Consider the following 41,961-nt stretch of genomic DNA (forward strand, 5'->3'; position numbering starts at 1 on the left):
GACCGGGATCGAAGCGGCCCCGACCTCCCAGACGCAACGGAAGGAGTCCCACTCGCGCGGGCCGAACGGGGCGCTCGTCTCCTCGAGTTCGTGGCCCATGGACGCCAGGAGGGACGCCGTCCCGTCGAGGGCGGCCAGGACCGCCGGATGGACGTCCGTCTCGGCGATGACCGGCTCGCGCAGCACTCCGATGCGTAGTCGCGCCGGGGTTCGCTCGCAGGCGGCGAGGAAGGATCCGGTGGGCGCCGGGGCGCTGAACGGGTCGCCGGGCCATGGCTCGGACAGGACATCGAGGGCGGCGGCGGTGTCGCGCACGGTGCGGGTGAGGACGCCGCCGGAGACGAGGCCGGGCCCGTCGACGCCGTACGGGCCGGCGGAGACGCGGCCGCGGCTCGGCTTGAGGCCGACGACCCCGCAGCACGAGGCCGGGATGCGGATCGACCCGCCGCCGTCGGAGCCCTGGGCGATGGGCACCTGGCCGGCGCCGACGACGGCCGCCGCGCCACCCGAGGAGCCGCCGGCCATCCGGCCGTGGCCCCAGGGGGTGACGGTGGCCGGACGCCCGTCGGGTTCGGTGTAGCAGGGCAGTCCGAACTCGGGGGCGGTGGTCGTCCCGAGGGGAATGGCCCCGGCGTCCTTGAGACGGGTGACGATGCCGTCGTCGTGGTCGGACGGGACGCCTCCGACGGCCAGGCTGCCGACCGCCCGCGGGGCGCCGGCCAGTGCATTGAGGTCCTTGACGGGGCAGGGGACGCCGAGGAGCGGTCCCGGATGGATCTGGCCGGAGTCGAGCTGACGTTGGAGTTCGACGGCGGTGCGACGAGCGCCGTCGTCGTCGATCCAGGTCCAGGCGTGGCACTCGTCGGCGTGGGCGGCGGCCAGGGCGGCGTCAACCACCTCGAGGACGCCGACCTCACCGGCAGCGATCCGGGCGGAGGTCTCCAGGGCGGTCATGGGTTCCATGATCATGGTCCTACCACGACAGGGGGCGGTCAGCAGATCGGTGCGGCTGCCGATCCACGGATGACGAGGGAGGTCGGTATCTCGACGATCCCGGCCGCGCCGCACTCGTCGGCGACGTCACCCTCGCGGGGGACCCGACCGGCGGCATCCCCGCCGAGCACCCCATTGGCGGCATCCCCGCCGAGCACCCCATTGGCGGCATCCCCGCCGAGCACCCCATTGGCGGCATCCCCGCCGAGGGCCAGCCGCGCGGCGGCCTCGCCGACGGCCGCGAAGTCGAGTCGCACCGTCGTGAGGGCCGGGCGGGTGGCCGCGGCGTGAGGATGGTCGTCCATGCCGACGACCGACACGTCCTCGGGGACCCGCAGGCCCAGGCGATCGAGGCCGGCGATGAGCCCGATGGCCAGGTCGTCGTTGCCGCACAGCACGGCGGTCGCGCGGGCCGCCCTCACCGCTCGCGCCGCCCTCATGCCGGTCTCCACCGACCACCCGGTGGCCAAGGGATCGAGCATCGTCATGCCCCGGGCCTCCAACACCTGACGCCATCCCTCGCGTCGCGGGTCGGGGTGGCCGGCGGCCGGCACACCGACGTAGGCGATGCGCCGGTGACCGAGGTCGGCCAGATACTCGGTCGCGGTGACGGCGCCGGCACGGTCATCGGTCCACGCCCTGCGCCAAGGGTCCACGCCGAGCACCTGACCCGGTCCGTCCTCGGGCCGACCACCGGCGATGGCCACCGGCAGGTCGACCGGCAGTTCCGGCAGGACGGCGACGCTCGGCGAGTCGAACTCGAGGACGACGACCCCGTCCACCCGGGTGTCGAGGGCGCACTGCAGGGTCTCCCGGCGTCTGGCCGGGGACCCGGCCAGCACGTGCAGGGAGGTCTCGACGCCGAGGTCGAGGGCCGCGCTGAGAACCCCCGAGAGAGTCGCCCAGTAGCCGGTTCGGCCGATGTCGGAGACGAGCACGTGCAGCCGGGCGACGTCGGGGGCGGTCCGCCGGTAGCCCAGCTGGGTGGCCACCTCGAGGATCTGCGCGGTCGCGTGCGGGAGGGGCGCCTCGCCGTCACCCTGTCGTGCCAGGGCGCGCGACGCCGTCGCCAAGGAGACGCCCGAGCGCTCGGCGACGTCGGCCATCCGCGGCGGCCACCACGGGCGCCTCACCATGGCCGGGTCACGCTCCATGCACCGGACGATATCGGGTTCACTCCCCCGTCCTCGGCAGGGGGTTGCGCGGCATGTCCGGCCTGGACGGGGCGGTGCCGGAGGCGGCCGGAGTGGACGGGGCCGGCGTCGAGACGCCCGGAGAGGAGGGCGTCGGGGACGACTGTCCGGGACCGGCGGGCGTCGAGGACGACGGGCTCTCGGGCGTCGGGGTCTGCGACGGGCTCGGCGTCGGCGACGGGGTCACCGCCGCGATCGTCCACACCGCGGCCGTGGCGGAGTCCGGCCCCTCGACCACCCGACCGTCGGCCAGGACCACCGGCAGACCGGTGAACTTCGAGTGCAGCGTCCGACCGGAACCCTCGACCAGCAGGTGCCAGCGGTTGAGGCTGCCCGCGGCGTCGGAGGTCGTCACTCGCCCGGCGCCGACGACGACCTCGTGCCTGCCGGCCTTGCTGTCGATGCCCAGAACGGCCCCCTCAGTGGTCGAGAGGCTGTAGGTGCAGTCGTCGTGCCGCTCCACGTGCCAGGTCTGGGGCTGGCTCTGCACGGTCGGGACGCCGTCACGGACCGCCAGGTACCGTCCGTCAGCACTGGCCAACCGGTAGTCGCCGGGCTCGAGTGCCGGGTTGGGGGCGTACCAGGCACGCACATGGTCGACGTCGAAACTGGCCGGGAGCTGGCTGTCGATCGGGGTTCCCAGGTGGCCTTCCAGACTGAGGACCATGTGCCGGGACATCCGCCACAGCGAGGGGTCGCCGGGCTTCGTCTCCCATGCCAGGTGACGGTCGAAGTAGAACCGGAGCAGACCGTCGCGACGCTCGACGCCGTAGGTGTGGTGGTCTCGCGAGATGTCGACACCGGTCGGGAAGGCATGCCCGCCGAACCCTCGATGGGTGGCCTCCGTGTTGTCGGGCCAGACATGGGTCGCGATGTTCATCTTCGTGTGGTCGAAGGTCTCCTCGACGTCGAGTTCCGGGTTCGGCTCGGCCCCGGTGAGCAGGGACGGACCGCCGTCGAGGTTGGACGACTGCATCCAGGTGGCCGACAGCACCCGGGCGGCGGAGGGCAGGGCCCTGGCACGCACCTCGACGTAGGTGCACAGGCCCGGCAGGTCGAAGACCGACTCGACGGCACCGAAGGTGTACGAGTACCCGTCGACCTTCTCGGCTCGGGCCGCGAGATGGAGCTCTCCACCGGAGAAGGACACGTTGGCGTCCCGGAACACGCCGACCCCCGAGTGCGGGTACCACAGCCCGAGCTGCGGTCCGGATCGGTGAACTCGTCGCCGATGCCCAGACGGGTCCAGCCGGTGAGGTCGATGTCGGCGTCGGCCGCCACGGCCCGACCCGTGCCGGCCACGACGGGAACGACGGCCGCGAGGACGGCGGCGCCGAGGACTGATCTACGCGTGATCGCTGTCATGTGTTGCTCCCTTGCAATGACGTCATCCCCTGACTGGGGGTTTCCCGCAGCCTACGACGAATGGTCGGCGCCGCCACCACTGCATGAAAGTGGACTTTCACACCCTGTGGACTGCCCCGGCCCGGCTCCTAGGGTGAACCGCAAGTGAACGACGGCCAATGCCGGCCACCCAGGAGTCCCACACCATGCACGACGTCGACCAGGCCCCACGGCCCTTCCGGCTCACGAGCAGCCCCGACCAGCCCACCGCGCTGGCCGTCGGCGGCCTTGACGACGCCGTCGCCCTCCCCCTCGTCGAGTGCCTCACCCTCGAACACGGACGCTGCTTCGTCGACCATCGCCTCACCCAGACGGCGGTCGGCGCGGGCCTGCGCGAGGTCCGACGCGAACCGCTCGGGTCCCCGTGGCCGGGCACCCGCGTCGTCGAGCACGACCCCACCTCCGGGCTGTCCGCGACCATCGACCTGTGGCATCCCACCGACGCCACCGTGCGCGCACGGACCACCGTCCGCAACGACGGCGATCGCCCCGTCCACCTCACCGCCGTCTCCCTGGCGTGCGCGAGCCTGCTGCCCGGGGCCGACCTCGACGGCCTCGACCTGCTCGTCGCGCCGAGCTCGTGGATGGCCGAGCAGCGGTGGTCCCACCACCGTCTCTCCGAGGCCCTCGTGGGTGTCGGCACCGAGCTGCACGGCGAGTCGCCCCGTGACCGACTCACGCTGTCCTCGGAATCGGGCTGGTCCTCGGGCCGCTGGGAACCGGTCGGCTTCGTCACCGATCCGACGTCCGGACGCGCCGCGGGCTGGCAGGTCGAGCACAACGGCGGCTGGACCGTCGAGCTGGCCCGACGGTCCTCCACCCTGGGGTTGTGCGTGTTCGGTCCGACCGATCTGCACCATCACTGGATGCACCGCCTCGACCCGGGTGAGGAGTTCACCTCGCCGACGGTCGCCCTGGCCTTCTCCACGGACGGCTGGCAGGGTGCCGCGGCCGAGTTCACGACCTACCGCCGGGCCCTGAGGGCCGTCGAGGGACCCACAGCCCCGGCCCCGATCGTCTTCAACGACCATATGAACACCCTCATGGCCGACCCGACGACCGAGAAACTCTCGACCCTCGTCCCGGCCGCGGCCCGGGCCGGGGCGGAGGTCTACTGCATCGACGCCGGCTGGCACGCCGACGACGAGAGCTGGTGGGACGGCGTCGGCCGGTGGGAACCGTCGACCCGTCGCTTCCCCGGTGGCCTGACGGAGGTGCTCGACCTCATCGCCGCATGTGGCATGACGTCCGGCCTGTGGATCGAACCACTGGCCGTCGGTCTCGACAGTCCGCTCGTCGACGAGCTGCCGCCCGAGGCGTTCATGCGCCGGGCGGGGGTGGCCATCGTCGAGCAGAACCGACTGCGTCTGGACATGCGTCATCCGGCGGCACGGTCGCACCTCGACGCCGTCATCGACCGGATGGTCGGCTACGGCATCGGATACCTCAAGATCGACGACAACTTCTCCGTCGGTTCGGGGCCCGACGAGGGCGCCGACTCCCCCGGCGACGGCCTGCTGGAGCACTCCCGGGCCTGGGCCGCCTGGCTCGCCGACGTACCCCGCCGTCACCCCGGCCTCCGGGTGGAGAACTGCGCGTCGGGGGGCATGACGACCGACTACGCCCTCCTGTCGTCCGCGACCCTGCAGTCGACCTCCGACCTGCAGGACCCGCTGCGCTCCCCGCCGATCGCCGCCAACGCCACCCTCACCGTCCTGCCCGAGCAGGCCGCCAGCTGGGCGTACCCGCAGCCGGACATGGACGACGAGGAGATCGTCCTCACCATGACGACCTCGCTGGCCGGCGCCCTCTACCTGTCCGGTCACCTCGACCGGATGGACGACCACCAGCTCGACCTGGTCCGTGCCGGCGTCGACCTGGCCAAGGAGCTGCGCACCGATCTCCTGACCGACCTGCCGTGGTGGCCCGACGACGTCGCCGCCTGGACCGACGAGTGGGTCGTCACCGCCCGACGGCACCCGACGTCCCGCGACGGCGTCCTGGTGGTCTGGCACCGGCCGGTCGACGGGTCCACCGCGCTCGGCCCGCGTGGCGGATCGGCTCTCGAGCTGCCGCAGCTGTCCGGCACCCGCCTCGAGCAGATCTACCCGCCCACCCCTCTCGTCGCCGACCCGGGCATCCTCGTCGACAACTCCGGCGCAGCTCCTCGGCTGAGCTGCACCTCCCCTCGACCGACCGGCCAGGTCTACCGCGTCCGGGATCTTCACAATGGCGTCACCGATGCCGCAGGAATGGAGAAGAAATGAAACGGATCACGAAGATCGCAGCGGCCGGCGCCGCGGCGGCACTCGCCCTCGCCGGCTGCTCGGACCCGGGCACCGGCTCGACCGAGTCCCAGAGCTCGGCCGGCTCGTGGTCGTCGGCCACGGCCAAGCTCGACGGGGTCGAGTTGACCCTGTGGGCGGCCCAGTCGTCGGCGTCGATCCCCAAGCAGGTCGCCGCCGACTTCAGCAAGGCCACCGGCGCCAAGGTCAAGATCGTCACCATCCCCGACCCCTACGAGCAGGGCGTCCAGACCAAGGTCGCCACCGGTGACACCCCCGACCTGGCCATGTGGCAGCCGACGACGTCGATGCTCACGAGCCTGGGGGCCAAGGAGCACCTCCAGGTGCTCGACGGCGCGCCGTGGGAGTCGAAGACCGACAAGAACGTCCTGGCCTCCGGTGGCACCCTCGACGGACACCGCTACGCCGCCTTCGTGTCGGCCCCCTCGGTCATGGGCGTCTGGTACAACAAGGAGGTCTTCGCCAAGAACGGCGTCCAGGTGCCGAAGAACTTCGACGACATGCTCGCCACCGCCAAGAAGCTCAAGGCCGCCGGCCAGACCCCGTTCTACGAGATGGGCGGCGAGTGGTGGGCCTCGCAGTGGGCGGTCCAGGTCCAGCTGGCCGACGCCGCCAAGGCCGGACTGTGGGACAAGGTCAACAAGAACGAGGACAAGTTCACCGGCACCGAGATCCAGGGCGCCATCAACACCTACGACACCATGATCAAGGACGGTCTGTTCAACTCGGACATCAAGACCGGCACCTTCAACGACCAGGCCAAGGCCCTGCTCGACGGCAAGGCCGCCATGGCCATCCAGGTGACGAGCCTGCTCGGCAACATGGGCACCCAGGCCGACACCGCCACCCTCAACAAGAAGATCGGGTTCTTCCCCATCTCCAAGAAGGGCACCCTGGCCACGTCGATCCCCGACCAGACCAACGCCGTCGTCGCCTTCAAGTGAAGGACGCCAAGAAGGAGGCCGCGGCGCGCCAGTTCATCACCTACTGGCTCTCGGACGGCTACGGCTCCTTCGTCAAGTCGCAGAACACCGTCTCGATCATCGACGGCGTCAAGACCCCCGACTCGGTGCCCCAGGCCATGATCGACTCGAACGCCACCCTCAAGGACTCGGTCGGCTCCATGCAGTCCCTGGCCATCGCCAACCGTGACCTGGCCAAGAACCTCGGCGACATGATCGCCGGGACCAAGACGCCGGCCCAGGTCGGCTCGGAGACCCAGACCCAGTTCGCCCAGCTCGCCAAGGCGATCGGCGCGAAGGGATTCTGATCCCCATGTCATCGATGGAAGCAACACCGCGACACGGCACCGCGGACCGGTCGCACCCCTGGGGATTCGTCGTACCCGCGTTCGCCGTGCTCGCGGTGTTCTTCCTCACACCGACGATCTACAACTTCATCTACGCCTTCACCGACTGGTCGAGCTTCAAGTCGGCCATGAACCCGGTGGGGCTGGGCAACTTCGCCGACCTCATCGCCTCGGGGAGCCTGCGCAACTCGCTGGTCATCACCCTCGTCTACGCCGCCGGGGTGGCCGTCCTGCAGAACCTCTTCGGGCTCGGGCTGGCCCTCCTGCTCGAACGCGACACCCTCGTCAACAAGATCGTCCGGGTCGTCTTCTTCGTCCCGGTCATCCTCTCGGCCCTGGCCGCCGGGTATGTCTTCCAGGCGCTGCTGCGGCCGGACGGCGGACTCAACCAGATGCTCGGACTGCTCACCGGATCGCCGGTGAAGATCGCCTGGCTCGGGTCGACGACGTGGACCCTCTTCGTGTGCATCGTCATCCACTCGTGGAAGTGGATGGGCATGTCGATGCTCGTGTACCTGGCAGGGCTCAAGACGATCGACGCCCAGGTTCTCGAGGCGGCCCGCATCGACGGGGCGTCCCGGTGGGCCACCCTCCACCAGATCCGTCTGCCCCTCATCGCCCCGGCGGTGACGTTCAACGTCGCCACCGCCCTGCTGGGGTCGATGAACTCCTTCGACATCGTCCAGGCGACGACGGGCGGAGGGCCCGGTGGCTCCACCGAACTGCTCAACCTCTTCATCTTCCGGACCTTCGGCCAGGGCCTCTACGCCCAGGCGACGACGATGAGCCTGGTGCTCTTCCTGGCCGTCGTCATCCTGGCCTTCCCGGTCATCGGGATGCTCCGTCGCCGCGAGGGGAGAATGGCATGAACAAGCGCATCGTGCAGCCACTGTGCGCCGTCCTGCTCGCAGTGGTGCTCGTCGGGGTGCCGCTGTGGACGGTCGTCGTCACCGCCGGCAAGTCACAGGCCGAGGCCCTCACCCCGGACATGTCGCTCCCGAGTCACTGGCAGTTGTGGAGCAATGTGTCGACCGTCGTCGGCCAGACGCGGATCGGATGGGCCTACCTGGGGTCGCTGCTGCTCCTCGTGCCGTCGGTCGCCGTCGTGCTGCTCATCGGGTCGATGGCCTCGTGGGTGCTCGCCCGACGCAAAGGTCGACTCGTGTCGGTCATCTACGCACTCGGCATCTCGGGGATCATCCTGCCGCCGGCTGTCGTCACCCTCGTGCTGCTGCTGCGTCAGCTCGGCCTGGCGGGGCACCCCATCGGGATGATCTGCGCCTATGTCGGGATGTACCTGTCGACGGTGGTCTTCTTCGTCACCGGGTTCGTCCGGATGGTGCCCGAGTCCCTCGAGGAGGCCGCGCGGATCGACGGCGCCGGCCCGATGCGGGTCGTCCTCACCCTCATCCTGCCGTTGCTACGGCCGGTCCTGGCGACCGCGACGATCCTCATCAGCCTGTACGTGTGGAACGACGTCTTCTACGCCTTCTTCGTCGTGGGCGGGCGGATGGACACCCTGCCGCTCAACCTCTTCACGGTGGCCAGCGCCGGGGTGCACCTCAACAACTGGCATCTCATCTTCACCTACGTGCTCCTCATGAGCGTGCCGCTGGTGGCGCTGTTCGTCGTCTTCCAGCGCAGCATCATCTCGGGCATCACGTCGGGGGCGGTGAAGTGACCGACTCCGTGGGGTCGAGGTGACCCGGCGCCCCGGATGCGCTAGAGTTCATCGAGTCCTCACGGACATGCGGGCGTAGCTCAATGGTAGAGCGCCAGCTTCCCAAGCTGGACACGCGGGTTCGATTCCCGTCGCCCGCTCCACGACAAGTCCCCTTGTCAGGGCATGGTTCAATCCATGACGGCAGGGACGTGGCGGTGCGACAGGACCCCCGCCGTGGGCTCCCGTGGGCTCGTACCTTGGCGAGAGGTCGTCCGCGAGCCAGCCATGCCAGCGCCCGGTCGGCCACCCCGGGCGCGTCGTCAGGTCAGCCGGTGGGTGGACATTCGACGCGGGCGCCCCGGAAACGCACGTTTCACATCCCGAACCCGGGCTCCACGTCAAATGTCCACCCCCGTCGACACCTTGGCGCCCTCGGTCGGCATCTTCCCCAAGGTGACCACCGCCACGGACGCCGGTGACGGGCCGCCTCTTGCAGACCAGGCCGAGCTCGTCATGCTTCAATGAGCCCATGATCACCTACACGACCCGGGCCGGAGCCGTGGCCCCGGAGCAGATCGACGGGTTCTTCGTCGGCTGGCCCCATCCGCCGTCGCCGACCACTCTTGTCGACGTCATGGATGGGTCGTTCCGCCGAGTGTGGGCTCTCGAGCGCGATCGCGTCGTCGGGTACGTCAACGCCATCAGTGACGGCATCCTCACGGCCTTCATCCCGTGGCTCGAAGTGCATCCGGACTTCCAGGGCCAGGGCATCGGGCGCGACCTCATCTCGCGGATCGTCGCCGAGCTCGATGGGATGTACTCGATCGACGTGTGCTGCGACCCCGAGCTCGTGCCCTATTACGAAAAGCTCGGTTTCCTGCCGCTGAGCGGTGCCGGGTTGCGGTTCCCCCGTCGGCTCGAGTGAGCGACCGCCACAGATCCCCCGCACAACCCCTGGAATCGGCACCTTCACCCGCCCAGCACGACTTGCGCGGGGAATCGTGGCGGTCAGACCCGCCCCTGCTGACCCTCGGCATGGAGTCGCACCCGGCGCACCGCCAGGAGCACGCTCCGACCCAGCACCTCGAGCAGAGCCATGAGCACGAGCCCATCGGCCCACGCAGTGAAGTCCGTGATCCCCAGTCGCTGGCTGGTCCTCACGATGGTGAGTCCACCGCCATGCTCGGCCCAGAGTCCGAAGGCGACTCGGGCCCCGACGCCGACGATCCACAGGACGACGGCCGGCCCGGTCGAGCGCAGCATGACCCGCCCCGAGTCCTGCCACACCCGCGAACACAGAGCGCACGACAAGCCGAGACACAGGCCGACCGAGGCCAGGACGACCACCGCCGTCCGGTTCGCCTCTCCCGCAGGAATCCGGGTGAGGTAGGCCGCCACCGCCCAACCGACGAGGGCGAGCGGCCAGGCCAGACCGAGCCACGTGAGGGGCCGGCCCCTGATCTGCCGCACGATGCTGAGGATGAGGAGGCCACTGATGAGGTAGTCCGCAAGAGTCATGTACATGACTATAGATGCATCTGTTTAGATGTATCAAGCCTCATGTATTCTGTCTGCATGGACGCTGGTGACCTGCACAGGCTCGTACGCACCTTGAGGCGCATCGCCGTGGAAGCCACGACCAGCCCGGACGAGGCGGCTGGGGTCGCCGACATCGAGGTCGGCGAGGACCTCTTCCGCAACGCCCCGACGACGGTGAGCCAGATCGTCCAGCGCACCGGACTCGCCCAGAGTCAGGTATCCCGCACCGTCGCGTCGATGAAGGACGCCGGCCTGGTCACCGCCCGCCCGGACCCGACCGACGGACGTCGTACCGTCCTCACCCTCGCCCCCGGCGTGCTCGAGCCCCATGGCCGGTCGCGCGCCGCCCGTGGCATCCGCGACGCCCTCGCCGCCCATCTCGCGACCAGCCGGGCCGAGTCCGCCCCACCCGAGCTCGTCGATGCCATCATCGCCGACCTCGAGCACCTCGCCGACCTGCTCGAGGCCTGAGGGATCGACCCGAGAAAGGATCTCCGATGGACCTGCCCATCCCGGAGCTGCCACAGCTGCCGATCCGCCTCGGCTCCGAGCGCATCGACACCCACCACCACATCGTCCCGCCCTTCTACCGCGACTGGCTCGCGGCCAGGGGACTCGACGCCGGTGGACTGCCGATCCCGCAGTGGTCGGCCGAGGCGAGCCTCGAGCTCATGAAGGCCACCCGCACCCGCACGGCGATCCTCTCGGTGTCCACACCCGGGGTCGAGCCTGCCGAGGGACGGGAGGCCGCGTCGATGGCCAGACGGCTCAACGAGTACTGCCATCAGCTCACCCTCGACCACCCCGGTCGGTTCGGCTACTTCGCCACGCTCACCCTGCCCGACGTCGACCGCGCCATCGCCGAGATGGACCACGCCTATGACGAACTCGACGCGGACGGGGTCATCCTCCTGGCCAACTGCGAGGGCACCTATCTGGGCGACCCGTCCTTCGAGCCGCTCATGAAGGCCCTGGACGATCGATCCGCCGTCGTCCTCCTCCATCCCCAGGCGCTGCCCGGGGGCTCGGTGCCGGGACTTCCCGCGTACACCGCCGACTTCCTGCTCGACACGACCCGCGCGGCACTCAATCTGTCGCGCAACGGCGTCCTCGATCGCCACCCCCGCATCCGGTTCATCCTGTCCCACGGTGGCGGGATGATCCCCTGGGCCGCCCCACGACTCTCCCCCACGGCCTCACCCACCGGCGACCCGCTCGACGGGCTGCGCCGCCTGCGGCGGTTCCACCTCGACACCGCCCTCACCCCCTCCCCCTTCTCGATGCCCGCCTTGTTGAGATTCGCCCGGCGCAGCCATGTCCTCTTCGGCAGCGACTTCCCCTGCGCCCCGGCGAAGGCCTCGGTCGCCTTCGCCACGATGCTCACCACCTACCCGACGACGCGCCACCATGCCATCGACCGCGGGAACGCCGAGAAGCTCTTCCCCCGGTTCGCCCGCTGACCGCGGCTCCGCCATCATCCCCGGGGCCACCACGGCCCACCGCCACACATCCCCGCGCAACTCATCCCCCACCCCCCTGCGAACCGAGGATCCGACGTTCCGCGGGGTTTCATGGCGGTCCGCACGGACCACACACCTGTTCACCATGCATTCATTCACATGTCACCAAACGTTGAGAACGACATATGCACATGGAAGAGGTGCCGCCAGTAGGGTTCGAGCCCGGATCGTCCACCTGACGAGAGGACCCGTACCATGAACACCTCGACGAGCCCTTATCTGCGCATGCTCCTCAGCGCCTTCATCGGAGCCATCGGCGCGTACCTCATCGGCACCGCACTCATGTATTTCCTGGCGGACAAGTCCTGGGCAGCCGCAAGTCAGTATGGAGCCAGCTTCGCGGGTATCGCCTTCATCGTGAGCTTCCTCATTCAGCTCGCCCTGCGGCAGCGTGCCGTGCGATCGACCGCGGGCGACTGACGCCGACCCAGAATCCTCGGATCTCGCGACGCCGTCGCGACCACACCGCTCGGGTGCCCGGTTGCGACGCTGTCGCGAGATCCATCCCCGAGCACGTCACAACCCTTGGCAAGTCCTCTGACCTCTGAGTACGATGGTGATGTGGTCGCAGCGGCGCACCACCCGTCCACTCACAGGAGAGCAAAGATGTTCGTCCACCTCTCGTACCTTCTCGATCCCAAGGACAACGCCTACCCCGGCGAACCGGTCGTCAGCGTCGAGGACGACTCCGTCATCTCGCCCACCGGCAAGCCCTTCAACTCGAAGATCATCCACCTGCCCAACCACTTCGGCACCCACATGGATGGCCCGCACCACTTCAATCCCGACGGCGCCGACTTCGAGACCCTACCCATCGAGACCTTCGCCTACGAGGGCAAGGACGTCCTCGTGGCGGACCTCCCGCACCGCGGGGTACCCAGGTCGATCGTCGTCAAGGAGGACCTCGAGCCCTTCGCCGAGGCCCTGCGCGGCAAGGGCCTTCTCCTCCTGCGCACCGGCTTCGAGAAGTACAAGTTCACCGATCCACACACCTACGAGTACGAGGGCGTCAGCCTGCACCCCGACCTGTGTCGCTGGCTCAACGAGGAATTCCCCGAACTGCGGTGCATCGGCATGGACTGGCTGTCGATCGGGACGCCGTCGAACGATCTGGGAGCGGAGGCCCACCGGTGGTTGCTCGGCAACTACACCGGCCACGTCATCACCGGCATCGAGGACATGACCCTGGCCCCGTTGGGTGACCACGTCATCAAGGCGATCACCCTCGGACCGCCGCGTGTCAAGGGCGTCGATTCCGCCCAGGTCGACGCCATCGCCTGGCTCGAGGACTGACGCTGCGGCACGGCCGGGCCGTAGACTCCCTCCCAGACCGGGCATCCCCCGCCCGGGCACGAGGGAGGTCCGACCATGGCGACGAGCAGGGTGGAGTCCACCGTCGACCGGCTACTCGACCTCGTCACCAGCGGGGCCGTGCAGACCGGCGACCCACTGCCCGCCGAGGCCGCCCTGGCCGCCCAGCTCGAGGTCTCCCGGCTCACCCTGCGCGAGGCCGTCAAGGTGCTGGCCGACCGGGGGGTCCTCGAGCCCATCCACGGCCGGGGCACCTTCGTGCGTCCGCCCCACCAGTGGACCGACCTCGCAGCGATCATCGCCTGGCAGTCGAGGACCTCGGGGCCTCGCGACATCGCCCTGCAACTCGTCGAGATCCGCCAGATGATCGAGATCGGTGCGGCCGGCCTGGCAGCCGAACGACGCAGTGACGACGACGTCACCCGACTGGCCGAGATGCTCGAGACCTACCATGAGGCTCACTCCAGGGACTCCATCGCCGAGACCGTGCGGACCGACCTCGAGTTCCACGACCTCATCCTGCGCGCGACCGGAAACCCCTTCCTCCTCACGGTCTTCGACCCCATCAAGGAGGCACTGCGCACCGGGCGCACCCAGACCTCCTCGCACCGGGCGGTCCGCGAGCATGCCATGGTGCACCACGAGGCGATCCTCGAGGCCATCCGCGAGGGCGACGCCGACCAGGCCCGACGGGCCATGAGGGCCCACATGGTGCAGACGGCCGGGGACGTGCGCACCTACCTCCCGGCACACTGAACCCGACCGGTCGTCTCCCGGCCGTCCAGCACCCTCCGCACGCGCACCCCGATGGCCTCGGGGTCGACGCCGGCCCGGCCCGCTCGCGGCCCCCGATCAGGGCAGGATGTCGGCGTAGTACGTCCTGCCCAGCAGACGCCGCAGCAGCCACTCCCCGGGCAGCTTGCCTCCGGCCAGCACGGACCCCGAGTGCAGCAGTGCTCGGATGTCGTACTGGGCCGGGAAGATCGGCGGGATGTCACGGTCGACGTCCATGAGCTGGTAGACGGCCATCATGGCCGTGCGGGCCGAGCCCTCCGTCGTGAAGATGCAGTCGTCGGGGGTCTCGACGAACTGGCCGAGGAACCCGAGGTTGACGCATCCGTGCGGCACGACCTCCGGGCGGTCGCCGGCGGTACGTGGCATGAAGAAGGCGGTGATGTACGGCATCGCCGCCGTGCGCACCTTGGTGTGGGCACGGATCTCGTCGAACTCGTCGATGAGCCCGAAATGGAAGCAGAACTCCTTGAGGATCTCCTCGCCGGTGCACTCGACCATGGGCTTGCGGACGCAGTCGCCGACGGCGAAGGGGTACAGCCCGTAGGCCCAGGCCACACCCCAGTCGGAGGGCTGGGCCCGGAACTGGGGCTGGCGGTTCATGGTGAGGCTGCAGCACCAGGAGGAGTCCTCGGCGGTGATGATCCCGCCGGTGACCGTGCGTCCGGCCAGCGGGTCGTTGCCCGACAGCTCCTGGATCCTGCGCAGGAAGGGATGGTCACGTCCGATGAAGTTGAAGCTCACCGAGATCCACAGGGTCTTGTCGGTGTCGGAGCTGAAGACCTCGGGACGCCCGAAGTCGGCGGACTTCGCGGCGAGATTGCGCCACAGCGTCCAGCAGTCACCGCCCGGGTTGCGGGTGTACGGGGCGACATGGTCCATGTCGCCATAGGTCGTGGCCTCGGTGCACGAGCCATTCGTCACGAGGACGACGTCGCGCTCGCCGACCGGGATGGAGTCGGTGCTGCCGTCATGATGACGCACCCTCAAGGCCCGGACGACCTTGCGCGTCGGGCTGATGTCGATGTCGAGGTCCTCGACGACGGTGTCGTAGCGGAACTGGACGCCCTGGTCGGTGAGCCAGGTGCGCAGCGGCAGGATGAACGACTCGAACTGGTTGTAGCGACTGAACCGCAGGCAGGAGAAGTCGGGGAATCCGGGCAGGTACTGCAGGAAGCGATGGAGGTAGCGCTTCATCTCGGTGAGCGACTCGTACTCCTCGAAGGCGAACATCGTCTTCCACAGCGTGTAGAAGGTCGAGTGGAGGAAATCCTCGTCGAACCAGTCCTCGATGGTCCTGCCCCAGGTCTGGGACTCCTTGGCCAGCAACAGCCGGACGACGGCGAGCTGCCCCTTGCGATTGAGGCCCATGTCGTGGGCGTCACGCGGGACGCCCCGGTCGTGGATGATGCGGGTGCGGGCCCGGTTGGGGTCGTTCTCGTTGGTGAGTCGGAACTCGTCGAGCACGGAGTGGCCCGGCAGTTCGAGGGCCGGGACGTCCTTCATGATGTCCCAGAAGCACTCGAAGTGCTGGCCCATCTCGCGCCCACCTCGGGCGATGAACCCCTCCTCGACATTCCCGCCGCCGTCGAAGGACCCTCCGGCGATGTCCGAGGACTCGAGGATGGTGATGTTCCCGGCGGGCATTCCGGCGTCACGCACGAGGAATCCGGCGGCCGTGAGGGAGGCGATCCCGGCCCCCACGAGATAGGCGTGACGCTCGGCGACGTCAGGGGCGTGGACCGGACTGTTGCGCGTGTAGTGACCCTGGTCGTTGCCGACGAAGGGACGGCCCTTCCAGTCCGTCTGGAACGAGCGCTGATAGGTGCCCTGCAGGTTCGTCACGAGATCTCCTCCTCGAGTGGGTCGTCGGCCTCACCGATCGGGGTCGACGCCGCCGCGCATCCAGCCTACCACCCGGTCCGGACACGGTCCGACCACATGGCCTATTGTGGCGATCATCCACATGTTCTCAGGAGGTGTCATGACCGGCCGGGACGACAGGGTCACTCGGGTCACCGCGATGGAGCGGCGTCTCAACCGGACGCGCGTTCTCGTCGACCGTCTCAACGAGGTCCTCGACGAGTTCGAGGAGAACGAGCAGGCGTATCGGGATCTTGCGTCCTACTACGGTAGTCAGGAGTGGCACGAGGACATGGCGGCAGCCGATGCCGAGGAGTTGCCGGCCGACGTGCCGTGCGGGGTGCTCACCGAGGACGCCGCCTTCGACCTCATCGGGGACCACCTGCAGATGGCGATCCGGATGCTCGAGATGGGTACTGCGATCGTGCGGGAGCACTGAGCGACCCTCCCCGCCACGACCGTGGTCCCACCGCGCCGAGGGCACGGCAGGTGACATGGAAGACGCCGGCCAGCACCGCGATCGTGCCACAGGCCGACAGGTCGGCACCGACCGCCACGAGCAGCCCGGCGACCCCGATGCACGCTCCCGCCACCGGCGAGGCGACGAGCAGGGTTGTCGGTGAGTCGACGAGCCTGCGCAGGGAGGCGGCCGGTGCGGCGACCAGGGCGATGGACAGGACAGTTCCCACCGCCGGGATGATGACGACGACCGTCACGAGGATCATGGCGAGGACGAGGAGGTCCACCGCGCCACCGCGAACCCCCGCCGCTCGGGCGCCGTCCGCGTCGAAGCACCGGAGGATGATGCGGTGCCCCTGTCCGCAGGTGACGAGGAGCACGGCGGCCAGGACGACCACGGCGGCAGCCAGGTCGACCCCGTTGACGTGGAGCAGGGCCCCGGTGAGGAAGCCGTCCACGTGGAGCGGCAACGGGGAGAACCACCGGTCGAGGAAGTAGCCGAGCGCGAATCCCAGGGTGAGGACGATGCCGGCCGCTGCCTGGCCCGACAGTTCCGGGATCCGGGTGAGCGCCCTCATGAGGACCGCCAGGGGCAGGCACATGGCCATCGCCCCGACGAGGAGCCACAGGGACAGCACGCGCTGGTCCGAGGTGAGTGCCCCGGCGACGACGACACCGAGGACCGCCCCGGGGAAGGTGGCATGGGTGATCGACTCGGCGAAGAAGACCCGCCCGCGCAGCACCGCGAACCCACCGACGAGCCCACAAACCGCGCCGACGACGATGATCTCGACGAGCGGCAGCCGGATGACGTCCCACATCTCAGCCCACCACCCTCACGCGGACCCACCGCAGGCCGCGCACGGCCAGACACACGAGGAACAGACCGACGACACACAGGGCGACGCTCGCCTGGGGCGAGATCGGACGCGGCGAGTCCACGGTGGCGATCTGGAGCCCGAGCCATCCACCGAGCACGCCGACACCGATCGCCACCGGCACCATGGTCCGGACGGAGCGGCACAGGAGACGAGCGGCCGCCCCCGGCACGACGAGATATCCGATGACGAGCAGGGTGCCGACGGCCATCGACCCAGCGATCGTCACGGCGGCCAGGGCGCCGTTGACGGCCAGGTCGACGCCCAGGGTGCGTGTTCCGGCGGCCCGGGACCCGACCCGGTCGAAGGCCACGAACACCTGGTGTCGCCAGGTGAGCACGAGGACGAGGAGAGCCAGGGCACACACCAGGCAGGTCTGGGCCAGGTGCTCGTCGGTCACCTCGAGCAGTCGGCCGAACATGAGCGCCTCGAGCTGGCCCGACATGTCCGAGGCCCGCAGCGACAGGACGATGCCCACCGAGAAGAAGGAGGTGAGGACGACGGCCGTCCCCGCCTCGTCGGCCCCCGCACCGGTCCGCCCCACCCAGGTGAGGGCCAGGACGACGAGCACCCCGGCCACGCTCGCCCCGGGGACGATGTGGTCGATGCCACCGAGAGCGGCCCCGGCGACGATCCCCGGGAAGATCGAGTGGACGGTGGCCTCGGCGTTGAACTCCAGACGCCGCAGGTTGACGACCACGCTCACCACTCCCCCGGCGAGCCCCAGGACGACCAGGACGACGAACGGCCGGAAGAGGTAGGGGGCGGACGCGACGTCCTGCAGACCCGGGACGGTCTCGAGCGCCTGTCGGAGGGACTCGACGAGGTCGGCGAGGGACGCCGTCATCGCCGCACCTCCTCCGTGACGAGGAGATCCGGGGTCGAGCCGGGCACCCCTCCGTAGGCTCTCGTGAGGTTGTCGGTCGTGAGCACCTCGTCGATCGGGCCGAGGGCGATCTGCCGACCGGCCAGGAGCATGACGTTCTCGCAGGTCCCCCGGGCCAGGGCCAGATCGTGGGTGGAGGCCATGACGGCCACTCCCTCGCTCTTCATGTCGACGATGATCTGCAACAGCATCCGCCGGGTGGGCTCGTCCAGACCGTTGAACGGTTCGTCCAGGAGGACGAGCGCGGGTCTGGCCACGAGAGCTCGCGCGACGAGGACCCGCTGACGCTGCCCCCGGACAACTGCCCGAAGCGAACCGAACCGTGCTCGGCCATGCCCACCCGTTCCAGGGCGGCGTCGACCCGGCGGCGGCCCTGCCTGCCGACCCGGCCGAACCATCCGAGCTCCCGGTACAGGCCCATCTCGACGACCTTGCTCGCGGTGACGGGGAAGGTGAGATCGAGATCGGCCGACTGCGGCACGCGTATCCGACGGCTCCCCCGGCGATCCGCATCGTGCCACCGAGAAGGCGCACCGCGCCGAGGACGCCGCGCAGGAGCGTCGTCTTGCCGGACCCGTTCGGCCCCAGGAGGGCCAGGGCCTGCCCGGCGGCGAGGGTGCCGGTGACCCCGGTGAGGACGGCGCGGCTCCCGTAGCCGAAGGAGGCGTCCACCAGCTCGACGACGTCGCCGTCCATGCCCACCGGAACCCCTGTCATCGTCACCTTCCCGCCGTCGTCACTGGTTCGCCCGCCGTCACCTGTTCGCACGCAGCGATGTCGGGAGCGGCGCCACCTTCCCGTCCCACGCCCGCACCAAGGTGGTGACGTTGTGGACGATCGACCCGACATAGGTCTGCCCCTCGGACCCGTCCGGCCCCAGGGAGTCGCCGTAGAGCGCGTCCTCCCCGATGACGGCCTTGACGCCGGCCGCGCGGGCCACGACCTCGATGGACTTCGAGTTGTTCGAGTTCTCGGCGAAGAGCGCACGCGCCCCCGAGGCCTTGACCTCGGCCGCCGCCTTGGCGATGTGGTTCGCGGTGGCGTCCTGCTGGCTGTTGAAATCGGACATCGCGGCACCGATGAACTTCACCCCGTAGGTCTTGGAGAAGTAGCCGAAGGCGTCATGGGAGGTGAAGAGCACGCGATGGGCGCTCGGCACGGACTCCAGGGAGGCCTTGGCCCAGCCGTCGAGGTCGGAGATCGCCGAGGAGTAGGCGGCGACATGCTTGTCGAAGAGGGCACGGTTGGCCGGGGACGCCTTGTCGAGGAACTCCCCGATGTTGCGCACCTGGATCGCCGCATTGCGCGGGCTGGTCCAGATGTGCGGATCGAACCTGAACTCGGGCTGGCTCTCCCCCTCCTCGGGCGGGAACGGCCACTTGGCGATGTTCACCTTCTGGCTTCCTCGGTCGACCTTGTACGGCAGGGAGGCCTCCGCCGCCTTGGCCCCGGCGAGGTCGTCGACGTCCTTGGAGGAGAGGATCCCGGAGGTGACGCCCATCGTTCCCTTGAAGCCCGAGGACTTCACCGCCGAGTCGAGGAAGTGCTCCAGGTCGACCCCGGAGACGAGCATGAGGTCGGCCTTGGCCAGGGCGCTGGCCTGGGCCGGGGTCATCTCGTGTTCATGGGCCGAGGCGTTGGGCGCCAGCAGGCAGGTGAGCTCGATGGTCGACCGGGCCTTGTCCCCCGTCGCCCCCGCGGTGCTCCGGCGCCCGGAGGCGTCGGTCTTCTCCAGGGCCAGGGTCGCCTGGGCGGAACGGTCGGTGGCGATCTGGGTGACGTAGTCGCAGATCTGGGTCGTCGTGGCGACGACTCGCACCCGCGAGGATGACGTCGACGCGGCCGTGCCGGACCCCGACGTGCCGCCACAGGCCGACAACGCCACCGCCCCGGCGACGAGCACCGCGGCTCGGGCCCATCCGTTCGATCTCATGACATCCTCCTTCGTCCGCTCACGCGGACACATAATGACTATCATTCCCGAATGCATTCTTAGGTTGGCCTAACCTAAGACTTGAATGGACTGCGGGGTCGCCCCGGCCTCGGTGGGCCCCGGGGCCACCACTCCAGTGCCCCGTGCCAGCCCTGGACCGGCGTCCATGACCGTCACGCCCGACCCCGTCGGTGGCGGGGCCATGCGCGCCAGCGACACCGTACGCGCCAAGATCGTGTCTCTGCTCGACGACGCCTACGCCGATGGCCGACTCGACGTCTCCGAGCACGAGGAGAGGGTGGCCGCCGCCCTGGAGTCACGCACCTGGGGCCAGTTGCACGCCCTCACCGCGGACCTCGGACTCGTCGCGGAGGCGACTCCGTCGAGCCCGAGCGTGCCCGTGGTGCCGGGCCCCAGGGAAGGCCGGATCATCTCGATCATGTCCACGGCACGACGCGGTTCCGGAGACGTCCTGGCCGAGTCGACGACCCTGTTCGCGCTCATGGGCGAGGCTCGTCTCAACCTCGTCGCCATGCCCCTGGCGGCCCATGACGTGACGGTCTCCCTGGCCGCCACCATGTCCGAGGTCATCGTCCTCGTCCCCGAGGGCCTGCGGATCATCGACAGGACGACGGCGATCATGGCCGAGACGAAGGTCCGCGGATTGCCGGCTCCCCCGCCGCACGCCCCGAGCGTCACCTTCACCGGACCCCTCGTCATGAGCGAACTCGACGTCTACGGACCCGAGCACCCCAAGTTCGAGCGCTACCTGCGTCGATGGAGTTGACCCCCGTCCCCTCGGGTCGTCAGCGGGGGGCGTCGACCCCGGGGTCGCCCGGATCGACCCGCAGACCCTGACCGAAGAACTCGAGTTCGTGCCGACAGGCCGTCAGGTACGCCCGTGCCGCCCGGGAGCGGGCGGTCGGGCCGGCCTGGGCGAAGGCCTCCTCGACGATGCCCAGGGTGGTCCGGGTCGACTCGACGAAGGCCGGGTCCCGGTAGGTCTCCAGCCAGGCGGCGTAGGGGTGGCCCTGCGGCACCTGCGGCAGGTCGGCCCCGGTCTGCGCGTAGAGCCAGTAGCACGGCAGCACCGAGGCCGCACCGACGACGTAGTCGTCGGCCAGGACGCTGGCCAGGAGGAATGACGTGTAGGCCTCGGTCACCGGGCTCGGCGCGACCCGTGGGCGGTCCGCCAGCCAGGCTCGGTGCAGGGCAGCCTCGACGACGAGCGCCTCATGGGCCGAGGTCGACCAGTGGACGACGTCGCCCGGCACACTCGCCCGACCCGCCAGGGCCGCCAGGGCCCGGGCATAGCGATCGAGGTAGTGGGCGTCCTGGTTGAGGTAGAAGGCGAAGGCCGGCTCGGGCAGCGACCCGCCGACCAGCCCGGCGACGAACGCGCAGTCGGCGATGCGCCTGGTCAGTGACGACCCCGCCCGCCACAGGGCGTCGGTCCACGGCCCGGCGGCGGGGACGGCCTGAGCGGCGGGGTCGGCGCGCGGCGCGAGCTGGTCGGGGCTGTCGAGGATCTCGGGGACGCACCCGGCCCCCAACCACGGCGTCGCCATGCCCGCAGCGGCCAGACGCCGTGCCCGGTGGCCGTGGTCGACCGGGCCGTGACCGCGTCCGACCTCCAGCTCGGCCCCGGCGGCGATGGCCTCGTGGAGCCACTGGGTCGTCCATGCCAGGGCGGCGCCGGGCGTCTGACCCATGCCCAGGCGGGTGGCCAGGGCCGAGGAGAGGGAGCATCCCGTGCCGTGGGTGTTCGTCGTGTCGACCCGGCGGGCCGGCACGGTGATCGTCGTGCCGTCGGGGTCGACCCAGATGTTCGCCGTCGACTCGTCGTCGAGGTGCCCGGTCTTGACGACGACCGCCGTGCCGTTGGCGCCGGCCCAGCGCCTGGCCTGCGCCACTGCGGCGTCGACGTCGACGGCGGGCTCCTCACCGGCGAGCACGGCCAGTTCCGGGATGTTCGGGGTGACGACGTCGGCCTGTCGGCAGAACTCGCGCATGGCCTCCTCGGCGTCGGCGGCGAGCAGCCGGTCGCCGCTCGTGGCGACCATGACGGGGTCGACGACGACCACGGGCGGGCGGTGCTCCGCCAACCAGGCACCGACGGTCTCGATGATCCGGCGATCGGCGAGCATCCCGGTCTTGACGGCGTCGAGCCGGACCTCGTCGGCGACGGCCGCGAGCTGCTGCCCGAGGAAATCGACCGGGGGCACGTGGATGGCCCGCACGCCGGTGGTGTTCTGGGCGACCAGGGAGGTGACGACCGTCATCCCGTAGCCGCCGGCCGCCGTGATCGACTTCATGTCGGCGGCGGTGCCGGCCCCTCCGCTGGGGTCGGTACCGGCGATCGACAACACGCGCGGGACGGCGTGGGCGACCGGGGGGTGGACGACGTCGTTCATGTGGACATTCCCTTCGCCAGTGCGAACTGCATCAGGTTCCACGGGTGTGTTCTCAGCGCCTGGGCGCACCCCGTGTCCGAACGCCCAGTATGTCACGCAGCTGTGCGCACGGCCCGACCCGGAGCCATGGACCCCACCCGGTAGGGTTCCTCCTCATGGATGACCTCTTCAGCCCACCCGGAGGCCAGTGGCGACCGGTCTCGCCAAGTTACGTCACGGTCAAGAGGCTCTCGGTCCTGCTCACCTGGGGGGTGCTCGGGGTCGTCGTCACCGTCCTGCTCGGCGTCCTGTGGACGTGGTGGGCCGCCCTCGTCTCGGGTCTCGTCGCGGTGGTGTTCACCGCCTGGCGATGGTCACGGATGCCGGCCGTCGTCGGGGCGATCGGCTGGTGCGAGCGCGGGTCCGACCTGTGCGTGCGGTCCGGCCCGTGGTTCCGGTCGATGACGATCGTCCCGTACGGGCGGATGCAGTCGGTCGAGATCGACGCCGGTCCGATCGCCCGCCACTACGGGCTGGCGAACGTCCAGCTCGTCACGGCGTCGGCGTCGACCGACGCGACGATCCCCGGTCTGGAGACCCGGGAGGCCGCCGTCATCCGCGACCGGATCACGGCCATGGCCGAGGCCAGGGACGCCGCCCTGTGAGCGGCGGGATCCCGGGGACCGGGTTGCCCGAACGGCCCACCGACGACCGACCCGACCCCGGTGCGACGGAGGAGGTCCTGCTCAGCCAGCGTCCGCACTGGGCCAGTCCGCTCGTGCGCGGATGGCTCTTCCTCGTCGCGGCGTTCGTGTTCTTCGCCAAGGAGCTCGCGCGCGACCTCGACGACCACTCCGGTTCCATCGATCCCAGGACCTACTGGGCGCTCGGGGCCATCGTCGGCGGCCTGCTCGTGCTGCAACTCATCGTCGGGTGGGTCCGGTGGCGCACGACGGCCTTCCTCATCGACGAGACCCAGGTGCGCATCGACCACCGGTTCATCCGGCACGACTCCGACCGCATCCCGCTGGGCAAGATCCAGTCGGTGGACGTCGTCCAGCCGTTCGCCGCACGCATCCTCGGATTGGCGCAGCTCGTCATCGACGTCGGCGCCCACGAGCACAAGACGATCGCGTACCTCTCACGCGCCGACGCGTACCGGTTCCGGGACATCCTCGCGCGGCAGGGACAGGGGCGTCCCACCGGGAACCCCGGCGAACCGATCGACGACGGACCCGACCGGGCCCCGGCGGGCGCGACCCCTGCGCAGCCGTCGGCCTGGCACGACCGACGCCGTGACGAGCACGTCCTCGTCACCGTCCCGGGGCGTCGTGTCGTCACCTCGACCCTGTGCTCGACGGGTTTCCTCCTCACGGTCCTCGTCGCCGGCGGGGGGCTGTGGTGGAGCTTCTGGAGGCGATCGGGGGCCGTGGGGATGGTCGCGGTCCTCGGCGCGGTCACCGCCGTCATCGGGTACCTGTGGCACTCCCTCACGTCGAACTGGCGGTTCACCCTGCTTCGGTCCGGCGGCGGCCTCAAGGCCGTCCACGGCATGACCACCCTCACCACTCGGACAGTTCCGGTGCACCGGGTGCAGGGCATCGTCATCCGGCAACCGCTCCTGTGGCGCCCCTTGGGGTGGTACCGGATGCAGCTCACGGTGCTGGGGGCCGGCGCGGGCGACGACGAGGGTTCGGCCACCATGCTGCTGCCCGTCGGGGTCCGCCAGGACGTCGACATCGCCCTCGACGCCGTCTGGCCCGGGTTCCGGCTGGACGACGTCGACTGGCAGCCCATCCCCCGGCGATCGCGGTGGTTCCACTGGTTCACCCAACAGGTCATCGGCTGGGGCCGGACCGAGGCTGTCATCGCCACCCGTGACGGCCTGCTCACCAGGTCCGTCAACGTCGTCCCGCACGCCCGGGTGCAGTCCACCGGGCTACGCCAAGGTCCGCTCCAGCGCCTGCTGCGGGTGGCGGACGTCGTCGCCCACGTACCGACGGGACCGGTGACCCTGGTGTGTTCCGATCTCGACGAGACGGTGGCCCGGAGGCTGGTCCTCGACGAACTCGACAGGTCCAGTAGGGTTGCGCCATGACCAGTGTGCTCGGCATCGACATCGGCGGCTCAGGGATCAAGGGTGCCCCCGTCGACCTGGAGCTCGGCGACTTCGCCGAGCCGCGGCTTCGGATTGCGACCCCCCAGCCTTCCTCCCCCAAGAACGTCGTCGCGGTGCTTCGCGAGATCATCGAGCACTTCTCGGGGTCGATCGGTGACGGCCCGGTGGGCATCTCCTTCCCGGCTCCGGTACGGCACGGTGTGCTGCCGTTCATCGCCAACCTCGACCAGAGCTGGGCCGGGCTCGACGCCGAGCGTCACCTCAGCGATGCCCTCGGCCGTCCGGTCACCCTCGTCAACGACGCCGACGCCGCCGGCCTCGGCGAGGTGCACTACGGCGCGGCCAAGGGCGTGCCGGGGGTCGTCATCCTCACCACTCTGGGCACCGGCATCGGATCGGCGGTCATCAACGATGGCATCCTCCTGCCGAACACCGAGCTGGGTCACCTCGAGATCGACGGACACGACGCCGAGAAGCGTGCGGCCTCGTCGGTCAAGGACGCCAAGCACATGAGCTACAAGGACTGGGCCACCAAACGGCTCCAGCGCTACTACGAGGTCGTCGAGATGCTCTTCTCCCCCGACCTCTTCGTCGTCGGCGGCGGGGTGAGCAAGGACCACGAGAAGTTCTTCAAGCATCTCGATCTGGAGACCCCGATCGTCCCGGCCAAGCTCTTCAACCGGGCGGGGATCATCGGAGCCGCCTGGCAGGCGCAGTGGCGACTGGAGCATTCCGACCACTGACCGACTCCCGGCCGCGGCGTCGTACGGTGACGCCGTGTTCTGCCCCCTTGACGCGGCGTGTCATCGTGCACGCACTGGTGGGGCCACCCGATCGGATCGGGTGGCCCCACCAGCGTCCCGGGATCAGCCCTGCCGAGCTTGAACCGCGGGTTCTTCTTGTTGATGACGTAGACGTGGCCACGCCGCCTGACGATCTGGGAGCCGGGCTGGTTCTTGAGGGACCGCAGAGAGTTCCTGACCTTCATGATCATCCTGTCCCTCTTGAGAATGGTTCTCATTATCGTAACACGATGATCCGCCGGCCCCGCGGTCCGGTGGTCTCAGCCCCCGGGGCCGGCGATCTCACATGCGGTCGGGGGCGTCGATCCCCAGCAGCCCCAGCCCGACCCCGAGCACCCGGCGCACCGCGGCGCACAGGGCCAGCCGCGAGGCGCGCACCTGCCCCTCGCTACGCAGCACGGGACACTTCTCGTAGAAGCTCGAGTACGCCCCGGCGAGATCGTAGAGGTAGGTGCACAGCTTGTGCGGGGTGAGGTCGACGGCGACGAGGTCGACGATCTCACCGAACCTCGACAGGAGCAGGGCCAACTGCTGCTCGGCGGGTTCCTCGAGCAGTTCGACCCGGCCCCAGCCGAGGGTGGACAGATCGGCCTCGGGGTCGACCTGCGGATCGGCCTCCGCCGCGGCCCTGCGCAGGATCTGGGAGACCCTGGCATGGGCGTACTGCAGGTAGGGGCCGGTGTCACCGGTGGTCTGCACCATGCGCTCGGCATCGAAGACGTAGTCCTTCTGCAGCCCGTTCGACAGGTCGGCGTACTTGATCGCGGCCAGGGCGATGTTCGGCGCGGCGTGCTGCTCGGCGGCGTCGAGCAGGCTCGCCAGGGACACCGTGCCGCCCTCGCGGGTCTTGAAGGGGTGGCCGTCCGGCCCGAGCACCATGCCGTAGCCGACGTGCTCGGCGGCCACGGACTCGGGCAGGAACCCGGCCTTGCGGGCGACCTCGAAGAGCACCTCGAAGTGGTGGGCCTGGCGGACGTCGGTGACGTAGATGATGCGGTCGGCGTGGAGGGTGCTCACCCGACGCCGGATGGCAGCCAGGTCGGTGGCGTCATACCCGAAACCGCCGTCGCGCTTCCGCACGATCATGGGGGCGTCCTGACCCTCGAGGAAGACGCACAGGGCACCGTTGTCCTCGACCGCCAGACCGTCGGCCTCGAGCTCGTCGACGACCCGCGGCAGGTCGTCGTTGTAGGTCGACTCCCCGGCCAGGTCGTCGTCGGTGAGGAGCACCCCGAGCCGGGCGTAGGTCTCGTTGAACCCGGCCAGGGAGACCTCGATGAGGGAGCGCCAGATGGCCAGGGTCCGCTCGTCACCACCCTGCAGCTTGACGACGCGACGCCGGGCGCGGTCGGCGAAGTCGGGGTCGGCGTCGAACTCCTTCTTGGAGTCCTTGTAGAGCTGCTCGACCTCGGGCAGATCGAGAGTCGTGACGTCGAGCCCGTGCTCGACGACGTACTGGACGAGCATGCCGAACTGGGTGCCCCAGTCGCCGATGTGGTTCTGCGGGATGACGGTGTGGCCCTGCGCGGTGAGGACCCGGTTGAAGCAGTCGCCGATGATCGTCGAGCGCAGGTGGCCGACGTGCATCTGCTTGGCGACGTTGGGGGCCGAGTAGTCGATGACGATCCGCTGGGGGTTCGGGGCCTGGGTGATGCCCGCGTGGGGGTCGTCGATGAGGTCGGAGGCCACCTGGGCCAGGACGTCCGAGCGCAACCGGAAGTTGATGAACCCGGGGCCGGCGACCTCCGGGGTCTCGCACAGGTCGCCGACGCCGAGCCTGGCGATGACGTCGGCCGCGACCTCCCGCGGCGGTCGCCCCTCCTGCTTGGCCAGACGCAGCGCCACGTTCGACTGGAAGTGGCCGAACTGCGGCTTGGTGGCAGGGCGCAGCTCCGGATCGACCCCCGTCACGGACTCGACGCGGGCGGAGAGCTGGGAGGGCAGTGACGACATGGCAGGCATTCTCCCATGAGCGGGCTTCGGCGTCACAGTCACGGCGGGCCGACAGCGAAACCCCGTGCGGTCCCTGCCCGACGTGGTGTTGCATGGAGGTGACGACGAACGACCATCAGGAGGACGCCCATGACAGTTCCCACCCTCACCCTCAACGACGGCGTCAAGATCCCACAGCTCGGGTTCGGCACCTGGCAGGTCTCGGAGGACGAGGCCCATGCCTCGGTCGCCACCGCCCTGGCCACGGGTTACCGTCACATCGACACCGCTGCGATCTACGGCAACGAGCGCGGCGTCGGCAGGGCCCTGGCCGAGTCGGGTGTCGACCGCGACGAGCTCTTCGTCACGACGAAGCTGTGGAACGACGCCCATCACGCCGACGATGCCCGGCGCGCCATCGAGACCAGCCTGGACAAGCTCGGTCTCGACCACCTCGACCTGTACCTCATCCACTGGCCGGCCAACGTCAAGTACGGTGACGCGTACATCGAGGCCTGGAACGCGCTCCAGGAGTTCAAGGCCGAGGGCCTCACCCGCTCCATCGGCGTGTCGAACTTCTCCCCCGTGCACCTCGATGCCATCGAGGGCGCGGTGCCGAGCATGAACCAGGTCGAGATGCACCCGACCTTCAACCAGGCCGCGCTGCGTGCCGACCTCGCCGCCCGCGGCATCCAGCCCGAGGCGTGGAGCCCGCTGGGCCAGTCCAAGGACCTCACCGATCCGACGATCAGCGCCATCGCCGCCGACCTCGGCGTCTCGACCGCTCAGGTCATCATCCGTTGGCACCTGCAGATCGGCAACGTCGTCATCCCCAAGTCGGTGACCCCCTCGCGCATCGCCGAGAACTTCGACGTCTTCGGGTTCGAGCTGTCGGACGAGCAGATCGCCGCCATCAACGGCGTCGACTCGGGCCACCGGCTCGGCGCCGATCCGGTGGACGCCGACTTCTGATCCGAACTGCGGAAGCCGGCCCGGCGGCTTGCGGTCACCGGGCCGGATCCGTCACGCCGTCAGCGGCCCGCCCACTGAAAGGTCATGTCATCGGCCCTCGTCAGCGCGGGGTGGATGAGTTTCGTTGACGATCGCGATGCGCGTCCTGCTCCTTCTGAGGATGAGGACGACGAACCACGCGACAAGCGCAGCGAACAGGACCACGACGACAAGACTGACGAGTATCGCGATGAGCATGCCCGCCTCCGTCGAGATGAGAAGTGCATTCATTCCCAAACGCCTTCCTTTAGAATCTATATAGATGTGGGTCGCAAATAGAGTATGATTTGATCATCAGTCAGTCAGATTGGCCGTTGCATTGAATCCATTGACAGAAAGATCCAAGAATCTTGATCCGGAGAACAGGCCAGTGGATGAATTGAGAGTTCCACCAAACCGTACATGCGATGCGGGCAATCGCTCAAAATGTGCATTCGAGATCGTCGCAGCGCGGGTCTGATAAGTCTGCCCCCAATACTTCGTGATACTGGCACTTCGGTGCCCGACGTCACCCCCATAATTGAACCTGAACCGGATTGAGACGATTGCTGAGACCCCAGACGCAAGACAGTCCGTGTACGACCAAGCATAATGCGAACTACTCTTCTTGCAGCCACCGACCGCCATCATGTTCACCTGTCCGCTCGCATTATTGGCCTTCAGATCAGGAATCCTCGTGATGGACAGAGAACCGTCTTCGAAAATCCGCCTTTCAACGATATCGCCATGGTCCAGTTTTCGCTCGATGGAGATTGGATTAGATCCATTGTCAGAATCAGGCAGTTCTCCCTTTTCCAAATTTCTGATGATCTTCGATGCCGTGGATTCGGGAGCTCCATTATCCACCAGAAAATCATGGATCTGCCGACGCTCCGGAGCAGCTAGTTTGACCGCCTCCCCTAGAGACACAGCAGTGGTAGATTCGGCCCTTGACTGCGGAGCAATGAATGCTGTCTGCACGACTGAACAGCACAGTACTACCGCCGCGATCTTCATTGCCTTGCCAACCTTCAAGACCTGCATCGTTGCGGACTCCGTCCTCGTGTCCCGCTACCCACATGGGTAAGCTCTTATCAGTATAGCCGGCCTGGCGTGGCAGTGTGCCCGATCACCGCACATCGCCGGACGTGCGACCGATCACTCAGTACTCACCGACCGAGCGCCTGCTGGACCCCGCTCTCGGCCTTGCCGAGGGTCGGGGTCCGCCGGCTGACGACGTCCCAGATCATCTTGAGTCGGGCGCCGAACTCACGGGCCCAGCCGTACCACCAGACGCCGTCCCGGGCCTGGGTGCGATCGGGCACGCCGATGGCGTCGAGCCCGGTCATCCGGCAGGTCGCGATGGCCCGCGGCTCGTGGTAGTCCTGCGTGGCCAGGATGGCCGAGTGGACCCCGAAGATCCGACGTGCGCGCACGCACGTGTCGTAGGAGTCGAAGCCGGCGTAGTCGGCGACGACCTTCGACGCCGGGATCCCCTTGACGTCGACGAGATAGCGCTTCATGGCGTCGGGCTCGTCGTAGTGGTCCGAACCGTTGTCACCCGAGACGAGGATGACCTTGGTGCGGCCGGCCCGGTAGAGCTCGGCGGCGACGTCGAGCCGGCCGCGCAGGTAGGCGGACGGCGTCCCGGACGGCAGCACCTGGGCCCCGAAGACGATTGTGACGTCCCGCGCCGGGGTGGAGTCGACGTCGTGCACCCGCCCGGCGCTCATCCCCGCCGTGAGGGCCCACGGGCCGAGCACGACGACGATGACGACGGCGCACGACGTCACGAGGGTCCGGCGGATCCAACGGTGGGGTCGGGCGTTCATACCGACAGCGTATGCGCTCGGAGGGGCGTCAACCCACAAGGGACCGGACGTGCTCGACCGTAGCTGAGGCACCGCCCTTGAATCGTCTCCACCGTCGGTTCCAAGCCGGCCGACCCCAGCTCCTCGCCGAGTACCCGGCGGGTGCGCCCCCGCGTGAGGCTCCGGGGTCAAGCTCGGACTGACCGTCCCACCCAGAAACCGTCGGGCGGAGCCAGTGGATCTCAACTCCCGCAGCCTGATGCCAAGTAGCGAAATCGTCGGCGAGCCAACTCGCCACATGGATGCGCGCGAATTGGGCAACGTCTCTCGCGGCTCCACGGTTGACGAGATACAGAGTTGTTCCCCACACACTGCCGTGATACGGACCCACTCGATACAGGCCCCTACCCCTCACCCAAGCGACTGGAGACGAAAGGAACGATGCCTGCGCAGCATCCTTGCTTCTTGCCCAAACGTTGGGATTCCTCCAATCCTCGTCGGATGATCCAAGGAGGATCAGACCCGCTCTAGTCGCATGGGACGCTCCCGAGATAACCTGACCCGCGTACGGCGGGAACACGACATCATCCTCAGCAACCAGCATGAGGTCATCATCGCGACCGACCTCCGCACCGAAACTCGCCATGAGGTCCGCGTGCGACAGGGTGCATCCGATCTCACCACCCAACGGGGCCCGACCGTATCGACGCTGGAACGCCTGAACGTCGAAGCGGTCCTGCCCGGCGCCGGTGCGGCCGTCGAAGGCGTCCCAGACCTCGAAACCGGCGGCATAGGGCTGCGAGAAGAACGTCTCGCGGCGCGGTGATCCCTCGAGCGAAATCACCGCACGCCGCACGATGCGGTCGCGATGCTCGTGCCTCACCGCCGGCGTCCCCGGTACCAGTTCACCAACGCCTGCGTCGACGAGTCCTGGGCACGGAGGGCGTCCTCGTCACCACTGACCGCCGGGGCGATCGCCAGGGCGAGCTTCTTGCCGAGCTCGACGCCCCACTGATCGAAGGAGTCGATGCCCCAGACGACCCCCTCGACGAAGGTGATGTGCTCGTACAGGGCGATGAGCTCGCCGAGCACCCTGGGCGACAGCTCGTCGGCCATGATCGACGTCGTCGGCCGGTCGCCGGGGAACACCCGGGCCGGGACGATGGCCTCGGCGGTGCCCTCGGCACGAACCTCATCGGCCGTCTTGCCGAAGGCCAGAGCCGCGGTCTGGGCGAAGAAGTTCGACAGGAAGAGCTCGTGGACGTCGACCTCACCGTCCCGGGTGGGGTGCGCCGGGTTCGCCACGGCGATGAAATCAGCGGGGATGAGCCGAGTGCCCTGGTGGATGAGCTGGTAGAAGGCGTGCTGACCGTTGGTGCCCGGCTCGCCCCAGAAGATCTCGCCGGTGTCGGAGGTCACCGGGCTGCCGTCCCAGCGGACCGACTTGCCGTTGGACTCCATGGTGAGCTGCTGGAGGTACGCCGGGAAGCGGTGCAGGTACTGGGCGTACGGCAGCACGGCGTGGGAGTGCGCACCCCAGAAATTGACGTACCAGATGTTGAGCAGACCCATGAGCAGCGGGACGTTTCGGGACGGCTCGGCGGTGGCGAAGTGCTCGTCGATGGCGTGGAACCCGGCCAGGAAGTCCTCGAATCCCTTCGGACCGATGGCCACGGCCAGCGACGTGCCGACGGCCGAGTCCACCGAGTACCGTCCACCGACCCAGCTCCAGAACCCGAAGGCGTTGACCGGGTCGATCCCGAAGGTGGCGACCTTGTCGAGAGCGGTCGAGACGGCGACGAAGTGCTTGGCGACCGCCGCGGTGCGGGCCTCCTCGGTGTCCTCGATGGCGCCCTGGGCGACGAGCCCGTCGAGCAGCCACGACCGGACGCAGCGGGCGTTGGTGAGGGTCTCGAGAGTGGTGAAGGTCTTCGAGGCGATGATGACCAGGGTGGTCTCGGGATCGAGGTCGGCGGTCTTCACCGCGGCATCGGTCGGGTCGATGTTGCTGATGAAACGGCACTCCAGGCCCGGCTGGACGTACGGCTTGAGGGCCTCGTAGGCCATGACGGGACCCAGGTCGGAGCCGCCGATGCCGATGTTGACGACGGTGCGGATCTCCTTGCCGGTGACCCCCTTCCACTGACCGGAGCGGACCTTCTCGGCGAAGGAGTACACCTTGGCAAGGGTCTCGTGGACATCGGCGACGGCGTCCTGCCCGTCGACGTGCAGCTCATCGGAAGCCGGACGACGCAGGGCGGTGTGGAGGACGGCCCGGTCCTCGGTGACGTTGATGTGCTCGCCGGAGTACATGGCCTGGCGGCGCTCGGCGACGTGGGTCTGCTCGGCGAGTTCGAGGAGGGCGTCACGGACCTCGTCGGTGAGGAGGTTCTTGGACAGGTCGACGTGGAGGTCAGCGGCCTCGAGGGTGAAGCGCTCCGCGCGATCGGGGTCGGCGTCGAACCAACGGCGCATGACGTGGGGGCCGTCGATGAGCGAGGACTGGAGCTGCGAGAGCTTGGACCAGGCGGGAGTGGCGGTGGCATCAACCGGTGTCTGCATGAGGCCCAGCCTAGTCTCGCGGGCCGGTCTGGCCGGACGAGCCGCGTGCTGCGCCCGGGCGCCGTGGCGTGGCCGAGGGGAGGCCGGGGTGCGCGACCAGACATGTCAGGAATTCACCCTGAGCGAGGATTTCGTCCCCTCAGGGGGAACATCTGCGCGTGTGGGGTGATTTCCCGACACCGCCCGACGTCTACGATGGCCCGGCGAGGACAGGAGGTGGCCGATGGGCAGAGTGCGCTCGTGGACGACGATGCTCCTGCTCGCCGTGTTCACCCTTGTCGGAGCCCTGTCGCCGATCCCCACCGCGGACGCGACCCCGCCGACCGGCAAGCTCACCCTCGCCGCCACCCTCGACTCCAAGCGCGTCGTCCACGCCACCGGACGGCTCACCACCCAGGTGGGGTACGCCGTCGTCGGCGGACGGATCAGCGTCGGCCTCGACGGGCAGGACGTCACCGTCACGACGACGAATTCCGGCGGCGCGTGGTCGGTGACCTTCACCCTCCCCGTCGACATCAGCGCCGGCGCCCACACGGTCTCCGCCCGCTTCGACGGGAACGACGCGGTCGGCCGGTCCGCCGCCAGCACGACCGTCGTCCTCACCGGGACCCCGGCGACCCGCATGACCGCACGGATCTCGTCGTCGACCGCCCGCCCGGGTGAGGTGCTGCGGCTCCAGGGCACCGTGACCCTGGCCGACCGCACCCCGGTCTCGGGGGCCGAGATCGACTCGTCGGGATCGTTCTCCCACACCGTCGACCAGACGACCGTCACCGCAGCCGACGGCTCGTTCACCGCGCTCCTGCAGGTACCGCCCGATCAGCCGGGCGGCCCGATCACCGTCCGCGTGGCATTCGCCGGGGACGGGCGCTTCACCGGGTCCTCGCAGATCTTCAAGGTCACCGTGACGGCCCCGAGCCCGACCCCGACACCGACCGTCACGACCACCCCGACGCCCACCGCGTCACCGACCCCTGAGAGCCCCGACGGGGACGGCCGCGAGAGCACCCCGACGCCGATCCCCGTGGTCTCCTCGACCCCGCTCACACCGCCGGGGTTCGTCGCCTCGTTGGGCGGTCATCGGGCGCTCGTCGTCGTCGCCGGGATCGTCGGCGGACTGCTCGCCCTGGCGGCCGTGGGCGGAGGCGTCGCCCGGATCGGGCGACGACGCGCAGGCCATGACGACGAGGGGCCCGCGGACGGCAACTCGTTCTTCGATGACTGAGGCCGCCGCGCCCGTCGACGCCGTCGTCAGATCCTTACGCGTCGACGTCGTCGTCAGGTCCCTACGCGTCGACGTCGTCGACGGCCGCCCGGACGGACCGGCACCGCTCCCGCAGCGCCGGCATCGCCCCGCCCTCGGCGGCGTCCCCGACGAGGACCTCGTCGACGCACACCGCGACCGCCCCGGCCTCGAGCCACCGTCTCAGGGAGTAGCTCCCGATCCCACCCCGCGGGATCATCCGCGCCCCGGGAGCGAGCTCGGCCAGGGTGACCCCGTACGCCGCCGGGCCCATGTCGGCCGGAGCGACCTCGACGGCGTCGACCCCCCGGGCCCACACCGCCCGTACCTCGGTGGGGGTGAGGGCGTCGACCGCACACGGGATCCCCGCGGCGCGCAGCGCCCCGACGACGGCGTCATCGGCCCCGGTCGCCAGGACGAAGGCGACCTTCTGCTCCACCAGCTGCGCGACGTCCTCGACCCGCACGACGCCGTGCACCCCGAAGCAGGCCCGATGTCCGAAGACCTCGACGACCCGGCGACGCCGCTCGGCGTCGGACACCGGAAGACTGAACGCGCGGATGCGCTCCTGGACCATGACCTCCAGCGGGGCGACGAGGTCGTCGGCGGGGACGTCGGGCAGCACGCCGATGATCCGCCCGGACACCACCCGCTGCGGGAACTCGAGGCGGTTGTCGGTCGGCATCTCGCTGGTCATGGGGACATCATGCCAGTCCGATAAGTTGGAATCCCCGACGACTGGAGGACGACGTGCGCCTGGCCGAAGCCCTGGACGACCTCATCGACGGCCGACCACCGGTGACCAGCGACCGCGCCGACCGACCCCGCGGCTGGGACTCCCCCGGTGCCCGACCCATCGACCCCGACATGGTCATCGACCACGTCGAGCGGGCCGTCGCCCAGGACGGCCTGAGCCTCTACGAGCACCAGGAGGAGGCCATCTACGAGGTGCTCGCAGGCTCCCACGTCATCGTCACGACGCCGACCGGGTCGGGCAAGTCCCTCATCGCCGCCGCGGCCCAGTTCGCCTGCGTGGGTGGCGGCGGACGGACCTACTACACCGCCCCCATCAAGGCCCTCGTCTCCGAGAAGTTCTTCTCCCTGTGCCAGACCTTCGGAGCGGCCAACGTCGGCATGGTCACCGGTGACGCCTCGGTCAACGCCGACGCCCCGATCATCTGCTGCACGGCCGAGATCCTCGCCAACCTCGCGCTGCGCGAGGGGCGCCACGCCGCCGTCGACCAGGTCGTCATGGACGAGTTCCACTTCATCGGCGACCCCGACCGCGGCTGGGCCTGGCAGGTGCCGCTGTCGGAGCTTCCGCAGGCGCAGATGGTCATCATGAGCGCCACCCTGGGCGACGTCAGCTGGCTCGCCGAGACCCTCACCGCGGCCACCGGGCGCCCCAGCGAGGTCATCGGCGGGGCGATCCGACCGGTCCCGCTGCTGTACGAGTGGTCGATGCAGTCCGACCACGACACCCTCGAGACCCTCGTCGAGGACCGCAAGGCGCCGGTCTACATCGTCCACCCCTCGCAGAAGCAGGCCGTCGAGCGGGCCCAGTCGCTCACCTCGATGAAGCTCGTGAGCACGGAGGAACGCCACGCCATCACCGCCGAACTGGGCGGATTCCAGTTCTCCAAGGGGTTCGGCACCACCGTCCGCAAGTTCATCACCGCCGGCATCGGGGTCCACCACGCCGGGATGCTGCCGAAGTACCGCCGTCTGGTCGAGTCCCTGGCACAGCGCGGCATGCTCAAGGTCATCTGCGGCACGGACACCCTCGGGGTCGGCATCAACGTGCCGATCCGCACCGTCATGTTCACCGCCCTGACGAAGTTCGACGGTCACCGCAACCGCGTCCTCAAGTCGCGCGAGTTCCACCAGATCGCCGGGCGTGCCGGCCGCGCCGGGTTCGACACCGTCGGCTACGTCGTCGCCCAGGCCCCCGAGCACGTCGTCGCCAACGAGAAGGCCCTGGCCAAGGCCGGCGACGACCCCCGCAAGAGGCGCAAGGTGCAGCGTCACAAACCACCTGAGGGGTACGTCGACTACACCGAGGAGACCTTCACCAGGCTCATCGAGTCGACCCCCGAGACCCTGCACGCCCGGATGCGGGTCACCGACGCCATGATCCTCAACCTCCTCCAACGCGACGAGGACACCGTCGCAGCCGTCAGGCACGTCATCGACGCCGCCACCTCGAACCCCGCCGAACGCCGCCGGCTGTACCGCCGCGGCGTCCAGATCGGGATGGGGCTGCTGCGCTCGCAGGTCATCCACCGGCTGCCCGAGCCGACCCCCGGCGGCCGTCGGTACGCCATGAACGACGAACTCCAGGACGACTTCGCTCTCAACCAGCCGCTGTCGGGGTTCGCCGCCGAGGCCATCTCCACCCTCGACCCGGCCTCCCCCACCCACACCCTCGACGTCGTCAGCGTCATCGAGGCCACCCTCGACAACCCCATGACGGTGCTCCTTGCCCAGCAGCACGCGGCCCGCGGCGAGCGGATCGCCGCCCTCAAGGCCGAGGGCTACGACTACGAGGAGCGGATGGAGGCCGTCGAGGAGGTCGAGTGGCCCCAGCCCCTGGCCGAGCACCTCGAGGCCCTCTTCGCCCTTTTCGCCCCGACCCACCCCTGGGTCGGCCCCGATGCCCTGGCCCCCAAGTCGATCGTCCGCGACATGTATGAACGAGCCATGACCTTCGGCGAGTTCTGCGCCTTCTACAAGGTGCAACGCTCGGAGGGTCTGGTGCTGCGCTACCTCACCGACGCCTACCGGGCGCTGCGCCAGACGGTGCCGGAGGCCGAGCGCACCGAGGAGCTCGAGGACCTCGTCGCCTGGCTCGGGCAGGTCGTCCGGTCGACCGACTCCTCGCTCATCGACGAGTGGGAGGCCCTCACCCACCCGGTCGAGGAGGAGGAGCAGGTGCGTCCGGCGCGCACCTTCACCTCGGACGAGCGGGCCTTCCGGGTCGCCGTGCGCAATGCGATGTTCCGCAAGGTCATCCTCGCGGCCGACGACGACTTCGAGGCCCTGGCCTCGCTCGAACCCACCGGGTCGGCCATGACCGCCGACGTCTGGGAGGACGCCCTGGGCGACTACTGGGACGAGTTCGACGATCTCGACGACGGGCCGGACGCCCGTTCCCCTGCCCTCTTCCTCATCGAGAAGCAGCGGCGGCTGTGGACGGTGCGCCAGATCATCGACGACCCCGAGGGCAACCACGACTGGTCGATCCTGGCCACCGTCGACCTCGACGAGTGCGACGAGGCGCAGGACCTCGTGCTGCGGACCAGAGCGTTCGCGCGGATGGACTGAGCCGCCGGGCGGCGTCGCTCCCGGGAACGTGGGTGGAGATTCGACGCCGAACGCCGTTCCGGGACGCGGAACCACCCGTTTCAGGGCTTCCGGCGTCGGATGTCCACCCGTGCGGGCAGGATGGAGGGGTCAGGCACCGCTGCGAGGGGAGAACCATGGAACTCAGCTCGTCCATCGAGGGGACGTCGATCCCCCTGGTCCACGCCCATCCGGGAGCCGGCGGCGACAACGTCCTGCCGGCCCTCACCTGGACCCCCGGACCCGAGGGCACGAGGTCGTACGCCCTCACCTGCTACGACCCGGACGCCCCCACCGGCTCGGGATTCTGGCACTGGATCGCCGTCGACATCCCCGCCGACGTCACCTCCATCCCCGAGGGTGGACCCCTGCCGGCCCAGGCCCGGGAGTTCGTCAATGACTACCAAGAGCACGGCTACGGCGGCCCCAACCCGCCAGCCGGCCCGGCGCATCGGTACGTCTTCACCGTGCACGCCATGCCGGTGGCCCACCTCGAGGTGCCCGACGACGCCGCCCACGTCCAGGTGCGCTTCGTCATCCACACGACCCGCCTCGACCACGCGAGCGTCACCGGGACCTTCCAGCAGCCCTGAGCCAGGCTGTGGTCCCACACTCCGACCCTGGGCCGACCTGATTCACTGGGGTCGTGAGACAGCGCTGGATGACGACCCTGCTGGCCCTCTGGCTCGTCGTGACGGTCGTGCTGCCCGCTCCCCGGGCGGCCGCCGCCACGGCGTGGTCGGGCCAGCCCGTGTCGTCGTCGCAGGCGTCGTCCCAGGCCTGCGCCTCCCTCCTGTTCGTCGGGGTGCGGGGCTCGGGTGAGGACGCGCCCTACGGCTCGACCGTCACCCGGGTACGGGACGCCCTGGCCTCCCGCTGGTCCGGGAAGGGGACAGTCCGTCAGGTGTGGCTGGACTACCCGGCTGCCGACCCGCACACCCTGGCCAACACCTCGCTCAGCTCCCTGCTGCTCGACTCGACCATGCCCGCGACGGAGTACTTCGACTCCGCCCGGACCGGGGCCACCCGGCTCGCGACGCTCCTTCGGGCCGAGAGACGACGCTGCCCGAACCAGTCGGTGCTGCTCGCCGGGTACTCCCAGGGGGCGCAGGCGATCACCGAGGCCCTTGCGAACGTCGACACCTCGCGGCTCGTCGGGGCGATCCTCCTGGGCAATCCCGACCACCACCCGTCCCAGAACGTCCAGGAACTCGACGGCACTGCCAGCCTGTCGAGCATCGGGATGTCGGCCCTGCTGCAGTACCTGCGCGGCCAGGCGAAGAAGGCCGGCAGCTCCCGCGAGACCCAGGTCAAGGCGCTCATCCAGACGACGGTGGACCTCACCCAGGGATCCTTCGACCTGGCGGCGATGCGCACCGACATGGCCGCCGCCCATGCCGAGATCCCCGCCGCGGCCCAACCTGCGACCTACTCCATCTGCCTGGCCGACGACATCGTCTGCGACGCCGCACCGTCCATCGAGGCCATCCTCACGCTGCAGACAACCTGGCAGAAGGCCATCGACGCCGGGCGGACGGTCCACAAGCGCTACACCTCGGCGACGATGTCGCGGACCATCGACGCCGTCGCCGCACGGATGAATGCGGCCGCTGCGGAGTCCCCCAGCCCCTCACCGACCCCGGTGGCGGTCCCGACCCGATCGACGTGGGGCCGCTGGCAGTTCGTGGCGATCGGTGTCGCGCTCGTCGTCGGGATCGGCGGCGGTGTCCTCGTGGCGCGACGGCGCTGACTCAGATCTCGACGAGCCACGCACCGGTGGCCAGGGCGACGCCGGCGTCGACGAGGACGAGCACCCCCAGGGCCGCGATGAGCACGGACAGACCGGTGCGAATGCGGGCGCCGTGACGGGTCTGCAGGTCGGTGACGAGCCGGGAGACCCACAGATGCCCGCCGACGAGGTCGAGGATGGCCAGGACGACGAGGAGGCTGTGACTGCACAGCACCCAGATGGCCGCCTCGAGCGGGGCCAGACGTCGGTGATGGCGTAGTTGCGAGGCGTGCACGAGCATCGCCCAGAAGGCGGGGTCGGCCAGCGAGGAGAGCCCGACGACAAGACCGGACACGGCGAGGGCCGCCGCGGAGGCCGACCGGGGACGGTGGGACGACCCCTCGTCGAGCTCGAGGGCGCCGCCGCGCACGAATCGGACGACCGCCCACGCCACCAGGGCGACGCCGACGGCCAGGGCGATGACGATCCACACCTCGTGCGGGACGGGGTGGTGGCGCAGGTGGAGGCGGTGGGCCACCGCGCCGGCCCCCAGCACTCCGAGGAGCCCCAGGATCAGCGAGGTGCCGATGGAGACGAGGGTGAGCACCGCCACTCCCGAACGCCGCACGCCGAGGCCGAGAGCGCCGATGAGCACGACCGATCCGAGGGGGTCGAACCCGGCGATGCCGAGGGCGATGGCCGTGGCGAGGAAGGACAGCACCGCTCCACTGTGCCATGCCTACGTGGCGGGTATCCAGTCCGGGTCCCGCGAGGTCGGCGCGGATTTCGTGGGGCGACGGGGCCCGTGCTAGTCTCTCCGAGTTGGGTTCGTCCGCGGACCCGATGCGCGAGTGGCGGAATGGCAGACGCGCTGGCTTCAGGTGCCAGTGTCCCTTGGGACGTGGAGGTTCAACTCCTCTCTCGCGCACACGGAGAAGTAGCCCGTGACTAGGTTAAACACCTAGTCACGGGCTACTTGTCATTTGCGAGGAAGTCCGCACAGGGGGGCATGGATGGGCACGAGATGGGTTTCATTGGGCACGTGGTGGGCACGGACTGACCGCATCAACCGAGGAGGGGCGGAGCATGGGCAAGAGGGACAGTCACAGGAGGACGTTCGGCAGCACGAGGAAGTTGACGAGTGGGAACTGGCAGGCTCGTTACATCGGTCCTGACCATCACAGGCACCAGGCACCGAGCACGTTCGTCGACCGGGGGTACGCCGAGGGGTGGCTGTCGGAGGACCGCAAGCTCATCAGTCAGGGACTGTGGACCCCTCCGATCCAGCGATACGCCGAGCAGGTGGCCGCCGAGGAGCGTGAGGCCGCCATGCCCACGGTTCTCGAATGGATCGGGACCGTCATCGAGCGTCGCGCCACCAGAGCCCGCAGGCCGTTGAGACAGACCACGGTCGATCTGTACCGCAAGGACGCCCGCCTGAGGATCGCCGGCACCATGAATCGGCCTGGGTTTCGTTCCTATCGGTTTCCCTGTCCGGCGGTCGCCGGGAGGCCTGATTCGAGGTCAGCGTAGTACGCGTCCTCGATCTCGATCGGGGTGCGCATGCCGAGTTCGCCGTGCAGGCGTTGATGGTTCCACCACCACACCCATTCGAGCGTCGCGAGCTCGACCTGCTCGACGGTCCTCCAGGGGCCGCGCTGGCGGATCAGCTCGGTCTTGTAGGGGTTGTTGACCGCCTCGGCGAGGGCGTTGTCATACGAGTCCCCGACGGTTCCCGTCGAGGGTGTTGCGCCAAGCTCGACGACCCGGTCGGTGTAGACCATCGACATGTAGTTCGAGCCGTGATCGGCGTGATGGATCAGCCCGTCCAGCGGGCCGTCCGCGCCCCAGGCGGCCATGTCCAGCGCTTGCAGCGGCAGCACCTCCGCGCGCAGCGTCGCCGCGACGTTCCAGCCCACGATCCGACGTGAATAGACGTCGGTGACGAACGCGACGTATGCGAAGCCCGCCCAGGTGGCCACATACGTGATGTCTGCAACCCAGAGTCGGCGCGGCGCGCCCGCACGGAACCGCCGCTGGACGAGGTCCCGCGGTAGGGCCTGCGCCTTGTCCGGCCTGGTCGTGAACACCTTCTTCGACTTGCGAACCCCACGCACTCCCGCGAAGCGCATGAGGCGCTCGGTCTGGTCGCGGCCGATGCCCCACCCCTGCCGTTTCAGGAGAGCATGCATCTTCCGCCGCCCGTAGACGCCGTAGTTCTGCGCATGCAGCCTGGCGACCTCGGGCACCAGCAGCTCGTCGCGCAGCTGCCGGGCGGAGGCTACGCGGGTCTTCGCGGCGCGATACCCGCGGGACGTGATGAATCCCTGCACTGCCGGGCGCAGCGTCCGGCAGATGAGCTCGACCCCGAACCGCTCTCGATACTCGTCGATGAAGCGGATCATCCCGGTCAGGGCCGGTCGAGCTCCTTCGCGACAAACACGCTCGCAGCCTTGAGGATCTCATTCGCCTTCCGCAACTCGGCCACCTCGCGACGCAGGCGCTTGTTCTCCTCAGCGACATCGCTCGAGACACCGGGCTTCGCGCCGGCGTCGACCTCGCGGCGGCAATGCCACACCCGCAGCGTCTCCGCGCTCATCCCGAGGAGCCCCGCAACATGCCGCACGGCGGACATCAAATTCGAGTGCTCACCAGAGGCCTTGGCCTCATCGAGCATCCGCAGCGCGCGCTCGCGCATCTCGGGAGAGTACTTCTGGTTCATCGTGTTCCATCCTTGCTTCAAGAACGGAACGAAACCCAGGCCGATTCATGTCCGCAGCCGGTGCACCGGTACCGGCGTACCCGGATCTGAAGGATCGTGGGCCGGTGGCCCATCGGGGTATGGGCCAGCCGGCGGATCACCGTGTCACGAGGGACCCCCTGGCATCCGCACCAGTGGCACCAGTCGTCGGGGGCGACGACCCGGCAGGCCAGGACCGTCTCCTCGTCACTGATCAGCTGGCCGGTGACCTCCAGACCGAGTTCGTC

At 69.2% G+C, this 41,961-nt stretch carries 40 protein-coding genes, 2 tRNA genes, 4 pseudogenes and 1 riboswitch (1 of these 47 running past the window's edge); of the genes and pseudogenes, 24 read left to right on the forward strand and 22 right to left on the reverse strand.

Annotated elements, in window-relative coordinates:
• The 3 genes in view from E0E30_RS11150 to E0E30_RS11160 are tightly spaced (at most 23 nt apart) and all read right to left on the reverse strand, a layout consistent with a single transcriptional unit that may run on beyond the window.
• Positions 1–969, reverse strand: partial view of an amidase gene (locus tag E0E30_RS11150; protein WP_130866338.1) — the 5' portion only. 429 nt of this gene lie to the left of the window's left edge; the window shows 969 of its 1,398 coding nt (coding positions 1–969); the start codon lies at positions 967–969; its stop codon lies beyond the left edge, outside the window.
• Positions 970–992: 23 nt separating this feature from the next.
• Positions 993–2,147, reverse strand: coding sequence for a LacI family DNA-binding transcriptional regulator (locus E0E30_RS11155; protein ID WP_245306583.1), 1,155 nt, complete (start codon positions 2,145–2,147; stop codon positions 993–995).
• A gap of 19 nt (positions 2,148–2,166) precedes the next feature.
• On the reverse strand, positions 2,167–3,354 hold the full coding sequence (locus tag E0E30_RS11160; protein ID WP_245306584.1) for a family 16 glycosylhydrolase: 1,188 nt from the start codon (positions 3,352–3,354) through the stop codon (positions 2,167–2,169).
• Between the two features lie 355 nt (positions 3,355–3,709).
• Here E0E30_RS11160 and E0E30_RS11165 point away from each other — a divergent pair, with 355 nt between their 5' ends.
• From E0E30_RS11165 to E0E30_RS11190, 8 genes are all read left to right on the forward strand, one after another.
• Positions 3,710–5,857, forward strand: coding sequence for a glycoside hydrolase family 36 protein (locus E0E30_RS11165; protein WP_130866339.1), 2,148 nt, complete (start codon positions 3,710–3,712; stop codon positions 5,855–5,857).
• The gene (locus E0E30_RS11170) at positions 5,854–6,840 is read left to right on the forward strand and encodes an ABC transporter substrate-binding protein (RefSeq protein WP_245306585.1); all 987 of its coding nucleotides are present in this window, start codon (positions 5,854–5,856) and stop codon (positions 6,838–6,840) included. The genes E0E30_RS11165 and E0E30_RS11170 overlap by 4 nt, the downstream gene beginning before the upstream one ends.
• Entirely contained in the window at positions 6,837–7,166 is a 330-nt protein-coding gene (locus E0E30_RS13675) for a hypothetical protein (RefSeq protein WP_245306586.1), read from the forward strand. Before E0E30_RS11170 ends, E0E30_RS13675 begins: the two co-directional genes overlap by 4 nt.
• 5 nt (positions 7,167–7,171) lie before the next feature.
• Entirely contained in the window at positions 7,172–8,074 is a 903-nt protein-coding gene (locus E0E30_RS11175) for a carbohydrate ABC transporter permease (protein ID WP_130866340.1), read from the forward strand.
• Positions 8,071–8,886 (forward strand): carbohydrate ABC transporter permease, encoded by an 816-nt coding sequence (locus E0E30_RS11180; RefSeq protein WP_130866341.1) that lies wholly within the window; start codon positions 8,071–8,073, stop codon positions 8,884–8,886. The genes E0E30_RS11175 and E0E30_RS11180 overlap by 4 nt, the downstream gene beginning before the upstream one ends.
• 69 nt (positions 8,887–8,955) lie before the next feature.
• Positions 8,956–9,029, forward strand: a tRNA-Gly gene (locus E0E30_RS11185).
• Positions 9,030–9,270: 241 nt separating this feature from the next.
• The gene (locus tag E0E30_RS13770; RefSeq protein WP_280953283.1) at positions 9,271–9,393 is read left to right on the forward strand and encodes a hypothetical protein; all 123 of its coding nucleotides are present in this window, start codon (positions 9,271–9,273) and stop codon (positions 9,391–9,393) included.
• A 4-nt stretch (positions 9,394–9,397) separates the two neighbouring features.
• Positions 9,398–9,793 (forward strand): GNAT family N-acetyltransferase, encoded by a 396-nt coding sequence (locus E0E30_RS11190; protein WP_130866342.1) that lies wholly within the window; start codon positions 9,398–9,400, stop codon positions 9,791–9,793.
• Positions 9,794–9,876: 83 nt separating this feature from the next.
• Here the strand turns inward: E0E30_RS11190 and E0E30_RS13340 are convergent, their stop codons facing one another.
• On the reverse strand, positions 9,877–10,386 hold the full coding sequence (locus tag E0E30_RS13340; protein WP_167853934.1) for a DUF1453 domain-containing protein: 510 nt from the start codon (positions 10,384–10,386) through the stop codon (positions 9,877–9,879).
• A gap of 57 nt (positions 10,387–10,443) precedes the next feature.
• Here E0E30_RS13340 and E0E30_RS13345 point away from each other — a divergent pair, with 57 nt between their 5' ends.
• From E0E30_RS13345 to E0E30_RS11215, 5 genes are all read left to right on the forward strand, one after another.
• Positions 10,444–10,878, forward strand: a complete 435-nt coding sequence (locus E0E30_RS13345; RefSeq protein WP_167853935.1) for a MarR family transcriptional regulator — start codon at positions 10,444–10,446, stop codon at positions 10,876–10,878.
• A gap of 26 nt (positions 10,879–10,904) precedes the next feature.
• Positions 10,905–11,867 (forward strand): amidohydrolase family protein, encoded by a 963-nt coding sequence (locus E0E30_RS11200; RefSeq protein WP_130866344.1) that lies wholly within the window; start codon positions 10,905–10,907, stop codon positions 11,865–11,867.
• Between the two features lie 255 nt (positions 11,868–12,122).
• Complete coding sequence (locus E0E30_RS11205; protein ID WP_130866345.1) at positions 12,123–12,347, forward strand: hypothetical protein; 225 nt, start codon at positions 12,123–12,125, stop codon at positions 12,345–12,347.
• A 186-nt stretch (positions 12,348–12,533) separates the two neighbouring features.
• Positions 12,534–13,220, forward strand: coding sequence for a cyclase family protein (locus E0E30_RS11210; protein ID WP_130866346.1), 687 nt, complete (start codon positions 12,534–12,536; stop codon positions 13,218–13,220).
• Between the two features lie 75 nt (positions 13,221–13,295).
• Positions 13,296–13,994: a FadR/GntR family transcriptional regulator gene (locus tag E0E30_RS11215; protein WP_130866347.1), complete on the forward strand. Its 699-nt coding sequence runs from the start codon at positions 13,296–13,298 to the stop codon at positions 13,992–13,994.
• A gap of 96 nt (positions 13,995–14,090) precedes the next feature.
• On the opposite strand, the gene E0E30_RS11220 is transcribed toward E0E30_RS11215, so the two are convergent.
• A complete protein-coding gene (locus E0E30_RS11220; protein ID WP_130866348.1) occupies positions 14,091–15,875 on the reverse strand; it encodes an oleate hydratase in 1,785 nt (594 codons plus the stop codon).
• A 139-nt stretch (positions 15,876–16,014) separates the two neighbouring features.
• Here E0E30_RS11220 and E0E30_RS11225 point away from each other — a divergent pair, with 139 nt between their 5' ends.
• Positions 16,015–16,332, forward strand: coding sequence for a DUF4298 domain-containing protein (locus tag E0E30_RS11225; RefSeq protein ID WP_167853936.1), 318 nt, complete (start codon positions 16,015–16,017; stop codon positions 16,330–16,332).
• On the opposite strand, the gene E0E30_RS11230 is transcribed toward E0E30_RS11225, so the two are convergent.
• The 5 genes and pseudogenes from E0E30_RS11230 to E0E30_RS11245 form a co-directional block, all read right to left on the reverse strand.
• Positions 16,262–17,173 (reverse strand): metal ABC transporter permease, encoded by a 912-nt coding sequence (locus tag E0E30_RS11230; protein ID WP_130866350.1) that lies wholly within the window; start codon positions 17,171–17,173, stop codon positions 16,262–16,264. The genes E0E30_RS11225 and E0E30_RS11230 overlap by 71 nt on opposite strands.
• Before the next feature lies 1 nt (position 17,174).
• Positions 17,175–18,077, reverse strand: a complete 903-nt coding sequence (locus tag E0E30_RS11235; RefSeq protein ID WP_130866351.1) for a metal ABC transporter permease — start codon at positions 18,075–18,077, stop codon at positions 17,175–17,177.
• Complete coding sequence (locus tag E0E30_RS13680; RefSeq protein WP_245306692.1) at positions 18,074–18,373, reverse strand: hypothetical protein; 300 nt, start codon at positions 18,371–18,373, stop codon at positions 18,074–18,076. The genes E0E30_RS11235 and E0E30_RS13680 overlap by 4 nt, the downstream gene beginning before the upstream one ends.
• A 289-nt stretch (positions 18,374–18,662) precedes the next feature.
• A pseudogene (locus E0E30_RS13825) lies at positions 18,663–18,965 on the reverse strand (ATP-binding cassette domain-containing protein); the annotation flags it as partial.
• Positions 18,871–20,049, reverse strand: coding sequence for a metal ABC transporter substrate-binding protein (locus E0E30_RS11245; RefSeq protein WP_130866352.1), 1,179 nt, complete (start codon positions 20,047–20,049; stop codon positions 18,871–18,873). The gene E0E30_RS11245 and the pseudogene E0E30_RS13825, both read right to left, overlap by 95 nt.
• Before the next feature lie 166 nt (positions 20,050–20,215).
• Between E0E30_RS11245 and E0E30_RS11250 the strand changes: the two genes are divergently transcribed.
• On the forward strand, positions 20,216–20,836 hold the full coding sequence (locus E0E30_RS11250) for a DUF1707 SHOCT-like domain-containing protein (RefSeq protein ID WP_167853937.1): 621 nt from the start codon (positions 20,216–20,218) through the stop codon (positions 20,834–20,836).
• A 19-nt stretch (positions 20,837–20,855) separates the two neighbouring features.
• Here the strand turns inward: E0E30_RS11250 and E0E30_RS11255 are convergent.
• A pseudogene (locus tag E0E30_RS11255) lies at positions 20,856–22,472 on the reverse strand (bifunctional hydroxymethylpyrimidine kinase/phosphomethylpyrimidine kinase); the annotation flags it as partial.
• Positions 22,454–22,546: riboswitch (TPP riboswitch) on the reverse strand. (Overlaps the previous pseudogene by 19 nt.)
• A 72-nt stretch (positions 22,547–22,618) precedes the next feature.
• Here E0E30_RS11255 and E0E30_RS11260 point away from each other — a divergent pair.
• From E0E30_RS11260 to ppgK, 3 genes are read left to right on the forward strand one after another with little or no spacing between them, the layout of a single operon-like run.
• On the forward strand, positions 22,619–23,107 hold the full coding sequence (locus E0E30_RS11260) for a PH domain-containing protein (protein WP_130866355.1): 489 nt from the start codon (positions 22,619–22,621) through the stop codon (positions 23,105–23,107).
• On the forward strand, positions 23,104–24,540 hold the full coding sequence (locus tag E0E30_RS11265) for a PH domain-containing protein (protein ID WP_130866356.1): 1,437 nt from the start codon (positions 23,104–23,106) through the stop codon (positions 24,538–24,540). The genes E0E30_RS11260 and E0E30_RS11265 overlap by 4 nt, the downstream gene beginning before the upstream one ends.
• Positions 24,537–25,304 carry a polyphosphate--glucose phosphotransferase gene (gene ppgK, locus E0E30_RS11270; RefSeq protein WP_130866357.1) on the forward strand — a complete coding sequence of 256 codons (768 nt, stop codon included), beginning with the start codon at positions 24,537–24,539 and terminating at the stop codon, positions 25,302–25,304. Before E0E30_RS11265 ends, ppgK begins: the two co-directional genes overlap by 4 nt.
• A 137-nt stretch (positions 25,305–25,441) precedes the next feature.
• On the opposite strand, the pseudogene ykgO reads toward ppgK, so the two are convergent.
• Both ykgO and argS read right to left on the reverse strand, forming a co-directional pair.
• Positions 25,442–25,549 (reverse strand): annotated as a pseudogene (gene ykgO, locus E0E30_RS11275) (type B 50S ribosomal protein L36); the annotation flags it as partial.
• Between the two features lie 97 nt (positions 25,550–25,646).
• Positions 25,647–27,317, reverse strand: coding sequence for an arginine--tRNA ligase (gene argS / locus E0E30_RS11280; RefSeq protein ID WP_130866358.1), 1,671 nt, complete (start codon positions 27,315–27,317; stop codon positions 25,647–25,649).
• A gap of 129 nt (positions 27,318–27,446) precedes the next feature.
• On the opposite strand from argS, the gene E0E30_RS11285 reads away from it, so the two are divergent.
• Positions 27,447–28,268 (forward strand): aldo/keto reductase, encoded by an 822-nt coding sequence (locus E0E30_RS11285; RefSeq protein ID WP_130866359.1) that lies wholly within the window; start codon positions 27,447–27,449, stop codon positions 28,266–28,268.
• An 87-nt stretch (positions 28,269–28,355) separates the two neighbouring features.
• Here E0E30_RS11285 and E0E30_RS11290 read toward each other — a convergent pair whose 3' ends face one another.
• From E0E30_RS11290 to pgi, 5 genes are all read right to left on the reverse strand, one after another.
• Positions 28,356–28,538, reverse strand: coding sequence for a hypothetical protein (locus E0E30_RS11290; protein WP_130866360.1), 183 nt, complete (start codon positions 28,536–28,538; stop codon positions 28,356–28,358).
• A gap of 63 nt (positions 28,539–28,601) precedes the next feature.
• Positions 28,602–29,330, reverse strand: coding sequence for a hypothetical protein (locus E0E30_RS11295; RefSeq protein ID WP_130866361.1), 729 nt, complete (start codon positions 29,328–29,330; stop codon positions 28,602–28,604).
• A 125-nt stretch (positions 29,331–29,455) separates the two neighbouring features.
• Entirely contained in the window at positions 29,456–30,118 is a 663-nt protein-coding gene (locus E0E30_RS11300) for a SanA/YdcF family protein (RefSeq protein ID WP_130866362.1), read from the reverse strand.
• 28 nt (positions 30,119–30,146) lie between these two features.
• On the reverse strand, positions 30,147–30,980 hold the full coding sequence (locus tag E0E30_RS13945) for a glycosyltransferase family 25 protein (RefSeq protein ID WP_167853938.1): 834 nt from the start codon (positions 30,978–30,980) through the stop codon (positions 30,147–30,149).
• Positions 30,977–32,659: a glucose-6-phosphate isomerase gene (gene pgi, locus E0E30_RS11310; protein ID WP_130866363.1), complete on the reverse strand. Its 1,683-nt coding sequence runs from the start codon at positions 32,657–32,659 to the stop codon at positions 30,977–30,979. Before pgi ends, E0E30_RS13945 begins: the two co-directional genes overlap by 4 nt.
• Before the next feature lie 223 nt (positions 32,660–32,882).
• Between pgi and E0E30_RS13350 the strand changes: the two genes are divergently transcribed.
• Complete coding sequence (locus E0E30_RS13350; RefSeq protein WP_167853939.1) at positions 32,883–33,884, forward strand: hypothetical protein; 1,002 nt, start codon at positions 32,883–32,885, stop codon at positions 33,882–33,884.
• A gap of 61 nt (positions 33,885–33,945) precedes the next feature.
• Here E0E30_RS13350 and E0E30_RS11330 read toward each other — a convergent pair whose 3' ends face one another.
• Positions 33,946–34,599, reverse strand: a complete 654-nt coding sequence (locus tag E0E30_RS11330) for a bifunctional 4-hydroxy-2-oxoglutarate aldolase/2-dehydro-3-deoxy-phosphogluconate aldolase (protein WP_130866367.1) — start codon at positions 34,597–34,599, stop codon at positions 33,946–33,948.
• 53 nt (positions 34,600–34,652) lie between these two features.
• On the opposite strand from E0E30_RS11330, the gene E0E30_RS11335 reads away from it, so the two are divergent.
• The 3 genes from E0E30_RS11335 to E0E30_RS11345 all read left to right on the forward strand — a co-directional run bounded on the left by E0E30_RS11335 (position 34,653) and on the right by E0E30_RS11345 (position 38,994).
• Entirely contained in the window at positions 34,653–37,226 is a 2,574-nt protein-coding gene (locus E0E30_RS11335; protein ID WP_130866368.1) for a DEAD/DEAH box helicase, read from the forward strand.
• A 155-nt stretch (positions 37,227–37,381) separates the two neighbouring features.
• A complete protein-coding gene (locus E0E30_RS11340) occupies positions 37,382–37,837 on the forward strand; it encodes a YbhB/YbcL family Raf kinase inhibitor-like protein (protein ID WP_130866369.1) in 456 nt (151 codons plus the stop codon).
• Between the two features lie 53 nt (positions 37,838–37,890).
• Entirely contained in the window at positions 37,891–38,994 is a 1,104-nt protein-coding gene (locus E0E30_RS11345) for a cutinase family protein (protein ID WP_245306588.1), read from the forward strand.
• Position 38,995: 1 nt separating this feature from the next.
• Here the strand turns inward: E0E30_RS11345 and E0E30_RS11350 are convergent, their stop codons facing one another.
• Positions 38,996–39,694, reverse strand: coding sequence for a hypothetical protein (locus E0E30_RS11350; RefSeq protein WP_130866370.1), 699 nt, complete (start codon positions 39,692–39,694; stop codon positions 38,996–38,998).
• Between the two features lie 124 nt (positions 39,695–39,818).
• Here E0E30_RS11350 and E0E30_RS11355 point away from each other — a divergent pair.
• Positions 39,819–39,901: transfer RNA gene (locus E0E30_RS11355), tRNA-Leu, on the forward strand.
• Between the two features lie 550 nt (positions 39,902–40,451).
• On the opposite strand, the gene E0E30_RS11360 is transcribed toward E0E30_RS11355, so the two are convergent.
• Both E0E30_RS11360 and E0E30_RS11365 read right to left on the reverse strand, forming a co-directional pair.
• Positions 40,452–41,695, reverse strand: a protein-coding gene (locus tag E0E30_RS11360; protein ID WP_130866371.1) for an IS3 family transposase whose coding sequence is annotated in 2 segments (ribosomal slippage) — positions 40,452–41,410 and positions 41,410–41,695 — 1,245 coding nt in all. Because the reading frame shifts where the segments join, the coding sequence is not laid out codon by codon here.
• Between the two features lie 50 nt (positions 41,696–41,745).
• A pseudogene (locus E0E30_RS11365) lies at positions 41,746–41,961 on the reverse strand (transposase family protein); the annotation flags it as partial.

This window comes from Acidipropionibacterium timonense (assembly GCF_900605005.1).
GTDB classification, from domain to species: domain Bacteria; phylum Actinomycetota; class Actinomycetes; order Propionibacteriales; family Propionibacteriaceae; genus Cutibacterium; species Cutibacterium timonense.

Excerpts from the sequence above, each read along its gene's own strand:
- E0E30_RS11190 (WP_130866342.1), top strand. The coding sequence starts at position 9,398 with ATGATCACCTACACGACCCGGGCCGGAGCCGTGGCCCCGGAGCAGATC.
- E0E30_RS11225 (WP_167853936.1), top strand. The coding sequence starts at position 16,015 with ATGACCGGCCGGGACGACAGGGTCACTCGGGTCACCGCGATGGAGCGG.
- E0E30_RS11205 (WP_130866345.1), top strand. The coding sequence starts at position 12,123 with ATGAACACCTCGACGAGCCCTTATCTGCGCATGCTCCTCAGCGCCTTC.
- E0E30_RS11165 (WP_130866339.1), top strand. The coding sequence starts at position 3,710 with ATGCCGGCCACCCAGGAGTCCCACACCATGCACGACGTCGACCAGGCC.
- E0E30_RS11200 (WP_130866344.1), top strand. The coding sequence starts at position 10,905 with ATGGACCTGCCCATCCCGGAGCTGCCACAGCTGCCGATCCGCCTCGGC.
- E0E30_RS11155 (WP_245306583.1), bottom strand. The coding sequence starts at position 2,147 with ATGGAGCGTGACCCGGCCATGGTGAGGCGCCCGTGGTGGCCGCCGCGG.
- E0E30_RS11285 (WP_130866359.1), top strand. The coding sequence starts at position 27,447 with ATGACAGTTCCCACCCTCACCCTCAACGACGGCGTCAAGATCCCACAG.
- E0E30_RS11245 (WP_130866352.1), bottom strand. The coding sequence starts at position 20,049 with ATGAGATCGAACGGATGGGCCCGAGCCGCGGTGCTCGTCGCCGGGGCG.
- E0E30_RS11175 (WP_130866340.1), top strand. The coding sequence starts at position 7,172 with ATGTCATCGATGGAAGCAACACCGCGACACGGCACCGCGGACCGGTCG.
- E0E30_RS11170 (WP_245306585.1), top strand. The coding sequence starts at position 5,854 with ATGAAACGGATCACGAAGATCGCAGCGGCCGGCGCCGCGGCGGCACTC.
- E0E30_RS11260 (WP_130866355.1), top strand. The coding sequence starts at position 22,619 with ATGGATGACCTCTTCAGCCCACCCGGAGGCCAGTGGCGACCGGTCTCG.
- E0E30_RS11250 (WP_167853937.1), top strand. The coding sequence starts at position 20,216 with ATGACCGTCACGCCCGACCCCGTCGGTGGCGGGGCCATGCGCGCCAGC.
- E0E30_RS13350 (WP_167853939.1), top strand. The coding sequence starts at position 32,883 with ATGGGCAGAGTGCGCTCGTGGACGACGATGCTCCTGCTCGCCGTGTTC.
- argS (WP_130866358.1), bottom strand. The coding sequence starts at position 27,317 with ATGTCGTCACTGCCCTCCCAGCTCTCCGCCCGCGTCGAGTCCGTGACG.
- E0E30_RS11330 (WP_130866367.1), bottom strand. The coding sequence starts at position 34,599 with ATGACCAGCGAGATGCCGACCGACAACCGCCTCGAGTTCCCGCAGCGG.
- E0E30_RS11340 (WP_130866369.1), top strand. The coding sequence starts at position 37,382 with ATGGAACTCAGCTCGTCCATCGAGGGGACGTCGATCCCCCTGGTCCAC.
- E0E30_RS11235 (WP_130866351.1), bottom strand. The coding sequence starts at position 18,077 with ATGACGGCGTCCCTCGCCGACCTCGTCGAGTCCCTCCGACAGGCGCTC.
- E0E30_RS11215 (WP_130866347.1), top strand. The coding sequence starts at position 13,296 with ATGGCGACGAGCAGGGTGGAGTCCACCGTCGACCGGCTACTCGACCTC.
- E0E30_RS11210 (WP_130866346.1), top strand. The coding sequence starts at position 12,534 with ATGTTCGTCCACCTCTCGTACCTTCTCGATCCCAAGGACAACGCCTAC.
- E0E30_RS11300 (WP_130866362.1), bottom strand. The coding sequence starts at position 30,118 with ATGAACGCCCGACCCCACCGTTGGATCCGCCGGACCCTCGTGACGTCG.
- ppgK (WP_130866357.1), top strand. The coding sequence starts at position 24,537 with ATGACCAGTGTGCTCGGCATCGACATCGGCGGCTCAGGGATCAAGGGT.
- E0E30_RS11290 (WP_130866360.1), bottom strand. The coding sequence starts at position 28,538 with ATGAATGCACTTCTCATCTCGACGGAGGCGGGCATGCTCATCGCGATA.
- E0E30_RS11295 (WP_130866361.1), bottom strand. The coding sequence starts at position 29,330 with ATGCAGGTCTTGAAGGTTGGCAAGGCAATGAAGATCGCGGCGGTAGTA.
- E0E30_RS13345 (WP_167853935.1), top strand. The coding sequence starts at position 10,444 with ATGGACGCTGGTGACCTGCACAGGCTCGTACGCACCTTGAGGCGCATC.
- E0E30_RS13770 (WP_280953283.1), top strand. The coding sequence starts at position 9,271 with ATGTCCACCCCCGTCGACACCTTGGCGCCCTCGGTCGGCATCTTCCCC.
- E0E30_RS11230 (WP_130866350.1), bottom strand. The coding sequence starts at position 17,173 with ATGTGGGACGTCATCCGGCTGCCGCTCGTCGAGATCATCGTCGTCGGC.
- pgi (WP_130866363.1), bottom strand. The coding sequence starts at position 32,659 with ATGCAGACACCGGTTGATGCCACCGCCACTCCCGCCTGGTCCAAGCTC.
- E0E30_RS13340 (WP_167853934.1), bottom strand. The coding sequence starts at position 10,386 with ATGACTCTTGCGGACTACCTCATCAGTGGCCTCCTCATCCTCAGCATC.
- E0E30_RS11180 (WP_130866341.1), top strand. The coding sequence starts at position 8,071 with ATGAACAAGCGCATCGTGCAGCCACTGTGCGCCGTCCTGCTCGCAGTG.